Source organism: Blautia sp. AM23-13AC (assembly GCF_003435675.1).
Lineage (GTDB): Bacteria > Bacillota > Clostridia > Lachnospirales > Lachnospiraceae > Fusicatenibacter > Fusicatenibacter saccharivorans.
In genome coordinates this window covers 1-57,671 of the sequence record NZ_QTUL01000009.1, presented here as the reverse complement: position 1 = coordinate 57,671, position 57,671 = coordinate 1, and the positions used below count along the sequence as shown (strand labels likewise).

At 48.9% G+C, this 57,671-nt stretch carries 48 protein-coding genes and 1 other annotated feature (1 of these 49 running past the window's edge); of the genes, 34 read left to right on the top strand and 14 right to left on the bottom strand.

Annotated elements, in window-relative coordinates; translation table 11 throughout:
- A protein-coding gene (locus DW642_RS10950; protein WP_117510192.1) for a prephenate dehydrogenase crosses the window boundary here: on the bottom strand, window positions 1-611 show its 5' portion. Its footprint begins 502 nt before the window's first position; the window shows 611 of its 1,113 coding nt (coding positions 1-611); its start codon is at window positions 609-611; its stop codon lies off the left edge, out of view.
- A 398-nt stretch (window positions 612-1,009) separates the two neighbouring features.
- Here DW642_RS10950 and DW642_RS10945 point away from each other — a divergent pair, with 398 nt between their 5' ends.
- The 3 genes from DW642_RS10945 (at window position 1,010) to DW642_RS10935 (ending at window position 6,397) form a co-directional block, all read left to right on the top strand.
- Entirely contained in the window at window positions 1,010-3,100 is a 2,091-nt protein-coding gene (locus DW642_RS10945; protein WP_022461417.1) for an elongation factor G, read from the top strand.
- A gap of 233 nt (window positions 3,101-3,333) precedes the next feature.
- Window positions 3,334-5,739 carry a leucine--tRNA ligase gene (leuS, locus tag DW642_RS10940; protein ID WP_117510191.1) on the top strand — a complete coding sequence of 802 codons (2,406 nt, stop codon included), beginning with the start codon at window positions 3,334-3,336 and terminating at the stop codon, window positions 5,737-5,739.
- A gap of 94 nt (window positions 5,740-5,833) precedes the next feature.
- A complete protein-coding gene (locus tag DW642_RS10935; RefSeq protein ID WP_117510190.1) occupies window positions 5,834-6,397 on the top strand; it encodes a TIGR01440 family protein in 564 nt (187 codons plus the stop codon).
- Between the two features lie 89 nt (window positions 6,398-6,486).
- Here the strand turns inward: DW642_RS10935 and DW642_RS10930 are convergent, their stop codons facing one another.
- Together DW642_RS10930 and DW642_RS10925 are read right to left on the bottom strand one after the other, a co-directional pair.
- The gene (locus DW642_RS10930; RefSeq protein WP_117510189.1) at window positions 6,487-8,955 is read right to left on the bottom strand and encodes a cation-translocating P-type ATPase; all 2,469 of its coding nucleotides are present in this window, start codon (window positions 8,953-8,955) and stop codon (window positions 6,487-6,489) included.
- 215 nt (window positions 8,956-9,170) lie between these two features.
- A complete protein-coding gene (locus tag DW642_RS10925; RefSeq protein WP_055228242.1) occupies window positions 9,171-10,913 on the bottom strand; it encodes an Rqc2 family fibronectin-binding protein in 1,743 nt (580 codons plus the stop codon).
- 151 nt (window positions 10,914-11,064) lie between these two features.
- Here DW642_RS10925 and DW642_RS10920 point away from each other — a divergent pair, with 151 nt between their 5' ends.
- The 5 genes from DW642_RS10920 to pgsA are packed head-to-tail and all read left to right on the top strand — an operon-like array spanning window position 11,065 to window position 14,104.
- A complete protein-coding gene (locus DW642_RS10920; protein WP_055218332.1) occupies window positions 11,065-11,343 on the top strand; it encodes a DUF370 domain-containing protein in 279 nt (92 codons plus the stop codon).
- Complete coding sequence (gmk, locus tag DW642_RS10915; RefSeq protein WP_022461423.1) at window positions 11,336-11,950, top strand: guanylate kinase; 615 nt, start codon at window positions 11,336-11,338, stop codon at window positions 11,948-11,950. Before DW642_RS10920 ends, gmk begins: the two co-directional genes overlap by 8 nt.
- A 15-nt stretch (window positions 11,951-11,965) precedes the next feature.
- The gene (gene rpoZ, locus DW642_RS10910) at window positions 11,966-12,244 is read left to right on the top strand and encodes a DNA-directed RNA polymerase subunit omega (RefSeq protein WP_022461424.1); all 279 of its coding nucleotides are present in this window, start codon (window positions 11,966-11,968) and stop codon (window positions 12,242-12,244) included.
- 1 nt (window position 12,245) lies between these two features.
- Window positions 12,246-13,571 (top strand): 30S ribosomal protein S12 methylthiotransferase RimO, encoded by a 1,326-nt coding sequence (gene rimO / locus DW642_RS10905; protein ID WP_055217739.1) that lies wholly within the window; start codon window positions 12,246-12,248, stop codon window positions 13,569-13,571.
- Entirely contained in the window at window positions 13,568-14,104 is a 537-nt protein-coding gene (pgsA, locus tag DW642_RS10900) for a CDP-diacylglycerol--glycerol-3-phosphate 3-phosphatidyltransferase (protein ID WP_055228244.1), read from the top strand. Before rimO ends, pgsA begins: the two co-directional genes overlap by 4 nt.
- A 76-nt stretch (window positions 14,105-14,180) precedes the next feature.
- On the opposite strand, the gene DW642_RS10895 is transcribed toward pgsA, so the two are convergent.
- A complete protein-coding gene (locus tag DW642_RS10895; RefSeq protein WP_022461427.1) occupies window positions 14,181-14,480 on the bottom strand; it encodes a hypothetical protein in 300 nt (99 codons plus the stop codon).
- Window positions 14,477-14,839, bottom strand: coding sequence for a hypothetical protein (locus tag DW642_RS10890; protein ID WP_055217741.1), 363 nt, complete (start codon window positions 14,837-14,839; stop codon window positions 14,477-14,479). Before DW642_RS10890 ends, DW642_RS10895 begins: the two co-directional genes overlap by 4 nt.
- A gap of 137 nt (window positions 14,840-14,976) precedes the next feature.
- Here DW642_RS10890 and DW642_RS16010 point away from each other — a divergent pair, with 137 nt between their 5' ends.
- Complete coding sequence (locus DW642_RS16010; protein WP_172680771.1) at window positions 14,977-15,126, top strand: hypothetical protein; 150 nt, start codon at window positions 14,977-14,979, stop codon at window positions 15,124-15,126.
- Between the two features lie 88 nt (window positions 15,127-15,214).
- Here DW642_RS16010 and DW642_RS10880 read toward each other — a convergent pair whose 3' ends face one another.
- The 4 genes from DW642_RS10880 to purF all read right to left on the bottom strand — a co-directional run bounded on the left by DW642_RS10880 (window position 15,215) and on the right by purF (window position 19,236).
- Window positions 15,215-15,499, bottom strand: a complete 285-nt coding sequence (locus tag DW642_RS10880; RefSeq protein ID WP_055228247.1) for a hypothetical protein — start codon at window positions 15,497-15,499, stop codon at window positions 15,215-15,217.
- A gap of 92 nt (window positions 15,500-15,591) precedes the next feature.
- Window positions 15,592-15,834 (bottom strand): helix-turn-helix transcriptional regulator, encoded by a 243-nt coding sequence (locus DW642_RS10875; RefSeq protein ID WP_022462361.1) that lies wholly within the window; start codon window positions 15,832-15,834, stop codon window positions 15,592-15,594.
- Window positions 15,835-15,980: 146 nt separating this feature from the next.
- Entirely contained in the window at window positions 15,981-17,681 is a 1,701-nt protein-coding gene (locus DW642_RS10870; RefSeq protein ID WP_117510188.1) for a S8 family peptidase, read from the bottom strand.
- Between the two features lie 118 nt (window positions 17,682-17,799).
- Window positions 17,800-19,236 (bottom strand): amidophosphoribosyltransferase, encoded by a 1,437-nt coding sequence (purF, locus tag DW642_RS10865; RefSeq protein WP_117510187.1) that lies wholly within the window; start codon window positions 19,234-19,236, stop codon window positions 17,800-17,802.
- Window positions 19,237-19,700: 464 nt separating this feature from the next.
- Here purF and DW642_RS10860 point away from each other — a divergent pair, with 464 nt between their 5' ends.
- From DW642_RS10860 to DW642_RS10790, 16 genes are all read left to right on the top strand, one after another.
- A complete protein-coding gene (locus DW642_RS10860; protein ID WP_117510186.1) occupies window positions 19,701-21,311 on the top strand; it encodes a CTP synthase in 1,611 nt (536 codons plus the stop codon).
- Between the two features lie 229 nt (window positions 21,312-21,540).
- The gene (gltB, locus tag DW642_RS10855) at window positions 21,541-26,079 is read left to right on the top strand and encodes a glutamate synthase large subunit (RefSeq protein WP_117510185.1); all 4,539 of its coding nucleotides are present in this window, start codon (window positions 21,541-21,543) and stop codon (window positions 26,077-26,079) included.
- Window positions 26,080-26,093: 14 nt separating this feature from the next.
- Window positions 26,094-27,578, top strand: coding sequence for a glutamate synthase subunit beta (locus DW642_RS10850; protein ID WP_117510184.1), 1,485 nt, complete (start codon window positions 26,094-26,096; stop codon window positions 27,576-27,578).
- A gap of 139 nt (window positions 27,579-27,717) precedes the next feature.
- Entirely contained in the window at window positions 27,718-29,049 is a 1,332-nt protein-coding gene (gene glnA / locus DW642_RS10845) for a type I glutamate--ammonia ligase (protein ID WP_117510183.1), read from the top strand.
- Window positions 29,050-29,072: 23 nt separating this feature from the next.
- A complete protein-coding gene (locus tag DW642_RS10840) occupies window positions 29,073-29,621 on the top strand; it encodes an ANTAR domain-containing response regulator (protein ID WP_022462354.1) in 549 nt (182 codons plus the stop codon).
- Window positions 29,622-29,648: 27 nt separating this feature from the next.
- Window positions 29,649-30,863, top strand: a complete 1,215-nt coding sequence (locus DW642_RS10835) for an LL-diaminopimelate aminotransferase (protein WP_022462353.1) — start codon at window positions 29,649-29,651, stop codon at window positions 30,861-30,863.
- Between the two features lie 166 nt (window positions 30,864-31,029).
- Window positions 31,030-31,179, top strand: coding sequence for a hypothetical protein (locus DW642_RS15885; RefSeq protein WP_158555021.1), 150 nt, complete (start codon window positions 31,030-31,032; stop codon window positions 31,177-31,179).
- Window positions 31,180-31,373: 194 nt separating this feature from the next.
- A complete protein-coding gene (gene aspS / locus DW642_RS10830) occupies window positions 31,374-32,702 on the top strand; it encodes an aspartate--tRNA(Asn) ligase (protein ID WP_022462351.1) in 1,329 nt (442 codons plus the stop codon).
- 39 nt (window positions 32,703-32,741) lie between these two features.
- Window positions 32,742-33,035, top strand: a complete 294-nt coding sequence (gatC, locus tag DW642_RS10825) for an Asp-tRNA(Asn)/Glu-tRNA(Gln) amidotransferase subunit GatC (protein ID WP_022462350.1) — start codon at window positions 32,742-32,744, stop codon at window positions 33,033-33,035.
- Window positions 33,036-33,050: 15 nt separating this feature from the next.
- Complete coding sequence (gene gatA, locus DW642_RS10820; protein ID WP_117510182.1) at window positions 33,051-34,511, top strand: Asp-tRNA(Asn)/Glu-tRNA(Gln) amidotransferase subunit GatA; 1,461 nt, start codon at window positions 33,051-33,053, stop codon at window positions 34,509-34,511.
- A 15-nt stretch (window positions 34,512-34,526) separates the two neighbouring features.
- The gene (gene gatB / locus DW642_RS10815; RefSeq protein ID WP_055217758.1) at window positions 34,527-35,963 is read left to right on the top strand and encodes an Asp-tRNA(Asn)/Glu-tRNA(Gln) amidotransferase subunit GatB; all 1,437 of its coding nucleotides are present in this window, start codon (window positions 34,527-34,529) and stop codon (window positions 35,961-35,963) included.
- A 163-nt stretch (window positions 35,964-36,126) separates the two neighbouring features.
- Window positions 36,127-36,339, top strand: a complete 213-nt coding sequence (locus DW642_RS10810) for a DUF378 domain-containing protein (RefSeq protein ID WP_055228257.1) — start codon at window positions 36,127-36,129, stop codon at window positions 36,337-36,339.
- Window positions 36,340-36,453: 114 nt separating this feature from the next.
- A complete protein-coding gene (locus DW642_RS15880; RefSeq protein ID WP_156327598.1) occupies window positions 36,454-36,603 on the top strand; it encodes a hypothetical protein in 150 nt (49 codons plus the stop codon).
- Between the two features lie 623 nt (window positions 36,604-37,226).
- Window positions 37,227-38,027, top strand: a complete 801-nt coding sequence (locus DW642_RS10800; protein ID WP_306665737.1) for a transporter substrate-binding domain-containing protein — start codon at window positions 37,227-37,229, stop codon at window positions 38,025-38,027.
- Window positions 38,028-38,121: 94 nt separating this feature from the next.
- Window positions 38,122-38,811: an amino acid ABC transporter permease gene (locus DW642_RS10795; protein ID WP_055217777.1), complete on the top strand. Its 690-nt coding sequence runs from the start codon at window positions 38,122-38,124 to the stop codon at window positions 38,809-38,811.
- Window positions 38,801-39,544, top strand: a complete 744-nt coding sequence (locus tag DW642_RS10790; protein ID WP_117510181.1) for an amino acid ABC transporter ATP-binding protein — start codon at window positions 38,801-38,803, stop codon at window positions 39,542-39,544. Before DW642_RS10795 ends, DW642_RS10790 begins: the two co-directional genes overlap by 11 nt.
- Before the next feature lie 50 nt (window positions 39,545-39,594).
- Here the strand turns inward: DW642_RS10790 and DW642_RS10785 are convergent, their stop codons facing one another.
- A complete protein-coding gene (locus DW642_RS10785) occupies window positions 39,595-41,382 on the bottom strand; it encodes an aminopeptidase P family protein (RefSeq protein WP_117510230.1) in 1,788 nt (595 codons plus the stop codon).
- Window positions 41,383-41,671: 289 nt separating this feature from the next.
- Between DW642_RS10785 and DW642_RS10780 the strand changes: the two genes are divergently transcribed.
- Window positions 41,672-44,401 (top strand): beta-mannosidase, encoded by a 2,730-nt coding sequence (locus DW642_RS10780; RefSeq protein WP_117510180.1) that lies wholly within the window; start codon window positions 41,672-41,674, stop codon window positions 44,399-44,401.
- 54 nt (window positions 44,402-44,455) lie between these two features.
- Here DW642_RS10780 and DW642_RS10775 read toward each other — a convergent pair whose 3' ends face one another.
- Entirely contained in the window at window positions 44,456-45,337 is an 882-nt protein-coding gene (locus tag DW642_RS10775; protein ID WP_158555020.1) for an AraC family transcriptional regulator, read from the bottom strand.
- A 133-nt stretch (window positions 45,338-45,470) separates the two neighbouring features.
- Between DW642_RS10775 and DW642_RS10770 the strand changes: the two genes are divergently transcribed.
- Window positions 45,471-46,820, top strand: coding sequence for an MATE family efflux transporter (locus DW642_RS10770; RefSeq protein WP_117510178.1), 1,350 nt, complete (start codon window positions 45,471-45,473; stop codon window positions 46,818-46,820).
- A 91-nt stretch (window positions 46,821-46,911) separates the two neighbouring features.
- On the opposite strand, the gene miaB is transcribed toward DW642_RS10770, so the two are convergent.
- The 3 genes from miaB to DW642_RS16275 all read right to left on the bottom strand — a co-directional run bounded on the left by miaB (window position 46,912) and on the right by DW642_RS16275 (window position 49,601).
- Window positions 46,912-48,396, bottom strand: a complete 1,485-nt coding sequence (gene miaB / locus DW642_RS10765) for a tRNA (N6-isopentenyl adenosine(37)-C2)-methylthiotransferase MiaB (protein ID WP_055266015.1) — start codon at window positions 48,394-48,396, stop codon at window positions 46,912-46,914.
- A gap of 105 nt (window positions 48,397-48,501) precedes the next feature.
- Entirely contained in the window at window positions 48,502-49,194 is a 693-nt protein-coding gene (locus DW642_RS16555; RefSeq protein ID WP_330410134.1) for an SLC13 family permease, read from the bottom strand.
- Window positions 49,195-49,217: 23 nt separating this feature from the next.
- Window positions 49,218-49,601 carry an SLC13 family permease gene (locus DW642_RS16275; protein WP_242991171.1) on the bottom strand — a complete coding sequence of 128 codons (384 nt, stop codon included), beginning with the start codon at window positions 49,599-49,601 and terminating at the stop codon, window positions 49,218-49,220.
- Between the two features lie 48 nt (window positions 49,602-49,649).
- On the opposite strand from DW642_RS16275, the gene DW642_RS15875 reads away from it, so the two are divergent.
- From DW642_RS15875 to DW642_RS10730, 7 genes are all read left to right on the top strand, one after another.
- Complete coding sequence (locus DW642_RS15875) at window positions 49,650-49,808, top strand: hypothetical protein (RefSeq protein ID WP_156327599.1); 159 nt, start codon at window positions 49,650-49,652, stop codon at window positions 49,806-49,808.
- A 21-nt stretch (window positions 49,809-49,829) separates the two neighbouring features.
- Window positions 49,830-50,102: a binding site (T-box leader), on the top strand.
- Between the two features lie 114 nt (window positions 50,103-50,216).
- A complete protein-coding gene (locus tag DW642_RS10755; protein WP_117510177.1) occupies window positions 50,217-50,717 on the top strand; it encodes a TRAP transporter small permease in 501 nt (166 codons plus the stop codon).
- Window positions 50,714-54,088 (top strand): TRAP transporter large permease subunit, encoded by a 3,375-nt coding sequence (locus DW642_RS10750; protein WP_117510176.1) that lies wholly within the window; start codon window positions 50,714-50,716, stop codon window positions 54,086-54,088. Before DW642_RS10755 ends, DW642_RS10750 begins: the two co-directional genes overlap by 4 nt.
- A gap of 129 nt (window positions 54,089-54,217) precedes the next feature.
- Window positions 54,218-55,612 carry a hypothetical protein gene (locus DW642_RS10745; RefSeq protein WP_117510175.1) on the top strand — a complete coding sequence of 465 codons (1,395 nt, stop codon included), beginning with the start codon at window positions 54,218-54,220 and terminating at the stop codon, window positions 55,610-55,612.
- A gap of 306 nt (window positions 55,613-55,918) precedes the next feature.
- Window positions 55,919-56,602, top strand: coding sequence for a hypothetical protein (locus tag DW642_RS10740; RefSeq protein WP_117510174.1), 684 nt, complete (start codon window positions 55,919-55,921; stop codon window positions 56,600-56,602).
- Window positions 56,599-56,874 carry a hypothetical protein gene (locus tag DW642_RS10735; protein WP_117510173.1) on the top strand — a complete coding sequence of 92 codons (276 nt, stop codon included), beginning with the start codon at window positions 56,599-56,601 and terminating at the stop codon, window positions 56,872-56,874. The genes DW642_RS10740 and DW642_RS10735 overlap by 4 nt, the downstream gene beginning before the upstream one ends.
- A 207-nt stretch (window positions 56,875-57,081) precedes the next feature.
- The gene (locus tag DW642_RS10730; RefSeq protein ID WP_330410133.1) at window positions 57,082-57,222 is read left to right on the top strand and encodes a hypothetical protein; all 141 of its coding nucleotides are present in this window, start codon (window positions 57,082-57,084) and stop codon (window positions 57,220-57,222) included.
- Window positions 57,223-57,671 lie beyond the last annotated feature (449 nt).

The window sequence follows — 57,671 nt, the reverse complement described above, 5'->3', positions numbered from 1 at the left end:
AGTGCATTGACCAGGGTAGCGGCAACGATATGCGGCAGATGACTGACACCTGCGGTGATGTAGTCGTGCTCTTCGTATGTTAAAACCATCGGGATCGCCTTTAAGGACTGGACAAGATCAACGAAAGCGGAAACTGTCGCGATCTCAACATCTGGTCCGGGTGTAATCATATAGTAAGCATTTTCCAGCAGGTAATCGGTGGCGCTGGAATATCCCGTCTTTTCGGAGCCTGCCATCGGATGGCCGCCGATAAACTGGTGCGTCATGCCGAGGGTCTCAACCGCCTGATGGATTTCTCCTTTTACACTTCCGACGTCTGTGATGATACAGCCCGGTTTTGCGATGCCTTTCACGAACGGAAGATAGGAGATGTTGGTGCTGACAGGAGCACATAAGAAGATATAGTCACAGTCGGCAAAGCGGTCGTCCCGTTCTTCCAGCGCGATATCAATCACGCCTTCCTGAATTGCCTCTTCGATCGTCGCTTTGGTGCGGCAGTAGGCCATCAGTTTATACTCCGGATGAACCTTTTTGAGGGTTTTTGCAATGGAGCCGCCGATGAGGCCAAGGCCGATAAAGCCGATACAGATTTTTTCGAATGTATCACACATAATTCAAGTAGTCCTTTCTGACAATTTTCGTATGTAAATCGTATAAAAGACATTGTAAAGCATCTGAAATCAAATGTCAAAGATTTCTTGCTTTAAAGTGACAAAGCATTTTTGAAAGGCAGCAATTTTGCTTGTTTTGCAAAATCCGGCAGATTCCACAGAAAAGCCAGACAGAAAAGCGGAAGAAAGGCAGAATAACCAGCTAAAATACATATAAAATTTAAAAATTCAGAAATATATTGTGAAATATGAATAATATACTTGCAAAAAAGCAAAAACTTTAGTAGAATAGTGACTATGATAAGAGGAACGGAAGACGTGAATCTTGATAAAAAGCAGAAAGGCGAATAAGAGCGGCCTTACAATCTGCAAATTTACTTACATGGGAGGTATTACATATGGACGTTTTTAGAACTGACCGAATCAGAAATGTGGTGCTGCTGGGGCACAGCGGCTCCGGAAAGACAAGTCTGACCGAAGCTATGGCTTATCTTTCCGGTATGACAAACCGTCTCGGAAAAGTGACAGACGGAAATACCGTCAGCGATTTTGACAAAGAAGAAATCAAGCGCAAATGCTCTATTTCCACAACGCTTGTCCCGGTCGTATGGGGAAAAAATAAGATCAATGTTCTGGATACTCCTGGAATGTTTGATTTCGTAGGAGAAGCACAGGAAGCCGCTTCCGCAGCAGATGCCGCTGTAATCGTGGTATCCGGAAAGGCCGGCGTGCAGGTCGGAACCCAGAAAGCATGGGAACTCTGCGAGAAATACAATCTTCCGCGTATGATCTTCGTAACGGAAATGGATCAGGACGATGTCAGCTACCGAGAAGTCGTTGAGCAGCTCACCGAACTGTACGGAAAACGAATCGCACCGCTTCATATGCCTCTGCGTGAAAACGGTAAATTTGTAGGATATATCAATATTGTAAAGAACAAAGGCCGCAGATATATCGAAAAAGATAAAAAAGAAGAATGCCCGATTCCGGATTACTCCGTAGAATATCTGGAGAAGTACCGTGAAACCCTGATGGAATCCGTGGCAGAAACAAGTGAAGAGTTTATGGACCGCTACTTTGGCGGAGAAGAGTTCTCGGTAGCAGAGATTTCCGCAGCGCTTGCCATGAACGTAGGAGACGGCACCATCGTTCCGGTATGCATGGGCTCCCCGGTCAATCTGCAGGGCGTATCGAACCTTCTTGATGATATCTGCGGATACTTCCCGGATCCGTCCACCCGTCCGTGTGCCGGCATCAATCTCAATACGAACGAAATTTTCGAGGCAAATTACGACTTTGCGAAACCGAAGAGCGCGACCATTTTCAAGACGATCGTGGATCCGTTCCTTGGAAAATATTCAATGATTAAGGTTTGCTCCGGCGTTATTAAAAGCGATGATGTGCTCTATAATGTAGATCAGGAATCCGAAGAAAAACTGAGCAAGCTGTACGTGCTCGAAGGCTCCAAGCCGATCGAAGTACCGGAGCTTCATGCAGGAGATATCGGTGCCATCGCAAAACTCGGCGATGCAAGAACCGGCGATTCCCTTGCGACAAAGAACAATCAGGTCCGCTACGGAAAACCGGATGTTTCGACTCCGTACACCGCAAAACGATATAAACCGAAGAACAAAGCCGATGTAGATAAGATCTCCCAGGCCTTTGCCAAGATGATGCAGGAAGACCTGACTATGAAGGCAGTCAATGATTCTGCAAACCATCAGACATTGCTGTACGGCATGGGCGACCAGCACATCGATATTATCGTCAGCAAGCTGCTGGAGCGCTACAAAGTAGAAGTAGAGCTGTCCCGTCCGAAGGTAGCCTTCCGCGAGACGATCCGCAAAAATTCGGATGTAGAAGCAAAATACAAAAAACAGTCCGGCGGCCACGGCCAGTACGGTCATGTAAAAATGCGCTTCTCCGCTTCCGGAGATCTCGAGAAACCATACGTTTTCGAGCAGGAAGTTGTCGGCGGCGCCGTTCCGAAGAACTACTTCCCGGCTGTTGAAAAAGGTATCCAGGAAGCCGTACAGAAAGGCCCTCTGGCTGCTTATCCGGTAGTCGGCGTCAAAGCCGTTCTGTATGATGGTTCTTATCATCCGGTAGACTCCTCCGAGATGGCATTCAAGACCGCAGCGATCCAGGCGTTCAAGAAAGGCTTTATGGAAGCATCCCCGGTTCTCCTTGAGCCGATCGTTTCGATGAAGATCACTGTAGACGATAAATACACCGGCGATATCATGGGCGATCTCAACAAACGCCGCGGCCGTGTGCTCGGCATGAATCCGGATCACAAGGGCCATACGATTATCGAGGCTGATGTTCCGGAACTTGAGATCTACGGATACGGCACAACACTCCGCTCCATGACAGGCGGAAGTGGTGATTTCTCCTATGAGTTTGCGAGATATGAGCAGGCTCCGTCCGATATCCAGGCAAAAGAGATTGAGGCAAGAGCTTCGAAGGTTGAAAAAGCAGAAGAATAAAGCTTTATAAAATAGTGTGATAAAACAGAGAAAATCCGGTTTCGGGAGCAGAATTCGCCCGGAAACCGGATTTTTCTGCGGTTTTTGAAGAAAAACGGAGGATATAGGAAAAAATAAATTGTAAAAACAGGGAAAGAGTGATAGAATACAGCTATATGTTCAAATGTGCATGCTGTCCTAGGCGGCGGTGTGAGAAAAAAGAACTTTGAACTTGAACATGCAGGAGGTTACCTATGAGTAAAAGATATGAGCCACAGGACATTGAAAAAAAGTGGCAGAAGATCTGGCAGGATGAAAAAGCCTTTGCCGCTACAGATGATTATACAAAACCGAAATACTACGCACTCGTTGAATTTCCGTATCCGTCAGGACAGGGACTTCACGTAGGCCATCCGCGTCCGTACACTGCACTGGACATTGTAGCCAGAAAGCGCAGAATGCAGGGTTACAACGTTCTGTATCCGATGGGCTGGGATGCATTTGGTCTTCCAACGGAGAACTATGCGATCAAAAACCACATTCATCCGAAGATCGTTACCAAAAACAACGTACATCACTTCAAAGACCAGCTTCAGTCTCTTGGATATTCCTTCGACTGGGACAGAGAGATCAACACGACGGATCCGGAATACTATCACTGGACCCAGTGGATTTTCCTGAAACTTTTCAAAGCCGGACTGGCATATAAAAAAGAGATGCCGATCAACTGGTGTACTTCCTGTAAGGTAGGCCTTGCAAATGAGGAAGTTGTAAACGGCGTGTGCGAGCGCTGCGGAAGCCCGGTTGTCCGCAAAGTAAAAAGCGAGTGGATGCTGAAGATCACCGAGTATGCAGACAAGCTGATTGACGGTCTGGACGGCGTTGACTATATTGAGCGTGTCAAAACTTCCCAGAAAAACTGGATCGGACGTTCCCACGGAGCAGAGGTTGATTTCTCCCTGAAAGATAAACCGGAGAAGCTGACTATCTACACCACACGCCCGGATACCCTGTTCGGTGTTACGTACATGGTACTCTCCCCGGAGCATCCGTACATCGACCAGTACAAAGATGAGATCAAGAACTGGGATGAGGTCTGCGCATACCGTGAGATGGCAGCCAGAAAATCCGATTTCGAGCGTTCCGAGCTTGCAAAAGACAAGACCGGTGTCATGATCGACGGACTTTCCGCAGTCAACCCGGTTAATGGAAAAGAGATCCCGATCTGGATTTCCGATTATGTACTGATGAGCTACGGCACCGGCGCCATCATGGCAGTACCGGCACACGATGAGCGTGACTGGGAGTTCGCAAAGAAATTCAACATGCCGATCATCGAGGTTGTTGCAGGCGGCGACGTACAGAACGAAGTTTACACCGACGTTGCAGAGGGAACTCTTGTCAACTCCGGTTTCCTGAACGGACTTTCCGTTGCGGAAGCAAAAAAGAAAATTCTTGAGTGGCTCGAAGAGAACCACGTTGGAAAAGCAAAAACAAACTATAAGCTGCGTGACTGGGTATTCTCCCGTCAGCGTTACTGGGGTGAGCCGATTCCGATCATACACTGCGACAAATGCGGTTACGTTCCGGTTCCGGAAGAATCCCTTCCGCTGGAGCTGCCGGATGTAGAGAGCTACATGCCGACCGATAACGGCGAGTCTCCGCTGGCTGCCATGACAGACTGGGTCAACACCACCTGCCCGTGCTGCGGAGGACCTGCAAAACGTGAGACCGATACCATGCCGCAGTGGGCTGGTTCTTCCTGGTATTACATCCGCTATACCGATCCGAAGAACAAAGAGGCTCTGGCAAGCAAAGAAGCTATGAAATACTGGCTGCCGGTTGACTGGTACAACGGAGGAATGGAGCACACCACCCTTCACCTTCTGTATTCCCGTTTCTGGCATAAATTCCTGTACGATCAGGGCGTAGTTACCTGCCCGGAACCGTATCAGAAACGTACTTCCCACGGAATGATCCTCGGCGAGAACGGCGAGAAGATGAGTAAATCCCGTGGAAACGTTGTCAACCCGGATGATATCGTAGCTGAGTTTGGTGCAGATACCCTGCGTACGTACGAGATGTTCATCGGTGCCTTCGACTTAAGCGCATCCTGGTCTCAGGAAGGCGTAAAAGGATGCCGTCGTTTCCTCGAGCGTGTATGGAAACTGCAGGACAGCCTGGTAGACGGAGATTCCTACTCCAAAGAGCTGGAGTCCAAAATGCACCAGACCATCAAGAAAGTATCCAGCGACTATGAGTCCCTGAAATACAACACAGCGATCGCAGCCATGATGACCCTGGTCAACGAGTTCTACAAAGCCGGAAAAGTAACGAGAAAAGAGTTCGAAACCCTTCTGATCCTGCTGAATCCGGTTGCACCGCATATGACCGAGGAACTGTGGGCAGACCTTGGATACGAAGGCCGTCTGTATCAGACCGCATGGCCGGAGTTTGATGAGGAGAAGACCGTAGAGGCAGTAGCCGAGATCGCTGTTCAGATCAACGGCAAAATGCGCGGAACGATCAAAATCGCCAAAGATGCAGATAAAGAGACCGCAATCGCCGCTGCAAAAGAAGCAGTTGCAGACAAACTGACCGGAAACATCGTAAAAGAAATTTACGTACCGGGAAGAATTGTGAATATCGTTCAGAAATAATAATTATGTAAGCTGAAGAAAGGAGGCTGATTCTTGGAAAAAGAGTCAGTCTCCTTTTGCATAAATATTGCTGTTTAGCAAGGAGGGATACAAAATGGATCTTGAAACAATCAGACAGAAAGCGCGTGCCGTCGCAGAGGAGCTGATTACGACAGCGCAGATGAAACCGGGACAGATTCTGGTAGTGGGATGTTCTTCGAGTGAAATTCACAACAGTAAGCTCGGAACGGATTCCAGCCAGGAGATCGGGCAGGCGGTGTTTGAGGCGCTGTATGCGTGTACGAAGGAGCACGGGCTGTATCTGGCGGCGCAGTGCTGTGAGCATCTGAACCGCGCGGTTGTTCTGGAGCGTGCGGCGGCAGAAAAATACGGTTACGAGCCGGTCTGCGCGGTACCGTGGCTGCATGGCGGCGGATCGTTTGCGATGGCGGCATACTATGGATTGGAGGACGCTGTCACCGTAGAGCGTGTGCAGGCGCATGCAGGTATTGATATCGGTGATGTGCTGATCGGCATGCAGCTGAAGGCAGTAGCCGTTCCGGTCCGGGTATCGCAGAAAACGATCGGAGATGCGCACGTTGTCTGCGCGCGGACAAGACCGAAATACATCGGCGGCGAGCGGACGCATTACACGGAAGATCCGGAGATGAGAAAGTAAGAAACTGTGATTGGTAAATCAAAAAATGCCGTACAGGCGGAGAAAAATTTCCAACGCTGTACGGCATTTTTGATGTTTGGTTTTACGTTTTATTTCGCTTTTCTCGCTTCCCGTTTTCGCAGGAAGAAAATTTTCTGCTTCCGGTAAAAAGAGGAAATGGAATCCACGAGGATGCTCAAATATCGCAGAACCGGCTCTGTTGCGACAGAGAATACGACCAGCAGCATGATACATTTTCTGGACATATCAGAAATGGCGAACAGCTGGTTCAGATAGGTACTGCAGAAAATGAAGGCAATAATCGAGCCGATCAGGATCGTCCAGCGCATCCAGTTGAGCGGCTTGCTGATCCGGTAGAGAATCATAAAACCGACAATGGCGAGCAGTACGGTGGCAGCGGTCGAAATATCTTCCGAGCCGACCGCAAATTCCTGGCCGAAGACGACGAGTGTTGCGACCATCAAAAAGTCGGTCAGCGCCGCAGGCAGGGCCCGTGTCAGAATGTTCGTGATAAAGTGGCCCGCGATCCGGTTTTTGTTCGGCATTAGCGAGAGCAGGAAGCCTGGAATACCGATCGTAAACATACTGATCAGCGAGATCTGGGACGGCTCCAGCGGATACGTCACCATCGAGATCAGTGAGAAGATGGACAGCAGGAACGAGAAAATGTTCTTTACCAGGAACAGCGTTCCCGAGCGCTGCAGGTTGTTGACAACGCGGCGGCCTTCCAGTACGACAGAAGGCATCTTCGAAAAGTCGTTGTCCAGCAGAACGAGCTGTGCAGCCTGTGCGGCAGCGTCACTTCCGGATGCCATCGCAACGGAGCAGTCGGCATCCTTTAATGCGAGCACATCGTTGACACCATCGCCGGTCATCGCAACGGTCTTGCCGTTTTTCTTTAAAGCCTGGACAAACTGGCGTTTTTGGTCTGGTGTGACACGGCCGAACACGGTGTATTTCAGGATTGCTTCTTCGAGCTCTTCCGGTGTCTTTAGAGTGGAAGCATCAATATAATCCTCTGCGTGTGCAATCCCTGCCTGGCGGGCAACCTCAGATACCGTTACCGGAGTATCACCGGAGATGACCTTGACATGGACACCCTGATCTTCGAAGTAGCGGAACGTTTCCGGTGCTTCTTTTCGGATCGGATTGGAGAGAAGCACGTAGCCAAGCGGCGTGACACGGCCGGAGAGTGCTTTTCCATTCGGTACAGTTTCGGATGTGCCGAAGACGAGAAGACGGAATCCCTTTGAGGTATACGCTTCAATTTCACTCTGATAGCGTGCGAAATCATCGCGGAGAACGAACTCCGGGGCACCGAGCACGTAGGAGACATCCGAAAATGTCACACTGGAATACTTGAATTCCGAGGAGAACGAAGTCATCGAAACGGCAGTTTTGCCGTTGTTGTCTTTAAAATATTCTTTCAGTGCCGCCATAGTAATGTTGTCGTTTGACATGGCAGATGCGAAATCACCGACCGCAAGGGAAAGCTCTTCTTTCTGCGGTGCGGGAGCATTTTCGCCGGATTCTGTATCAGGGACTGAACTGGAGCCGACCAGAATCAGATCATGTACTTTCATATTTGTCTCGGTGATGGTTCCCGTCTTATCGACACAGAGCACGTTGACGCGAGCCAGCGTCTCGATACATTTCATATCATGCACGAGAACCTTCTGCGAAGCCAGCCGCATAACGCTGACGGCAAGGGCAACGCTTGCAAGCAGGTAAAGACCTTCTGGGATCATGCCGAGCACGGCGGCCACCATCGAGGTAATGCTCTCACGGAACGCTTCGTGGGAGACGAAAAACTGCTGGCCGAAGAGCAGAAGACCGATCGGAATGATCAGAATGCCGACAACCTTTACCAGCTTGTTGAGGGAGCGGATCATCTCGGACTGTTCGCCCTCTTTCATGGCCTTTGCCTCGAGGGTCAGACGGGAAATGTAGGAATCTTCACCGACCTGGGTCAGACGGCTCTTGCAGCTTCCAGAGACGATAAAACTTCCGGACATCAGCTCGTCGCCCGGGCGCTTGGTAATCTCATCGGATTCACCGGTAAGCAGCGATTCGTTGACCTGTACCTCACCTTCAAGCACGACAGCATCAGCGCAGATCTGTTTTCCTGCGGTAAATACAACAATATCATCGAGTACGAGATCCTCCGCGGCGAGTGTTACCTCAGCACCGTCACGGATCGCAGTAGCCTTCGGCGCGTTTAAAACAGACAGCTTTTCCAGCGTCTTTTTCGCCTTGATCTCCTGTACAATACCGATCAGCGTGTTCGCGATGATGACCGGCAGAAACGTAAGATCCCGGAACGAACCGGCAAGGATCAGAAAGATGGCAATAATCAGAAAAATCAGGTTGAAATACGTACAGACATTGCTCTTTACGATCTCGGCCGTTGTCTTGGACGGAGGTTCCACCGCGCAGTTGGTCCAGCCGTTCTCGCGGTACTCGGCAACCTGCTCGGCGGAAAGGCCTTTGGAAGGGTCTGCCTCATAGCGCGTCGTTGGAACACGGCGGTGAATGATTTCGGGAATTGTTTTGTTCATAACAGTTATATTCCTCTCCGGCTGTCCTGATAAAGAAGAGACAGCCTCACTGTGGTTTGGTTGAAAAAGATCACGTCTGGAATCTTTTTCCATACTAAGAAGTATACCATAGAGCATCGAAAAAGAAATGAAGGAAGTATTAAATTTTACGAAAAAAAGACTTTTCGCAAAGAGGAACAGATAGGAATGTGCGAAAAGTCTTTTGTATTCTGAATTCAGTCCTGTATTTCCTGAAGATTGCGGATGTTCGGCTCCGCCATCATGGAGTAATTGGTGTAATAAACAACGAAACCCGGTTTGCTTCCGTTTGGTTTGCGCAGGTTTTTCTTTAAGGTGTAGTCGATTTCCACCTTCGGTGCCTGTCTGCCTTTCGAGTAATAGGCGGCGAGAGCAGCGGCCTCTTCGTAGACGGAATCCGGCAGCTCTTTACCGTTCGTCTTTACGATGACATGGCTGCCCGGCTGGCCTTTCGCGTGGAACCACCAGTCGTTGCCGGAGGCGAATTTAAACGAAAGTTCCTCGTTCTGGAAGTTGTTCTTGCCGACATAAATGTCAAAGCCCTCGGAAGAGCGGTAGTGGAACGGATGGGAGGTGATTTTCTGCTTTTTCCCTGTCGGTCCCTTGCGGCGGATGTAGCCGTACTCGATCAGCTCTTCTTTTAACTGCACCAGATCCGCCTCATCGAGCGCAATATCAAGCGCCGTGCTGATGGATTCGAGATGGTCGATTTCCTCTTTCGTCTCGACAAGAAGTTCTTCGAGTGCCTCACGGGTCCGCTTCAGCTTTCCGTAGCGGTCGAAGTATTTTTTCGCATTTTCGCCGGCAGAGAGCGTTCCGTCGAGCGGAATCGTGATTTCCTCGCCGTTATAGTAATTGACGGCTTTCAGCGAAGTATCGCCCGGCTGGCAGCTGTAGCCGTACGTATTTAAAAGCTCACCGTAAATCCGGTATTTTTCCCGCTTGTCGGTGTCTTTTAACTGTTTCTGCTGCAGGTCGTATTTTTTGACATTCCGTTCGAGTGCGGTATTGACGACACGGCGCAGATCGGAAGATTTCTGACGGATGCGGGTGATACGGTTTTTCATGGCATAGTATGTTTCCAGTACACCGGAGATCGAATCGTATGTTTCCTCCCGCAAATCCTGATACTGCGTCAGTTTCAGTGCGGAAAATTCTTTCGGCTCATCGCCCTGGTATACGATGTTCGGCGTAAATGCGCCGTTTTTGATATCCTCAATCAGATAAGAGAAGGTGCGGAACAGATGAAGCTTTGCATTTTCTTCGAGTGCATTGACCGCAAATCCGCCGTCGATGCCGGCGCGGCAGCAGACTTCCTCCGCCATCAGCGGGCTGAAGCCGGTAAGGGAAGTGTAGATTGCCTTTGCGGCAGCCATTGGTTTCGTGCAGACGAAATCGAAAAATTCTTCTTCTGTGATCGTGAGCGGATCTTTCTTATCCTGCGTGTGCGGAATGAACCAGGTGCGGCCCGGAAGAACCTCACGGACAGAACTCATGTTGGCGGAAATATGTTTGATACTGTCAAGGATCGTATTGTCCTCCTGACAGAAGATCAGGTTGCTGTGTTTTCCCATGATCTCCACAATCAGCTTCTTGCGGCAGATATCGCCGAGTTCGTTCAAATGCTCGAGCTCAAAAATAAGAATACGCTCGAGTCCCGGCTGGGTAACGGAGAGAATGCGGGCGCTGCCGATGTGTTTGCGGAGCAGCATACAGAAATTCGGTGCGGTCATCGGGCCGGGCTTATTGTTGTCCGTCAGGTAGATCAGCGGAAGCGAAGCACTTGCCGAGAGGAGAAGACGGTAAACGGTACGGTTGTTTTTTATTGTAATCATCAGCTCGTCGTTTTCCGGCTGTGCGATCTTGTTGATCTTTCCGCCGACGATGGTCTGATTCAGTTCCTGTGCAATATTTGCAATGGTAATTCCATCAAAAGCCATAGAAAATATCTCCTTTGTTTGAAATTCTGGTATTTTCATTATAATACAGAAAAAAAGATTTGACTAGGCTTTCTGAATGAATTATAATAAATCTGTATGGGTAGATGTATTTTCTGAAAAAGACTTCAGAAGGTACAGGAAAGGACGGATTGTGGCAAAACTGATCAACATCGGATTCGGCAATGTCGTAAATTCGGATAAAATAATAGCAGTGGTGAGTCCCGAGGCGGCACCCGTCAAGCGTATGGTGCAGCGTGCAAAGGAAAGCAACCGCATCATCGATGCGACGCAGGGAAGACGCACGAAAGCAGTGCTCATCACCGGAGAAGAATTTATCATCCTTTCGGCTTTGCAGCCGGAAACGATCAGCCGCAGATTCAACGGCGGCTGGGAAACAGAAAAAGAGCGAGGGGAATCTGAAAATGAGTAGAGGAATACTTACTGTAGTATCCGGTTTTTCCGGAGCAGGAAAAGGAACACTGATGAAACGCCTGATGGAGGAGTACGACAACTATGCGCTGTCCATCTCCGTCACCACAAGAGACCCGCGTCCGGGCGAGGAAGACGGCGTATCGTACTTTTTCCGTACAGAAGAAGAGTTTGACCGCATGGTAGAAGAGGATGCCTTCCTCGAGTATGCGCGTTACGTAAAACATTCCTACGGAACGCCGAAGGCATACGTAGAGGAGCAGCTGGATGCCGGAAAAGATGTTCTGCTTGAGATTGAAATCCAGGGAGCACTTCAGGTCAAGGAAAAACGTCCGGACACCCTTCTTGTGTTCATCACACCGCCGACCGCCGAGGAGCTGGAACGACGCCTCCGGGGACGCGGAACGGAAACAGAAGAAGTCATCAAAGGCAGAATGGAGCGTGCAAAAGAGGAAGCACAGGGCATGGACCAGTACGATTATGTCCTGATCAACGACGACCTCGAAACCTGCGTAAAACAGATGCATGAGACCATTCAGAGCCAGCATTTCATGAGCAGCAACCAGAAAGACTTTATCGAACAGATGAAAAAAAGTCTGGAAAAATAGAAAGGAGCATTTATTATGATTCATCCATCTTATCAGGAACTGATTGCAACTATTAACGAGGGCCAGGATCTGGACGAGGCACCGGTTGTCAGCAGCCGTTACTCTCTGGTACTTGCAACAAGCAAACGTGCAAGACAGATCATCGGCGGAGCTGAACCGCTTGTAAAAGTGAAAAAAGGCATGAAACCGCTTTCCATCGCCGTAGAGGAGATGTACAAAGGAGAGGTTACAATCCTTCCGGAATCTGAAGTTGAAGCGGAAGAGGAAACAAAAGAGGAGCCAGTAATTGAATAATATGAAAATTCTGTTTATTTCCCTTGGATGCGATAAAAACCTGGTAGATTCCGAGCATATGCTGGGTCTTCTGGTAGAGCATGGCTTCGAGATCACCGATTCCGAGGAAGATGCAGAGGTTATCGTGATAAACACATGCTGCTTTATCCACGACGCCAAAGAAGAAAGCATTCAAAATATTCTTGAAATGGCGAAGTACCGTACAGCGGGAAGCTGTAAGGTTCTTCTGGTAACGGGCTGTATGGCAGAGCGCTACCGCGATGAAATCATTGAGGAGATTCCGGAGGTTGACGCCGTACTTGGAACGAACAGCTATGACAAAATCCTGGATGCCATTCAGGATGTCCTCGGCGGCGACCGCTTCCAGGAGTATGCCGATCTGAAAGGACTGCCGAAAATTGACGCACAGCGCGTTGTAACGACAGGCGGCCATTACGAATATCTGAAAATTGCAGAGGGCTGTGACAAGCACTGTACCTACTGCATCATTCCGAAGCTGCGCGGACCGTACCGCTCCGTTCCGATGGAGGAACTGATAGCAGAAGCGAAGACGATGGCAGAACAGGGTGTCAAAGAGCTCGTTCTCGTTGCGCAGGAGACAACCATTTATGGTATCGATCTGTACGGAAAGCCGTCTCTCCACCTTCTGTTAAAAGAGCTCTGCAAAATTCAGGAGCTCTACTGGATCCGGATTCTGTACTGCTATCCGGAGGACATCTATCCGGAACTCGTTCAGACGATGAAGGAAGAGCCGAAAGTCTGTCACTACCTGGATCTGCCGATTCAGCATGCCAACGATGAGATCCTGCGCCGCATGGGTCGCAGAACATCCAAACAGGAGCTGATCGACAAAATTGATTTCCTGAGAAGCGAGATGCCGGATATCACACTGCGCACCACGCTGATCACAGGATTCCCGGGAGAGACAAAAGAGCAGCACAAAGAACTCCTCGAGTTTATCAACGACATGGAGTTCGACCGTCTCGGCGTATTCACCTACTCTCCGGAGGAGGGAACACCGGCTGCTGCGATGGAGCATCAGATCGACGAGGAGGTAAAACTGGACCGTCAGGCAGAACTGATGGAGCTGCAGCAGGATATCTCTGCAGAACTCGGCGAGCGCAGGATCGGCCAGGAGCTTCTTGTTATGATCGAGGGCAAAGTGGCGGATGAGGATGCCTATGTGGGCAGAAGCCAGGCGGACGCACCGGGTGTAGACGGCTATGTATTTGTCAATACACCGGAAACACTCGTATCCGGCGACTTCGTAAGAGTGAAAATTACCGGTGCTCTGGAATATGATCTGATAGGAGAGATAAGCCAATGAATTTACCAAACAAATTAACGATTCTGCGGGTAATTATGATTCCGTTTTTCGTGTTCTTCCTGCTGTCTGGCGTGGGCGGAAGCGCGTCCAAATGGATTGCACTGGTAATCTTTGCCGCTGCCAGCATCACGGATACGCTGGACGGCTACATTGCAAGACGTGACAATCTGATTACCGATTTCGGAAAGTTTATGGATCCGCTGGCAGATAAGCTGCTGGTATGCTCTGCACTGATCTGCTTTGTAGAGCTGGACAAGCTTCCGGCGTGGATGGTTATTATTATCATCGCAAGAGAATTTATCATCAGCGGTTTCCGCCTGGTTGCTTCGGACAATGGAATTGTCATCGCAGCAAGCTGGTGGGGAAAATCGAAAACAATCAGCCAGATGATTATGATCATTCTTCTGATCGCCGACATTCCGGCACTTTCCGTGCTGAATACCGTGCTGATCTGGGTTGCACTGATTCTGACCGTTGTTTCTCTGATTGATTACCTGGTAAAAAATAAAAACGTGCTTTCCATGCAGAACTAGGCAGGAAAAAGCACAGAATAAAAACGCTGACCGGTTTGGGATTCCAGACCGGCAGCGTTTTTTTGTTTGTAGTTTTTCAGCGTTTTTTCCCGGAAGCAGCGGAGCGGAAGAGGCGTACCATCTGGTCAATTTTTGCCGCTTCCTGTTTGGATTTTCCGGCTTTGATGGCAGAGATGATCAGGTCCGCCTCGGAGGCGGAAAACTGTGCGCCGCCCTGATTTCCCTGCATCAGGGAGAGAAGAAACGGCATCATTTCCGCCTGGGATTTTCCACGGCTCTGAGAGGCCATCTGCTGCAGTGCCTGAAGCCGGGCAAAGTCAATTCCGGAAAGAGAGGGGTCCTGCGACCAGTCGTTTTGCTTATCATCCGAACTCATAGCAGATCCTCCTCATTTCCGGGATTTATATTCTGAAGCATCTGGACCATCTGCATGGTCTGAAACATCTGGGAGAGAAGATCCCGCTGCGGACCGGCGGCAAAACGGGAAATATCCTGCAGCATCTCAAGCGGAGAGACGTGCGGGGCATCAACAGACATCATGGAAAGGTCGGCCGGACGGGAAAAAAGCTGAATGGTCCGCTGGAGCTCGAGCCATTTGCTCAAAATCGCAAGGGAGGGCTGCAGGCCGAAGGAGGCGTAGGGAATGGCAGCCTTCAGCATCTGAAGCTGATCCTGTGCGATCATCTGGTCCAGCGGTGTCATCTGTTCCACATTTTGTTCCTGTTCCTGATTCAAATTAAGATCCTTCCTGGCAGCATTCCTGCATTTGTCTTTTTATTTCTCTTTATCTTATGTTCCAGGCCGGAAAAAATGACAGAAGGCGGGAAAAAACATATGATAAGAGGAAGAAAGAAAAAGGAGACCGCCGGAAAATGGATGGAAAAGAAACAGCAAAAAGAAAACAGGTACTCGAAGGGAATGCCTTTTATGAAATAGATCTGGAATGTATGAGAAAAAAAGAAAAAAGAGAAGAGATGGAAAAGCGGGAAAGAGAAGCACGGAAACCGAAACGGTTTCGCTGAAAGAGAATTCTGGTGAAAAAAGCCCCGGGGCGGTTGATCCGCACCCGGGGCTTTTTCTGCCCGAACATCTGGGAGGACTGAAAAAAGGTCAGCAGCCGCATCCACAGTTATTGCTGTTGCCGCATCCACAGCCGTTGTTGTTCCATCCGCCGCAGCAGAACAGAAGAATCAGAACGAGCCAGCAGTCGGAATTGCAGCCATTGTTGTTGTTTCCGCATCCACATCCGCCGCAGCAGGAGAGGAGAAGCAGAATCCAGATAATACTGCAGCCATTGTTTCCGAACAGGTTGTTGTTGGAAACACCGCATCCATTATCGCAGCCACAGCCGTTGTCACATCCGCATCCACAGTTTGTAGCAGCTAAATCACTCATGTTTGTTCCTCCAAAGGAATCATTTTGCTTACAATTCATGATATGAAAAACTGCCGGGCGGGGTTACTCTTAAAGAGAAAAATTCAAAAACCCTACAGACTGCGTCCCTGAAAATCAAAAAGCTCTTTCACCGGAATGTCAAGTGCCTCAGCGATATCGAACAGAAGATTCAACGAAATAGAGGTTTTTGTATTTGGCGCTTCGATGTTGCTCATATGGGTACGACTGATATGTACCGCCTCGGCAAGTTCGGCCTGCGTCATTCCTTTTGCTCTTCGGTAGTAGGCAATCGTAAGTCCAAGAAGGCGAAGATCGTTCAAGCGTTCGTAATTCATAGTCAGGAATCCCCCTTTTAGTTTTATAAATATAATGATAATACGTAATGATACAACGGAAAACAATCAAAAACAAGGCACTTGCACATTAAAAGTTTGCATCAACAAACGGATATACCATAGAAGCAAACCTGTGAGCGGGAAAATCAGTTTGTCATAAGGCTTGTGAAGCTTTGATATAACTGTAATCGGCCATATCCCCATTCTCTGCTCGGATACGTAATAGTATCAGTTCGGTCTGCACCGCGGATCAGGTAGTTTTTTACCTCCTGTGCCGTGAAATAGCGGGCGGGAGTGCGCTGGATGCCCCATTGCAGAAAAAGAGCAGCGGCGCCGGATGTAATGGCGGCGGACGCACTCGAACCGCTGAAGCTTACATAGGAGCCGGCCGGTCCCGGTCCGGTAACGGAGACGCCGGGAGCGGCAAAGTCGGGCTTGATTTCACCAAGCCGGGTAAAGCCGCGGCCGGATTCCGGGGAAAAACTGTTGTTTGCTGCCTGATACGTGGAGGGAGAAAGAACAGGAACCGTGGCAGAAGGTGTCGTCAGTGTCGTGTACGGATCCGGTTCCAGAAATGTCACATCGGAGGTGGAAAATCCGGTGATCGGGAGCCAGATGTGGAAATCCGGCGGCGATGGAAAAGCGCGGTAAACCTGAAGCGTCCAGATACCGGGGGTCGGATCCAGCATGCGGATCAGAATGAGCTGGCTGCCGGTCGTGGCCTGGACCACTTCGTAGTTGACGTAGATCACGGTGCGCTCCAGAACGAAGGTGATCCGCTGTTCCTGATTCAAAGAGACGGGAATCCGCGGAATCGTCTCGCCGCCGGGAGAGCGGAAACCGACAGAAAAAAGCTGTGGAGCCTGTCCCCAGAGTTCCAGGGTGAAACCGCGGTTTCCTTCAGAAACGAGAAACTCTACATTTTTCGGGGTGTAAGTTTCGGATACAGAGCCATAATAATGGTGTGCTGCATTTCCTTCGTTGCCGGTCGCGCAGACGGGGATCACACCAGGCGTGTTGCCGTAGCGCGCCAAGGTCAGAGAAACGGGGAGCGTGCCGGAGTGGCTGCCCTGATTCGTCCCGAGTGCCAGACAGAGGACGAGCGGTTTTCCTTCCGCAGCTGCGGTTTCATTCAGAAAGTGCATGGCGGAGAGCAGGTCATCTTCCTCGAAGACGGGAGCATTGGAGGACACAAGATAAAAATCTTTCAGATTCTGTTTGGCGGGTTTTAATTTAACAACGGCAAAATCTGCCTCCGGTGCGGCGCCGAGAAATCCGGCGGAGGCATCCGGAGTACCGCCGGCCACGCCTGCGACATACGTGCCGTGCCCGTCGGGATCGGTGACTGGAACAAGGGAGAGTGGATTGCCGCTTTCAAGTGCCGCGTCGAGATCGGACTTGGTATAGAGACTGCCGTAAGGAAACTGCGCCGGCGGCGTTCCCGTCCGGTCCGTCTGATCCCAGACGGCGAGAATCCGGCTCTGTCCGTTGGCGTGCAGAAATGCGGGGTGGCGGTAATCAATGCCGGTGTCCAGAAAACCGAAGATTACATTTTTGCCTGTATATCCGCCGCCGTAGAGATTCTGCGTCTGGACAATCCCGGAGACTTCCAGTGAGAGCGTGGAGAGCGGCGTAAAAAGTTTTGGAAGCCCGGTAAAGGGAACTGCGCCGAAGAGATTTTCCGGCAGCAGACTCCGCTCGAGAAAGAGAACGGAATACTGCGGGTTCAGCGTAAGAAGAGCACTTGACTCCGGAAACAGCATCTGGTACCGCTCGGACTGTGCCACGTAATTCTGGATCAGAATGTTGATGTAATCGTTGGAATAAATGATGTCTGTAAGATCCATAAAGAGATCCTTTGTTTTTGATGCTATTGTATGCAAACATTACGTCAAAGTATGCATGAAACAAAAAAGCCCCCCTTACCTGACGCAGTGTCTGCGCGGTAAAGGGGACGAAATAGAATCAGCTTTCGAGAAGAGCGCTGATATCCTGTTTCGGTACTTCCATTGGGTAATGGCTGTCGAAGCATGCACGGCAGATCGGCAGATCGCCGACCATGTTCTGGAGTTCATCGATCGGCATGTAGCCAAGAGAGTCGGCTCCGATCTGCTGACGGATCTCCTCCGTGGAGTGAGAGCTTGCGATCAGCTGTTTGTTCGAAGGAACATCGGTGCCGAAATAGCACGGATACAGGAACGGCGGAGAGCTGATACGGACATGGACTTCGGTCGCGCCGGCTTTGCGAAGCATCGTGATCAGGTTGGAAATCGTTGTTCCACGGACAATGGAGTCGTCGACGAGCACGATCCGTTTTCCTTTTACAACAGATTCGAGAACGCTCAGCTTGATTTTGACGCTGGATTCCCGTTCCTTCTGGGTCGGCTTGATGAAGGTACGGCCGACATAGCTGTTTTTGTGGAACGCAAGACCGAACGGGATGCCGGATTCTTCGGAATAGCCCTTTGCGGAGGCAAGTCCGGAGTCCGGGACACCACAGACAAGATCTGCGTCAACCGGGTAGGTCTTTGCGAGAGTTGCACCGCCGCGGATTCTGGCTTCGTAGACACTGATATTGTCTATTTTGCTGTCGAGGCGGGCAAAATAAATATATTCAAAAATACAATGCGCTTTTTTTACGTCAACCGGCATAAATTCGGATTTCAGATTTCCGGTTTTGTCAAACGTTACAATTTCTCCCGGAGCGACATCGCGGACGAATTCGGCGCCGATCGAAGTGAGGGCGCAGCTTTCCGAGGCGAGAACCCAGGCGTTGTCCCGCTTTCCGATGCAGAGCGGTTTTAAGCCATATGGGTCGCGCACACCAATGAGCTTTCGCGGGCTCATGATGACAAGCGCATAGGCGCCGCGGATATCCTTTACGGTATGCAGAATCGCTTCCTCCACAGTCCTGGAGTGAACACGTTCCCGCGCAATGCCGTAGGCAATAATTTCCGAGTCAATGGAGGTGTGGAAAATTGCACCAGTGTTTTCCATCTGCTCGCGCAACTCCATGGCGTTGACCAGATTTCCGTTGTGTGCAAGGGCAAGAGAGCCTTTCAGATAATTCAGGACGAGCGGCTGTGCATTTTCCACGGTGGTGGAACCAGTGGTGGAGTATCTGACATGACCGATGCCGATATTTCCGGTCAGTTCATCCAGTTTGGATTCTTTGAAAACTTCATTGACAAGACCAAGACCCTTGTGGGATTTCACATGACCCTTTGGACCGCTGGTGTCAGAGACGGCGATTCCGCAGGACTCCTGTCCTCTGTGCTGCAGGGCGGAAAGGCCATAGTAGATCGAAGGACTGACGTCGGCACCATCCAGATCGTAAATGCCGAAAACACCACATTCTTCCCGGAGACCGGTATCATAACAATTGTTTGACGATGGCTGCATAGGTATTCTCCTTTTTTCAGTTGTAGACCTGCATGTTTTAAAAACATTGATTATCATACTCATTTTTGCGGATGATGTCAAGAAAATCGTGATATGTATAAAATATGGTGCAGAAATTTAGGATTTCGTGGAAAATGTCGAAAATAATAAAAAATAGTAAAAAAAAGTTGCAGGAAATTCGAGATGTGTTATAATCGTTTTTGATTTTGAATGAAAGCCCCGGACAGCAGCTATGGATGAGCCATGCTTGCATGAGCGAATTCATAGATATTGGCCGGGCAAGACGACATGAGTAAGTAGGGCGATAGCCCGGATTACGAATGTTGTCAGCAGTTACGGGAGCGACGCAGGCGCGGAGTAACTGGCTTTCATCATAGAGATGTCGCCGGCAGGCGACATTTCCTTTTAGAGAAACTTGTGACGGAAAAGAAAATATCAGAAGAGAAAAGCAGGAGGAAATCAATATGGCAGTAAAATATGTCTTTGTGACAGGCGGAGTAGTCTCCGGCCTTGGAAAGGGAATCACGGCGGCGTCCCTTGGACGGCTTTTAAAAGCCAGAGGATATCAGGTGACGATGCAGAAGTTTGACCCGTACATCAACGTTGACCCGGGCACCATGAACCCGATTCAGCACGGCGAGGTTTTTGTTACCGACGACGGCACAGAAACGGACCTGGATCTTGGCCACTACGAGCGTTTTATTGATGAGAGCCTGGATAAAAATTCCAATGTGACGACCGGAAAGGTATACTGGTCCGTGCTGCAGAAAGAGCGCCACGGTGATTTCGGCGGAGGCACGGTGCAGGTGATCCCACATATCACAAACGAAATCAAGAGCCGTTTCTACCGCGGAAAAGAAGTGGATGAGGACCGTATTGCTATCATTGAGGTCGGCGGAACCGTCGGCGATATCGAGAGCCAGCCGTTCCTGGAGGCAATCCGCCAGTTCCAGCACGATGTCGGACATGAGAACGCCATCCTGATCCACGTTACCCTGATTCCGTATTTGAAAGCTTCCGGTGAGATGAAGACGAAGCCGACGCAGGCGAGCGTAAAAGAGCTGCAGGGAATCGGTATTCAGCCGGATGTCATTGTATGTCGGTCCGAGCATCCGCTGACTACGGAGATCAAAGACAAAATTGCTCTTTTCTGCAACGTTCCGTCAAGCCATGTTCTGCAGAACCTGGACGTGGAGTATCTGTACGAAGCTCCGCTTGCCATGGAGAAAGAGAATCTGGCGCAGGTTGTCTGCGAGAGCCTGCATCTTCCATGCCCGGAGCCGGATCTGTCCGACTGGACCCATATGGTAGAGGCACTTCGCCATCCGAACAAAGAGGTGACGATCGCGCTCGTCGGAAAGTATACGCAGCTGCATGACGCATACCTGAGTGTTGTCGAGGCATTAAAACACGGCGGTATCGCAAGTCATGCAAACGTGCATCTGAAATGGGTGGATTCGGAACTGGTAACAAAAGAGAACGTGGCAGAGTATCTGTGTGATGTTGACGGTGTGCTGGTACCGGGCGGATTTGGAAACCGCGGTATCGAAGGCATGATTACAGCGATCCAGTACACGAGAGAAAACAGAATTCCGTTCCTTGGCCTTTGCCTTGGCATGCAGCTGACTATTGTCGAGTATGCGAGAAACGTGCTCGGCTACCACGACGCACACAGCATTGAGATGAATCCGAATACCATGCACCCGGTGATTGCACTGATGCCGGACCAGAACGGCATCGAGGACATCGGCGGTACCTTACGGCTCGGCGCTTATCCATGTGTACTGGCAGACGGATCGAAGGCACAGGAGCTGTACGGCAAGAAAGAGATCTCTGAGCGGCATCGTCACCGCTATGAGGTCAACAACGATTTCCGGAAAGCACTGACCGAAAACGGCATGGTTCTCTCCGGTGTATCACCAGATGGAAGAATTGTCGAGATGGTCGAGCTTTCGGATCATCCGTTCTACATTGCAACCCAGGCGCATCCGGAATTCAAATCCCGTCCGAACCGTCCGCATCCGCTGTTCCGCGGCCTGATTGCAGCAGCAGCCGAGTATCATGCAGCGAAATAATGGATCGGAAGTGTAGAAAATTAGGTAAAATGCATTAATAACCTAAGAAAGTAAAGAAAAACTGTAAAAAATTATATAAAAATTAAATTTGCTCTTTACAGGATGAAAAAAATAGAGTATAGTAAGGGCAATCCAAAAAGAACGGCGGGGAATGAAACGTTCCCCTCCATTCTTTTCCGGAAAACAAAAGAGAACCGAAAATAAGAAAAGGTAAAGGAAGGGAAGCCGTATGACACAGAGCAAAGAGCGTGTCATGGGAGAAGAAGGGCTGTACCGTTCTTCCTTTGAACACGACAACTGCGGTATCGGAGCAGTCGTGAACATCAAAGGTGAAAAATCCCATGCGACCGTAGAAAACGCATTAAAAATCGTAGAAAATCTTGAACATAGAGCCGGCAAAGACGCCGAGGGTAAAACAGGAGACGGAGTAGGAATCTTGTTGCAGATATCGCACAAATTCTTTTCCAAAGCCTGTTCGACCCTCGGTTTTTCATTAGGCGGAGAACGAGAATACGGCGTAGGCATGTTCTTTTTCCCACAAAATGAGCTGAAACGAAACCAGGCAAAGAAAATGTTTGAGATTATCGTGGAAAAAGAGGGACTGGAACTCCTTGGATGGAGGACCGTGCCGACCGTTCCGGATGTGCTTGGACATAAAGCAAGAGAGTGTATGCCGTACATCATGCAGGCATTCATCAAAAAACCGGAGGATGTGGAAAAGGGAATCGCTTTCGACCGCCGTCTGTACGTCGTACGCCGTGTTTTCGAACAGAGCAACGACAACACCTACGTGCCATCTCTTTCCAGCCGTACCATCGTATACAAAGGTATGTTCCTCGTAGGACAGCTCCGCACCTTCTTCCGCGATCTGCAGGATGTCGATTATGAATCTGCAATCGCCATGGTGCATTCACGGTTCAGTACAAACACCAACCCGAGCTGGGAAAGAGCACATCCGAACCGTTTCATCGTACACAACGGTGAGATCAACACCATCCGCGGAAATGCTGACAAGATGCTGGCCCGTGAGGAGACGATGTCTTCCCCGATGCTGCAGGATGAACTTCATAAAGTGCTGCCGGTTGTCAACACACAGGGTTCTGACTCCGCGATGCTCGACAATACACTGGAATTTCTGACCATGAGCGGCATGGATCTTCCGCTGGCCGTTATGATTACGATTCCGGAGCCATGGGCAAACAACGACACGATTTCCCAGGAAAAACGTGATTTCTATCAGTATTATGCAACGATGATGGAGCCGTGGGACGGACCGGCATCGATCCTGTTCTCCGACGGCGATGTGATGGGAGCCGTTCTGGACCGCAACGGTCTTCGTCCTTCCCGTTACTACATCACCAACGACGGATTCCTGATTCTCTCCTCAGAGGTCGGTGTTCTGGAAGTTCCGGAAGAAAAGATTGTCTTAAAAGAACGTCTCCATCCGGGCAAAATGCTTCTGGTCAATACAGTACAGGGCAAGGTGCTGAACGACGAGGAAGTAAAAGAGTATTACGCTCTGAAGCAGCCGTACGGTGAATGGCTTGACAGCTATCTGGTACAGTTAAAGGATATCAAAATCCCGAATCTGCCGGTTGAAGAATATACGAAGGAAGAGCGGATGCGTCTGCAGAAAGCGTTCGGTTACACATACGAAGAGTACCGTTCCTCCATCGGAAAGATGGCATTAAACGGTGTCGAGGCAACCGCTTCGATGGGTATCGATACCCCGCTTGCAGTTCTCTCTCATGAGCATCAGCCGCTGTTCAATTATTTCAAACAGCTCTTTGCACAGGTAACCAACCCGCCGATCGACTGCATCCGTGAGGAAATCGTTACCTCCACAAGTGTTTACGTCGGACGTGACGGAAACCTGCTGGAAGAGGAACCGAAGAACTGCCAGGTGTTAAAGATCAACAATCCGATCCTGACCAATACGGATCTGCTGAAGATTAAAAACATGAAGGTGGAAGGGTTCAAGGTCATGACCGTTCCGATTACCTACTACAAGAGTGCACCGCTTGACCGTGCGATGGACCGTCTGTTCGTTGAAGTTGACCGTGCACACCGGGCAGGAGCCAACATCCTGATTCTCTCAGACCGCGGTGTCGATGAGAACCATGTGGCAATCCCGTCTCTGCTTGCGGTATCTGCGGTTCATCAGCACCTGGTAAAGACGAAAAAGAGAACTTCCCTTGCGATCATTCTGGAGTCCGGCGAGCCGCGTGAGGTACACCACTTTGCAACACTGCTCGGATATGGCGCCTGCGCAATCAACCCGTATCTGGCACTCGACACGATCCATGAGCTGATCGAAGAGGGCATGATTAAGAAAGATTACTATGCAGCCGTTGAAGATTACAACCATGCTGTCATTTCCGGCATCGTAAAAATCGCGGCGAAGATGGGTATCTCGACGATTCAGTCGTATCAGGGTTCCCAGATCTTCGAAGCTATCGGTATCTCTGAGGATGTAATCGACAAATACTTCACTGGTACGGTCAGCCGTGTCGGCGGTATTACACTAGAAGACATTGCAAAAGACGTTGATGAGCGTCATTCTCAGGCATTTGATCCGCTGGAACTGACGACGGATCTGACGCTGGACAGTCTCGGACGTCATAAATCGAGAAGTCAGGGTGAGGAGCACCGCTACAATCCCCGTACCATCCATACCCTGCAGGAGTCTACAAGACGTGGTGACTACAGGATATTCAAAGAGTACACTGCCATGGTTGACAGCGAGGAGAGCGGTTATCTGCGAAGTCTGATGGACTTCGATTACCCGGAACAGGGCGTTCCGCTCGAAGAGGTTGAGAGTGTAGATTCCATTGTAAAGCGGTTCAAAACCGGTGCGATGTCCTACGGTTCCATTTCCCAGGAGGCACATGAGACACTGGCGATTGCCATGAACCGTCTGCACGGAAAATCCAACACCGGTGAGGGCGGCGAGAGTGATGACCGTCTTGAGTCTCCGGAGAGATGTTCCGCAATCAAACAGGTAGCATCTGGCCGGTTCGGCGTTACCAGCAAATACCTTGTCAGTGCAAAAGAGATCCAGATCAAGATGGCCCAGGGTGCAAAACCGGGCGAGGGCGGCCACTTACCGGCCGGAAAGGTTTATCCGTGGATTGCAAAAACACGTCACTCCACACCGGGTGTATCCCTGATTTCCCCGCCGCCGCACCACGACATCTACTCCATCGAGGACCTTGCACAGCTGATTTATGACCTGAAAAACTCGAATGTGAATGCAAGAATCTCCGTTAAACTGGTATCCGAAGCAGGTGTTGGTACTGTCGCAGCAGGTGTTGCAAAAGCCGGAGCACAGGTTATCCTGATTTCCGGATATGATGGAGGAACGGGAGCAGCACCGAGAAGTTCCATCCACAATGCAGGACTTCCATGGGAGTTAGGCCTTGCCGAGACCCATCAGACGCTGATCAAAAACGGCCTCCGCAACCGTGTCATGATCGAGACTGATGGTAAGCTGATGAGCGGCCGTGACGTTGTGATTGCAGCACTCCTTGGCGCCGAGGAATTCGGTTTTGCGACCGCACCGCTTGTAACGATGGGATGCGTTATGATGCGTGTCTGCAACCTCGATACCTGCCCGATGGGTATTGCAACCCAGAACCCGGAGCTGCGCAAACGTTTCCGCGGCAAACCGGAGTACGTCATCAACTTCATGCACTTCATCGCAGAAGAGATGCGGGAATACATGGCAAAACTTGGCTTCCGCACCGTTGACGAGATGGTCGGCCGTTCCGACCTCTTAAAGAGAAATGATAAAGTGACGAACGAGCACGCAGACCGCGTAGACTTAAGCCAGATCCTGAACAATCCGTTTGCAAAAGCAGGCGAGAAGGTAACGTTCGATCCGAAAGATGTTTACGACTTCAAACTTGGCGCAACCCTGGATGAGAAGGTACTCTTAAAGAAATTCGGTCCGGCAATGGATAAGAAAGAGAAGAAGACCGTCAAAGTCGAGATCACCAACACCGATCGTACCGTGGGAACGATTCTTGGTGCCGAGATCACCAGAAAATTCGGCACCTCTCTGGAGCCGGATACGTACACCGTACAGTGCAAGGGTGCCGGCGGACAGAGCTTCGGAGCATTTATTCCAAAAGGACTGACCCTGGAACTTGAGGGCGATTCGAACGATTACTTCGGAAAAGGCCTCTCCGGCGGAAAACTGGTTGTCTACCCGCCGAAAGCAAGAAAGTATAAACCGGAAGAAAACATCATCGTCGGAAACGTTGCCCTCTACGGCGCAACGAGCGGTGAGGCGTACATCAACGGTATCGCAGGAGAGCGTTTCTGTGTCAGAAACTCCGGTGCTTACGCCGTTGTCGAGGGTGTCGGTGAGCATGGATGCGAGTATATGACCGGCGGCCGTGTCGTTGTCCTCGGCGCAACCGGAAAGAACTTTGCAGCCGGCATGAGCGGCGGTATCGCTTATGTCCTGGATGAAAAGAGCAACCTGTACCGCAATTTGAACAAGGAAATGATTTCGATTGAACTGGTAGAAAGCAAATACGATATTGCAGAGCTGAAAAACATGATTGAAAAACACGTCGCACACACCGGCTCTGAAAAAGGTAAAGAAATTCTCACACACTTTGACGAATATCTGCCGAAATTCAAGAAGATCATTCCGAATGACTATAAGCGCATGATGATGCTGAGTGCCCAGATGGAAGACAAGGGCCTTAGCAGCGAACAGGCACAGATTGAAGCATTTTACGAAAGCATGCGTAAGTAGGAGGAAGAAGAATTATGGGTAAGCCAACTGGATTTATGGAATATCAGCGCAAGACGGGAAACACCGTTGCCCCGCTTGAGCGTATCAAAAACTTTAAGGAATTTCATCTGCAGCTCCCGAAAAAGGAACAGCAGATGCAGGCTGCCCGCTGTATGGCATGCGGTGTACCGTTCTGCCAGGCGGGAACCATGATTGCGGGAATGGCCTCCGGCTGTCCGCTGCAGAACCTCGTTCCGGAGTGGAATGACCTTGTGTATCTTGGAAACTATGAGCAGGCATACCGCCGCCTCACCAAGACAAACTGTTTTCCGGAATTTACCTCCCGTGTCTGCCCGGCACTCTGCGAAGCAGCCTGTACATGCAACGTAAACGGAGACCCGGTCTGCACGAAGGAAAATGAACGCGCGATCATCGAAAACGCATGGGCAACCGGCCTGATTACGCCGCAGCCGCCGAAAGTGCGCACCGGAAAACGCGTTGCCATTGTAGGAAGCGGTCCTTCCGGCCTTGCAGCAGCGATGCAGCTCAACCGCCGCGGCCATTCTGTTACGGTCTTTGAACGCCGCGACCGCGTGGGCGGACTTTTACGCTACGGTATTCCGAACATGAAACTCGATAAGAGCGTCATCGACCGCCGTGTGGATCTGATGAAGGCCGAGGGCATCGAGTTTGTGACGAATGCTGATATCGGAAAAGATGTAAAAGCTGACAAACTCTTAAAAGAATTTGACCGTGTCCTGCTCTGCTGCGGTGCGGCAAATCCAAGAGATATCAAGGCAGAGGGAAGAGATGCAAAGGGCATCTACTTTGCTGTCGATTTCCTGACTTCCGTAACGAAGAGTCTTCTGGATTCCAATTTTGAGGATCATGCCTACATCGATGCCAAGGGCAAACACGTTGTTGTCATCGGAGGCGGCGACACCGGTAATGACTGTGTCGGAACTTCCATCCGTCTCGGTGCCAAATCTGTGACACAGCTTGAGATGATGCCGAAAGCACCGGATCAGCGTGCCGAGAACAATCCGTGGCCGGAGTGGCCGAAGATCTGCAAGACGGATTACGGCCAGGAAGAGGCAATCGCCGTATTCGGCCATGATCCGCGGATTTACCAGACAACCGTAACGGAATTTATCAAAAACAAAAAAGGTGAAGTCTGCCAGATCAAGACCGTAAAACTGACACCGAAAAAAGATGAGAAATCCGGCCGCATGATGATGGTTCCGGTTGAGGGAACCGAAGAGATTCTCCCGGCAGATCTCGTTCTTATTGCAGCAGGCTTTTTAGGATCCCAGAAATATGTGACCGATGCATTTAAAGTGGAAGTCAACCAGCGCACCAACGTGAAGACAGATGACGGAAAATACCAGACAACAAAAGAAAATGTCTTCACCGCAGGCGATATGCACCGCGGCCAGTCCCTGGTCGTATGGGCGATCCGCGAGGGACGCGAGGCAGCAAAGGCAGTCGATGAATCCCTGATGGGATACACGAATCTCTAAGTTTTTCTTGACAAAACACGCGAAAAACTGCTATAATATGCCCAAAACAAGGGTGTTTTTACGCAAGGTGTCTTTCTGCCCTGCCGCGTGAAAGCACCCTTTTCGTTTAGAATCGTCTTTGATAAAGGAGAGAATCGATATGGCAAAGTATACGAAGGAAGCGATCCTTCAGATGGCGGAGGAAGAAGATGTTGAATTTATCCGCCTGCAGTTTACCGATATGTTTGGAATGATGAAAAATATGGCCATCACCGCCGGACAGCTGGAAAAAGCCCTGAATAATCAGTGCGTTTTCGATGGCTCTTCGTTCGAAGGATTTGTCACCATCGAGGAAGCAGACATGTTTCTGCACCCGGATCTCGACACCTTTGCAATACTTCCGTGGCGTCCGCAGCAAGGAAAGGTTGCAAGATTGATCTGTGATGTGTATGATAGAGAGGGGAATCTTTATGCAAAGAGTTCCCGAACCATCCTTCAGAAGGTAATTTCCGAAGCGAAAGCGATGGGCTATGAGTTTGAAATCTCACCGGAGTGTGAATTTTTCCTGTTCCACACCGATGAGGACGGCGGAGCAACAAGTGTAACGCACGACAAAGGCGGTTATCTGGATCTTGGACCGCTGGACCTGGGAGAAAACGCGCGGCGCGATATGGTGCTGACCCTCGAAGAAATGGGAATCGACGTTGAGTCTTCCTTCCACGAGGTAGCGGCAGGCCAGCACGAACTGGATTTCTGTCCGGCTGCAGCACTTCGGACGGCAGATCAGCTGATGACTGCCAAATTTGCTATCCGTACGATTGCAAAACGTCATGGCCTTCACGCAACCTTTATGCCAAAACCAAAAACCGGAGTTCACGGATCGGGTCTTCATCTTTCCTTCTCCCTGTTTCAGGAGGGAAAAGATGTGTTTGCCGACAAATCCGATGAATACGGGCTCAGCAAAGAGGCATATTACTTTATGGGCGGACTGATGAAACACATCAGCGGAATCGCAGCGATTACCAATCCGCTTGTAAATTCCTACAAACGTCTGACACCGGGATACGGTGCACCGATCTACGTGGCATGGTCTGCAAAGAACAGAAGCCCGCTGATCCGCATTCCGCTGACGGGAGACGGTATCATGGCCATTGAGCTTCGATGCCCGGATTCGGCAGCCAATCCGTACCTGGCACTTGCTGTCTGCATGGCAGCAGGACTTGACGGTATCAAACAGAAAATCGTTCCGCCGTCCCCGGTGGACCGCAATATTTCCGATCTGACAGAAGAAGAACGAAACGCGATGCAGATCACCCTTCTCCCGGGAAGCCTTGGAGAAGCGGTCGCAGAGTTAAAGAAAGACGATTTTCTGTGTCAGGTACTCGGCCAGGAATTTGTGAATGGATATATCAATGCCAAAGAAGAAGAGTGGCATGAGTATCTCCGCCAGGTATCCGACTGGGAGACCGAGAAATATCTGTACCGTATTTAGACGACGAAGGGGCCTGAAAATGCATGAGCAGCATAGTGATAGTACTTCCCAAAATAGAAGATGGAAAGCGCATCCGGGATATTCTGGCAAAAAGAGGATATGAAATCGATGCTGTCTGTTCGACAGCGGCAGCGGCGCTCGGAGAGATGAACAACTTAAACGGCGGTATCGTCATCTGCGGCTACAAGCTCCCGGATATGTTTTTTACGGATCTGAATGAGTGTATGCCGTCCGGCTTCCAGATGCTTCTGATTGCATCGAGCCGCGCATTAAGTGCGGTGGAGGGAACCGGAATCATGGCGGTTACGATGCCGCTTTCCGTGTACGAGCTGGTCAATACACTGGAGATGATGCTGCAGAGTGCGGCACGGCGCAGAAAGAAAGAGCGGGCAAAGCCCAAGGTGCGCAGCGCCGAGGAACAGCACATCATCGATCGTGCAAAAAGCCTTCTGATCGAACGAAATCACATGACCGAGTCGGAGGCCCATCGCTACATGCAGAAATGCAGCATGGACAGCGGCACCAATCTGGTTGAAACGGCACAGATGGTGCTGACGCTTTTGACAGAGTAAGAAAAAGTGAAAAGGAGCGACATAATAATGTTCAAAATCAATGACAATTATCTGAAATTGCCGGGAAGCTATCTGTTTTCCACCATTGCAAAAAAAGTTGCAGCTTACACCGAGGCAAATCCGGACGCGAAAATCATCCGTCTTGGAATCGGCGACGTAACCCAGCCGATCGCACCGGCGATCATTGAAAAGCTGCACGGAGCAGTGGATGAGATGGGACACGCAGAGACCTTCCACGGATATGCACCAGATCTTGGATATGCTTTCCTTCGCGATACCATCGCAAAAAATGATTATCAGGACAGAGGATGCGATATCTCATCTGATGAAATTTTTGTATCGGACGGCGCAAAATGCGACTGCAGCAACATTCAGGAGATCTTCAGCCTGGACAACAAGATCGCTGTATGCGACCCGGTTTATCCGGTTTATGTAGACTCCAACGTAATGGCAGGCCGTGCCGGTGACTACGACGCAGCAACCGAGCGTTTCACGAATGTGATTTACATGCCGTGTACCGCAGAAAACAACTTCACCCCGGAGCTCCCGAAAGAAACCCCGGATCTGATTTATCTGTGCTTCCCGAACAACCCGACCGGCGCTATGGTTTCCAAAGCCGAGCTGCAGAAATGGGTTGATTATGCAAATAAAGTAGGAGCCATCATCCTGTATGATGCTGCATACGAGGCATATATCTCAGAAAAAGACATTCCGCATTCCATCTATGAGTGCGAGGGTGCAAGAACATGTGCCATCGAAATGCGCAGCTTCTCCAAGAACGCAGGCTTTACCGGTATGCGTCTTGGATTCACCGTTATCCCGAAAGACATCAAATCCGGCGATGTGACTCTGCACAGCCTGTGGGCACGCCGTCACGGAACGAAATACAACGGAGCTCCGTACATCATCCAGAGAGCCGGCGAGGCTGTTTACTCTCCGGAAGGAAAAGCACAGTTAAAAGAGCAGGTTGCTTACTACATGAAGAACGCAAAAGTCATCTACGACGGATTAAAGGGCGCAGGCTACACCGTATCCGGCGGCGTCAACGCTCCGTATATCTGGCTGAAAACACCGGGAAATATGACTTCCTGGGAGTTCTTTGATCACCTGCTTGCAGACGCAAACGTAGTCGGAACACCAGGATCAGGCTTCGGCCCGAGCGGAGAAGGCTACTTCCGTCTGACTGCATTCGGTACGTATGAGAATACAGTAGAGGCAGTGGAGAGAATCAAAAAACTGTAAATTGTGTGAGAAATACCAATAAAACGGAATTTCTGCGCAATTTTATAAACACGCGAAAAAATAATTTTGTATAGATAAAATTCATGAAAAATGCATTAGAATTTATATAAAATCCGTAAAAATTAGGTGTTTACAAATGCAAAACTGCTGTGCTATAATGCACAGTATGAAAAAGGCAGTGAAGGAAACTCCGTATGCGGAATCTGACAGGAAGCCGATGTCACCGACTGAGAGCATCAGCATGGAGGAAACATACAATGGGGAACATTCCGGAGCCGGTCTGCTGAACATGAGATCCGAACAGGAAATCAAGTAGGCAGATCCGTGATACGCGTTAAGTATAAATGAGTGGGCGTTTTCCCCCGGAAAACCGGAGAGAAAAACGCAATGCGGGTGGTACCGCGGGAACATAAAATATCCCGTCCCGGAACAGTAGTTAAAAAACTGTTCCGGGACTTTTTTATTTGAAAAAGCAATCCGGGACAGGCGAGAAAGAGAGGAGAACAAGACATGGAATTTATGACAGGCGTAAAGAAAAAAGAAGACATCTCCGTAAAAACTCTGCTGGAGACACCGGAAGGCACAGAAGTAAAACTCGAAGGAGCCGTACACATCATCCGTGACATGGGCGAGGTTGCCTTTGTCATCTTAAGAAAGAGCGAGGGACTCGTTCAGTGTGTGTACGAAGAAGGAAGCGTTGACTTCCCGCTGAAAGATCTGAAAGAGGAATCGGCAGTTGCCGTAACCGGAACGGTCAAAAAAGAGGACCGCGCACCGGGCGGCGTCGAAGTCAGGCTGCAGACCATCACCGTTCTTTCCGAGCCGACCGAGCCAATGCCGCTCGCAGTCAACAAATGGAAAATGAACACCTCCCTTGAAGCAATGCTGAACATGCGGCCGATCGCTCTTCGAAACGTCAGAGAGCGTGCAAAATTCCGCATCCAGGAAGGCGTGGTACGGGCGTTCCGTGATTTCCTTCATTCCCAGGGATTCACCGAAATCCATACACCGAAGATCGGCGCGAAAGGCGCTGAGGGCGGCGCAAACATCTTCAAGCTGGAATATTTCCACCGCCCGGCTGTCCTGGCACAGAGCCCGCAGTTCTACAAACAGATGCTCGTCGGCGTGTTTGACCGTGTCTTTGAAGTTGGACCGGTTTTCCGTGCAGAGAAACACAACACGAAACGTCATCTGAACGAGTATACCAGCCTTGACTTTGAGATGGGCTACATCGAGGATTACACCGACATCATGGCAATGGAAACCGGATTTTTACAGTACATGGTGGAGCTTCTTAAAAAGGATTACGCAAAAGAGCTGGAGATCCTGAAAGTTATGCTTCCAAAGACAGAAGAAATCCCAACTGTACCGTTCACGAAAGCGAAAGAGCTGGTAGCCGAGAAATACAACCGAAAGATCCGCAACCCGTTCGACCTTGAGCCAGAGGAGGAGCTTCTGATCGGCCAGTATTTCAAAGAGGAGTACGACGCAGACTTCGTGTTCGTCACCGAATATCCGTCGAAAAAGAGACCGTTCTATGCGATGGACGACCCGGAGGATAAGAGATACACAAAGAGCTTCGACCTGCTGTTCCACGGTCTGGAGATTACAACCGGAGGCCAGCGTATCCACGATTACAAGATGCTCTCTGAAAAGATCGCAGCCCGCGGCATGACAGAAGAGGGCATGGAGCAGTACTTGAGTGCTTTCAAACACGGTATGCCGCCGCACGGAGGTCTTGGCATCGGTCTGGAGCGTCTGACCATGAAGCTGATCGGTGAGGACAACGTCCGCGAGACAACGCTGTTCCCGCGTGATCTTACAAGACTGGAGCCGTAAGCGGATCCTGCTGGAAAATAAAAAAGGAGAATGAGTGAAATGGCAAATGTGATTTCAGATGAAACGATGGAATATGTCGGCATCCTGGCAAAGCTGGAATTAAAGGATGAGGAAAAAGAATCCGCACGGCAGGATATGCAGAAAATGCTGGATTATGTAGATAAATTAAACGAGCTCGACACCAGCAAGGTCGAGCCGATGACCCACATTTTCGAGATGGGAAATGTATTCCGCGAGGATGAAGTAACCAATGGCGACGACCGCGATGCAATGCTTGCCAATGCACCGGAAGTCAAAGAGGGCCAGTACAAGGTTCCGAAAACGGTAGAATAGCAGGAGGAGATTGATATGGAAATCAAAGATATGACAGCAGTACAGCTTTCTGCCGCAATCAAAGAAGGAAAGATCACTGTAGCGGACGCTGTAGAAGCGTCTCTTGCGGCAGTCAAAGCATCGGAAGAATCAATTCACGCATTCCTTCTTGTGGATGAAGAGGGTGCAAGAGCACGCGCGGCAGAAGTGCAGAAGAAAATTGACGCAGGAGAGCTCACCGGTCCGCTGGCCGGCGTTCCGATTGCGGTCAAGGACAACATCTGTACGAAAGGTCTTGCGACGACGTGTGCGTCAAAGATCCTGCAGAACTTTGTTCCGACGTACGATGCAGAGGTTATCACACGGCTCGAAGAGGCGGGAGCCGTTATCATCGGAAAGACAAACATGGATGAGTTTGCGATGGGAAGTACGACAGAGACTTCCGCGTACGGCGTGACGAAAAATCCATGGAACACCGAACACGTTCCAGGCGGTTCCTCCGGCGGTTCCTGCGCAGCCGTTGCAGCAGGAGAAGTACCGATGGCACTTGGCTCCGATACCGGCGGATCGATCCGTCAGCCGAGTTCCTTCTGCGGCGTAACCGGCATGAAACCGACGTACGGCACCGTTTCCCGTTACGGACTGATCGCTTATGGTTCCTCCCTCGACCAGATCGGACCGGTCGCAAAGGATGTAACAGACTGTGCAGCACTGCTGCAGACGGTCGCTTCGTATGATGCAAAAGATGCGACATCGATGAAACGCGACGATTACGATTTCATGAGCGCTTTAAAAGAAGATGTCTCCGATCTGAAAATCGGTATTCCGAACAGCTGCTTCGGCGAAGGCCTGGATCCGCAGGTGAAGGAATCCATTTTAAAAGCTGCCGATGTCCTGAAGGCACGCGGAGCAGAAGTAGAGTATTTCGATCTCGACCTCATTGATTATGCCATTCCGGCTTACTACGTTATTGCATCCGCTGAGGCAAGCTCCAACCTGGAACGCTTCGACGGCGTGAAATACGGCTTCCGTGCCAAAGAGTACGAAGGACTCCACGATATGTATAAGAAGAGCCGTTCTGAGGGCTTCGGTCCGGAGGTGAAACGACGGATTATGCTGGGAAGCTTCGTCTTAAGCTCCGGTTACTACGATGCGTATTATCTGAAAGCACTGCGCACGAAAGCCCTGATTAAAAAAGAGTTTGACCGCGCATTTGAAAAATACGATATGATTTTAAGCCCGGCAGCACCATCGACCGCACCGCGTCTCGGGGAATCGCTTTCCGATCCGCTGCAGATGTATCTGGGCGATATTTACACCGTATCCGTCAACCTCGCCGGCCTTCCGGGCATCACCGTTCCGTGCGGCATGGATGACAAGGGGCTTCCGATCGGCATGCAGCTTATCGGCGACTGTTTCTCAGAGAAAAAACTGTTCCGTGCAGCATACACCTATGAGCAGGTACGCGGTGCATTCGGGCAGCCAGAAAAATGGTAAGGAGGAAGCAAAACAATGTCAAAACAGTATGAAACCGTCATCGGACTTGAAGTACATGTGGAGCTTGCGACGAGAACAAAAATTTTCTGCGGCTGCTCTACCGCATTCGGCGGTGCGCCGAACACCCACACCTGCCCGGTCTGCACTGGTATGCCGGGATCCCTTCCGGTATTAAATAAGAAGGTTGTCGATTACGCCCTGCGCGTCGGACTGGCTGCAAACTGCAAAATCAACCAGCTCTGCAAATTCGACCGGAAGAACTATTTCTACCCGGACAACCCGCAGAACTATCAGATTTCCCAGCTGTATCTGCCGATCTGCCACGATGGATATGTCGAGATTGACACCGCAGCGGGAAAGAAGAAAATCGGCATTCATGAGATCCACATGGAGGAGGATGCCGGAAAGCTGATCCACGATGAGTGGGAGGATTGCTCGCTCGTCGACTACAACCGAAGCGGCGTTCCGCTGATCGAGATTGTATCCGAGCCGGATATGCGCTCTGCGGAAGAGGTTATCGCTTATCTGGAAAAACTGCGTATGATGATTCAGTATCTCGGCGCATCCGACTGCAAACTGCAGGAGGGCTCGATGCGTGCCGATGTCAACCTTTCGGTCCGTGAGGTTGGAAGTGAGAAATTCGGAACACGTACCGAGATGAAGAACCTGAACTCCTTTAAGGCAATCGGAAGAGCGATCGAGGGAGAGCGTGCAAGACAGATCGAGCTGATCGAGGAAGGAAAAGCCGTTGTCCAGGAGACCCGCCGCTGGGACGACAACAAAGAGTATTCCTACGCGATGCGTTCGAAAGAGGATGCGAAGGATTACCGCTACTTCCCGGACCCGGATCTGCCGCCGGTGCACATTTCCGACGAGTGGATCGACCGCATTGTGAAATCCATGCCGGAATTCCAGCCGGAAAAACAGGCACGCTACGTGGAGCAGTACGGACTGCCGCAGTACGATGCGGGCATTCTGACCGGTTCCAAGAAGCTGTCCGATCTCTTTGAGGAGACGACGGCGCTCTGCGGCAAACCGAAAAAAGTGGCAAACTGGCTGATGGGCGAGACCTTACGTCTCTTAAAGGAGAACGGCCAGGAGCCGGAGGATCTGCAGTTTTCACCGAAGCATCTGGCATCCCTGATCGAACTGGCAGAAGCCGGATCGGTCAACAACCAGGTGGCAAAAGAGGTATTTGAGCAGATCTTTGCAGAGGATGTCGATCCGGAAGCATACGTCGAGGAGCACGGACTGAAAACCGTAAACGACACCGGCCTTCTGGAAGAAACTGCGAGAAAAGTTCTGGAAAACAACCCTGGCCCGGTAGAGCAGTACAAATCCGGAAAGACAAAAGTCCTCGGATTTCTGGTCGGCCAGGTCATGAAAGAAATGAAAGGCAAAGCCAACCCGGCAGCAGCAGGAGAGCTGCTGCAGAAGCTGCTGTCTGAATAAAGAAAACAAAATTGCACGAATGGAGGCCTGGAAATGGTCTCCATTTTTCTGCCCGAAAAATCAAAGAAAATGCATAATCTGCCTCCTTTTGGGAAATTCTTTATAAAGAAACCGGAAGAGATAAAAAGACGATACAAAATCCGGAAAAAGGAGGTTTCTTTACATGAAAGGACTGGATTACACCGCACTCACCGTTGCAATCATCGGAGCCGTCAACTGGGGCTTGATCGGATTCTTCCGCCTCGACCTCGTCGCCCTGATCTTCGGAAACATGACGTGGCTGAGCCGCATCATCTACGCGGTTGTCGGCATCTGCGGCCTCTACCTGATCTCCGTCTACGGAAGAATTTCCGACCACGTACTGGGACAGGCGTAAGAACAGGAACCCTCTCATATACGCAGAGAAAGGCGGTATGAGAGGGTTTTCTTTTGCTGTTTTAGGAAGGACAAAACAAATATTGCGGCCCTCTGTATGGTTTTGAGCAGGGATATGGATCAGAAAAAGAAAAAATACCGGATGCTTCTGGTGCAGCTTTCCTGTGCCGTTCTTCTGGCGAGTGATGCCGCAGCGTGGGCATTCCGCGGAAGTCCGGGGAGTCTGGAAAGAGGTATTGTGTATGTGAGTAACTATCTGGTTTGAATGTGATAGATCTTGCTGAATGGATTGCCCTTGCAGCAATTTTTATGAAGAATGGATGAAAAGCAATTATAACAAACCTCTTAAATAATGCAGTCCCTTTACAAATGAAGCTAGAAAACTGGTATTGGAGGCCTGGGATAAAACTCATAATGCCAGGGAAATTGCAAAATATTTTTCAGTAAATGAAAGCACCGTATACCGCCTTATAGAAGAGCGTGCACGCACTGGCAGTTATGAGACCAGAACGCAGCTGAGAGGCCGGAAAACAATTCTTACAGAAAAACAGCACCACGATATTCTGGAACTTGTACAAGAACAACCAGATATCACAATGAAGGAATTTGCGAGAAACATCAAAATGGAAGCAGAGTTTCCGAACTCGCAGAGGAATATGCTTTATCGGAAAAGAGCATTCAGCGGATCCTGCGCTGCACAGCAGCAGACGGAAAAAATACGGACTAAATACAAAAACGGAAAGACAGCCATGGAAGAACCCCCGGGCTGTCTTTTGTATTTCTGTTGCTTTTTTTCCGTTTTTCCTTGCATTTCAGAAAGATGCTGTTATAATAAGAGAAAGTGAATAAATATACATCACATGAGGAGAGAAGGAGATTATTATGAAAATGAATTTTGCAAAAAAAGCAACAGCACTTGCAATGTCCGTTTTGTTTGCTGTTTCGATGGCAGGATGCGGAAGTTCTGCATCTACCGCAAAGAAAGTAGAAGTAACATCCGTAGAGGATCTGGCAGATCTGAAGATTGGTGTACAGACCGGAACAACAGGTGATTCTCAGGCGAGCGATGCCGTTAATGCAGATTCCCAGATGCAGCGTTACAACAAAGGCGCCGATGCTATTCAGGCACTGAAAAACGGAAAGATTGACTGTGTTGTCATCGATTCCCTGCCGGCAGAAAAATTCGTTGCAGCAAACGATGATCTGAAAATTGTAGAAGGCATTTTTGATACCGAAGAGTACGCGATGTGCTTCAAAAAAGGAAATGAGTTAAGAGACGAGTTCAACACTGCATTGGCAGAGCTGAAAGAGGACGGAACTCTTGATGAGATCATGAGCAACTACATTGGTGATGAAGTCGGACAGCATCCGTATGAATCCCCGGCAGACGCAGACCACTCCAAGGGAACGCTTACCATGGCAACCAACGCAGAGTTCGAGCCGTGGGAGTACAAAGAGGGAAATGATATCGTTGGTATCGATGCCGACATTTCCAAAGCAATCTGCGACAAGCTTGGTTATGAGCTGAAAATCGAGGATATGTCATTTGAAACCATCCTTGCATCTGTCAACAGTGGAAAAGCAGATTTCGGCGCAGCCGGAATGACCGTTACTCCGGAGCGTGAGGAGAGTGTTGATTTCACCGATACTTACGCAAATGCAACGCAGGTTGTTATTGTAAGAAAGTAATCTAATAAGAGGAAAAAGAGCGGCTGTCCGCCAGGCAAAATGGTGCAGCCGCTCTTTTTGCAGGAAATGAAACCACAAAGGAGAGATGTATTCTATGGAAAATTTACAGCATCAGTTTAACCGCTACTTTGTAGACAACGGTGCTACAGAGTGGTGGCTGACCGGTCTGAAGACGACGCTGCTTGTCACGGTAATTGCACTGTGCATCGGTGTTGTGCTCGGACTTCTCATCGCGCTGATCCGTTCGACACACGAGCAGACCGGTAAATTAAAACTTCTGAACATTGTGGCACGCGTCTATCTGACGATTATCCGCGGAACGCCGTCCATGATTCAGATTCTGTTTTTCTATTCCGTTATTTTTGCAACCGTAAACCTGAACAATATCGTGATCGGCGGAATTGCATTCGGTATTAACTCCGGTGCGTACGTTGCCGAGATCTTCCGTTCCGGAATCATGTCTGTGGATAAAGGACAGACTGAAGCGGGACGAAGCCTTGGTTTAAATTCGGCACAGACCATGCGTCTGATTATCATTCCGCAGGCGTTTAAAAATGTTCTTCCGGCGCTGATCAACGAGATGATCGTGCTGTTGAAAGAGACCGCCATCATCGGCTATATTGGAACCATCGATATTACAAAAGCAGCAACCCTGGTACAGAGCCGTACGTACGATGCGCTGGTTCCGCTTCTCTCCGCAGCGATCTTTTATCTGATTCTTGTTATGATTCTGACCTATTTCATGGGCAAACTGGAAAGGAGACTGCGTAAGAGTGACCACTAACGAAAAAGTATTAATTAAAGTTGAAAATCTGCAGAAGAGCTTCGAGGATAATAAAGTTTTAGACGGAATCAGCACAGAGATCCGTCAGGGAGAAGTTGTCGCCGTTATCGGTCCTTCCGGTTCCGGAAAATCGACGTTTCTGCGCTCCTTAAATCGTCTGGAAATTCCAACCGGCGGAAAAATTTACTTCGAGGGCGTTGACATCACGGCGCCGGAAACTGACATTGACCATGTGCGTCAGAAGATCGGAATGGTATTCCAGCAGTTCAATCTGTTTCCGCACAAAACCGTTAAGGAAAATATCTTGCTCGCTCCGGTGACATTAAAACTAATGACATCGGAAGAAGCAGAGAAAAAAGCGATGGAGCTTCTGACCCGTGTCGGACTGCCGGACAAAGCAGATGCCTATCCGGGAAGCCTTTCCGGCGGACAGAAACAGCGAATTGCCATTGCACGCGCCCTTGCGATGAACCCGGATGTCATGCTGTTTGACGAGCCGACCTCCGCACTCGACCCGGAAATGGTAGGGGAGGTTCTTGAAATTATGAAGGAACTTGCTGAATCAGGCATGACGATGGTTGTCGTAACGCATGAAATGGGTTTTGCAAGAGAAGTGGCAACCCGCGTGGTCTTTATCAACGAGGGAAATATTCAGGAGGAGAATACGCCGCAGGAGTTCTTCGCAAATCCGCAGCATCCCCGGCTCAAAGAATTTTTATCGAAAGTATTATAATAAAAAACGCTGTTCTGTATCATCAAAACACAGAACAGCGTTTTTGCATCTTATTTGGAAATCGGGCGGGTGGCTTCTTTCAGCCACTCTTTTTCGTCTCCTTCCAGATAAGGAGAAATCTTTTCATATACTTCTTTGTGGTAGTTGTTCAGCAGTTCCACATCTTTTTCGGTCATATACTGTGTGTCAATACCGTCAAGATCGATCGGAACCATGGTAACGAACTCAAAGCACATGAACTGGCCGTACATGTTCTTTTCTGCTTTGCGGCAGAGCATCAGGTTCTCAGTACGGATGCCGTGGCTTCCTTCGATATAGATACCCGGTTCATCGGAAGTAAGCATGCCCTCCTCAAGAACGGCGTTTTCCATCCGCTCCGGAACCATTTTCCAGCGGAAACCGTTTGGACGCTCATGTACATTTAAGAGATAACCGACACCGTGGCCGGTTCCGTGATTGAAGTCAAGACCTCTCTCCCAGAATGCCTGTCTTGCAAGGTAATCAAGGTTGATACCGATGCAGCCGTGGAGGAATTTTGCATTTCCAAGACGAAGGGTTCCCATCGCAGTGATGGTGAAATGTTCTTTTTCTTCCTCGGTCAGCGGTCCAACTACGATTGTTCTGGTAATATCGGTCGTTCCCTCATAATACTGTCCGCCGGAATCCACGAGGTACATGCCTTTTGGCTGTAGAACGGAGAAATCTTCTTTCGTTGCCTGATAATGGCACATAGCGGCATTCGGGCCGTAAGCGGAGATGGTTCCGAAACTCGGCTCAATGTAGCCTTCCTGCTCTTTTCGGAAGGATTCCAGTTTCTCTGCAACGGAAACTTCGTCCATCGGGATTTTGCCGATGTTTTTCTTTAACCAGTAAACGAAACGGGTTACAGCAACGCCGTCTTTGACGTGGGCTTTGCGGATATTTTCCATCTCAACTGGTGTTTTCAATGCCTTTAAGGAGGAAGCCGGGTTCATCACATTGACAATCGTGTTTTCGCCCATGACGCTCTGGCAGATTGTGTAGTTGACTTTGGCTTTCTCCAGAAGAATCGTTTTTCCTGTGATGCCTACAGCGAAATCATAGACAGCATCGTATGGATGAATCGAAATACCAAGACCGGCAAGATACTGTTTTACTTCATCATTTAAAGTTGCTTCCTGAATAAACAGATGGCCTTCGGTTTCGGTCAGAATGAGGTAGGAGAGGACAACCGGATTGCACGGAATATCGTTTCCGCGGATGTTCAGCATCCAGGCAATATCGTCGAGTGCGGTCAGGATATGTACCTCGGCACCGTTCTCTTTCATCTTTTCGCGGACTTTTGCAAGACGGTCAGCAGCGGACTCGCCGGTATATTTGGAATCAAGAATCCATACCGGTTCTGCAGAAAGTGCTGGGCGGTCGGACCAGATTTCACCGATCAGGTCACTTCGATAGGAGAGAAAACGCTCCGGAAGTGTCTTTTCCAGTGTCTCACCGAGCATCTCATTGACAACGCGGCCGTCGAAGCCGATGGTCATGCCTTCTTTTGTATTTGCCTGCAGGTATTCCTCTACGGTCGGAACACCTTCCTGGCCCATTTTCATTAAAGTAACGCCGGTTCCGGCAAGCTCTTTGGCTGCCTGTACGAAGTAGCGGCCGTCGGTCCAGAGGCACGCTTCATCCTGCGTAATCACAGCAGTTCCGGCAGAACCGGTAAAACCGGTAATATACGTTCTTGCTTTAAAGTAAGTTCCTACATATTCGGATTCATGATAATCGGCGGTCGGAACCAGATAAGCGTCCACGCCGTATGCTCTCATTTTTTCGCGGAGAGCAGCTAATCTTTCTGGTATCATAGTTTTTTCCTCATCTTTCTTTTCGAAAAATAATGTCGGCATTTTTAAATGGGATGCCAACATTTTTATTCTATCACATTTTCCAAATCTGTCAAAGTGATGATTGAGAATTTGTCTCACTGTTTTCCTGTTTTTGCGAAAATTTTTGTGCATTTGGAGATTTTTCCTATTTTTCAAGAGCTTTTTTGTACCATTTTCTGCACAAAAGAAGTAAGATAGGAAGAAAGAAAAAGCGTGGTGAAACTACGCGAAGAAGCAGAAACTATGTAAGAAAGGGGGACATACTGTAATGCATACAATATGTCTGAAAGACAACTGGACCTTAACGGTCCTTGGAAAAAATGTTTACGATATTCCGGAGACTCCAATTGAGACAAAGGTTCCGTCTACCGTTTACGGCACACTTCTGGAAAAAGGTCTGATCCCGGATCCGTTTTATCGTGACAATGAACTCGATGCACTGAAACTGATGGAGAACGATTTCGCATACGAGACAGAAATCGTGATCGGAGAGGAAGACAGAAAAGCGGATCGCCTGTTTTTACATTTCGACGGAATTGATACGATCGCGGATGTTTATCTGAACGGAGAGAAAATCGGCTCCGCAGACAACATGAACCGTGTCTGGGAGTACGATATTACCGATCTTGTTGCAGGTGATGCAGCCGATACCGTATATCAGGTAAAAGTGATTCTGCATTCTCCGACCAAATTCATTGCGGAAGAAGATACAAAATGCCCGGTTGGCGGATCCTCCGATGCAATGCCGGGATTCCCGCATATCCGTAAAGCAGCGTGCATGTACGGCTGGGACTGGGGCCCGCGTCTTCCAGATGCAGGACTGTTCCGTGAAGCTTCCGTTCTCGCAGTAAAAACAGCCCGTCTGGCGCAGGTATTTGTAGGCCAGGAGCATCACGTAACCGGAAAAACGGTTCACGGAAACGTTGTTGATTCTGTTCGCCTGACGGCAGATGCTGAGATCGAGTGGATGCCGGGAGTTACCAACGGAAATGTAAAAATTGTCATGACGGTTACTTCTCCGGATGGAAAAACCGTTCTGACAGCAGAAAGCGGCAGCATCGATCCGCTGACCCATTCAGCACCATCAAAAAATCTGACCGGTCTTACATGTGAGCTTCGCAGCAACCGTGTACAGGCTTCTCTTACCGTAGAAAATCCGGAGCTGTGGTGGCCGAACGGTTACGGCGCACAGGCACTGTATCAGGTAAAGGTAGCGCTTGTTGCAGAGGATACCCTGGATACCTGGGAGAAGAAAATGGGTCTTCGCACCATCACGGTCAATACCGATCCGATGGAAGATGAAGTTTATGATGAACACATGACCGGACAGGCACCAGATTACGACGACGGCGACAACATGGTTATGACAAACGGTGAGAAGAAAGTAATTATCACCGATAAAGCAGCAAAGACGGTAAAAGGCCGCAACTTTGCATATGAAATCAACGGACTGCAGATTTTCGCGATGGGCGCGGATTACATTCCGGAGGATAATATTTTAACCCGCCAGACGAGAGAACGTACCGATCTGCTGTTAAAATCTGCACAGGAAGCAAACTTCAATTCCCTGCGTATATGGGGCGGCGGATACTTCCTCGATGACTTCTTCTATGATGTCTGCGATGAGAGAGGACTTCTGATCTGGCATGACTTCATGTTTGCCTGCGCTTCCTATGAGCTGTCAGATCATTTTGAGGAGAATATCTCCACAGAAATCCGTCAGAATGTACGCAGACTTCGTTCTCATGCAAGCATTGCTCTGTGGTGCGGAAACAATGAGATGGAGACACAGTATGAAATGCTGGCATGGCCGAAATCCAAGAAACAGTATTACGATTATATCCATCTGTATGAGTACATCATTCCGAAAATCGTCAAAGAAGAGGATCCGGAGAAATTCTACTGGCCATCCTCCCCGTCTTCAGGTGGAAATTACGAAAACAGCAATGCGGAAAATGTCGGCGATACCCATTACTGGGGCGTATGGCACGGAAGCGAGCCGTTTACCGCTTATCGTTCCCACCATTACCGTTTCCTGTCCGAGTTCGGATTCCAGTCCTTCCCGTCCCTGCAGACTGTAAAACGGTTTACGGAAGACGGCGACCGCAACATCTTCTCACGCGTCATGGAAATGCACCAGAGAAATACGGCTGCCAACGGAAAGATCCTGAACTATATCTCACAGACCTATCTGTATCCGAAGAATTTCGATGAGCTTCTTTACTGCTCACAGCTTCTTCAGGCAGATGCCATCCGTTACGGCGTAGAGCATTTCCGCCGCTTCCGTGGTACCTGCATGGGTGCTGTTGTATGGCAGCTGAACGATATCTGGCCGGTAGCATCCTGGGCAAGCGTCGATTACTACGGAAACTGGAAAGCCCTGCAGTACGCAGAGAAGAAGATGTTCGCACCGGTTCTGCTTTCCTGTGAGGAGCATGGAGAGATCGATCAGAAACCGTTTGTCAACACCCTGCCGCATCCAATCGATGTCAGTGCAGACCTTCACGTTGCGAATGAGACGGGTGAGCCGATTGTTGGAACCGTAAAATGGTCTCTGCGCCGTCCGGATTCTTCCGTAGTCAAAGAGGGAACCTTCGAGGTCAACGCACCGGCCTACGGCGGACAGTGGATGCCGCATCTTGATTTCAACGGTCAGGATCCGCTGGAAGTTCATCTGACGTATGAGCTGGTTGTCGATGGAAACGTCGTATCTTCCGGATCGACGCTGTTCTGTGCACCGAAGCATTACCATTTCGCAGATCCGAAACTTTCTGTATCGGTAGACGGCGATACCGTAACTGTAACGGCAGAGAACTTCGCAAAATCTGTCAGCGTAGAGACCGAAAACGGTGTGCTTCGCCTGGACGATAACTTCGTTGATATGGAAGCAGGAACAAAGACCTTCCGTATTCTGCCGACCGCAGACTTTACCGCCAAGGGAACCGGCGTATCGGGCGCATACCGCGTACGAAGCGTATACGAGACAGCAGAACGATAAGGCATGGAAAAAGGGCACGCAAAATGAATGCGTGCCCTTTTCTGCAAAATAACGTTATTTATTTTTTTCTGCCTGGATTTTTCTGGCCTGTTTCGGTGTGATTCCTTTTATTTTTTTATAACACCGGATGAAATAGCTGCAGTCCGGATAGCCGACTTCTCTGGCAATAAAAGAAACATCGTGACTGGAAAAAAGCAGCATATTTTCTGCCGCATTGATTCTGGTTGCCGTAATATATTCTTTGCAGGTCATATTGTAGCGGCGGTAAAAATTCATGGAAAATGTGGAGTGCGACATGTTGCACATGGCGGCAAGTTTCTCTACGGTCAGTTCTTCAAAATAATGGGAATCAATGTATTCGGAAATCAGGTCAAAACTGATTTCGTAGGAAGGATGCACGCCGGGAGACGGAAAAGAAGTCCCGCTTTTCTGCCAATTCCGTACAAAACGGCTGATGATTTTCCGAAGATCCGCTGTAAGAATCATGGAATAGCCAAGCTCTTTATCCCGGTATTCCTTAAGAATATCCGAAAAAAGAGGAAAAAGGTCCATTTTCTGTACCTGCTCCGGAGAAAAAATACAGGGGCAGCGGAACGTGTGGATGCCGTGCAGAATCGAACGCAGATCCAGCTCATCCGTCTTGCAGGTGGGCAGAAGATTGGGGTCAAATTTAATCACATCATACTGCACCGGAACAGACCCCTTTGCAAGCGCGATGGAATGAACGCATTTGGGCGGAAAAAGGATCACAGATCCTTCCGTTCCGATGGATGTCACATTATCAAGGGAAACCTCAATTTCTCCTTTCAGAACGTAGAGAAGTTCTACATAATAGTGCCAGTGAGCAGGAATCGGAAGGGAGTCCCGCGTGCTGTCAAAAAGAAAAGCCTCATAAGGAGAGGCGATGGGGTCGATATATTCATATAAGTTATTCATAGATGTCTCACTTTTCGTTCGTAGTGGATGTTCCATACTGACTGTGGATGGAAACAAACTTCTTTTAGTATATAGTGATTTTATATGATTTGCAAGAAGGAATGAAGAAAGGAAAGGTTACAAGATTATCATCATGCAAAAAACAACAAATGATATGACGCAGGGCAACAGCATGAAGCTGATTTTTCAGTTTTTCCTGCCGATTCTGATCGGAAATCTTTTTCAGCAGCTTTACAGCTTTGTGGATTCCATGGTCGTTGGAAAGGGGATCGGAGATGTGGCTCTGGCAGCGGTTGGAAATACCAGTTCGGTACATTTTCTGATTCTCGGCTTTGCCATGGGGCTTACCGGAGGACTTGGGATCTGTATTTCCCACTCCTTTGGAGCGAATGATATCGAAAAACTGCGGAAAGAAATTGCGATGTCGGTTTATATCTGCCTTGCCATTGGAATTGTAATTACGGTGGGCAGTCTGTTTTGGATGCGCCGTCTGTTTGTCTTTCTCCAGACACCGGAGGATATGATGACAGACACTCTGGTTTATTTTGGAACCATTCTGGCGGGCAGTACCGTTACCATTTTTAATAACTTTGCCATGACGCTGCTCCGGTCCGTCGGAAACAGTAAAGTGCCGCTGGCTTCTATGATTGTTTCGTCGGTGGTCAATATTGTGCTGGATCTTCTATTTGTATTTCCGTTTGGCATGGGCGTGTTTGGAGCGGCGCTTGCAACGGTCCTGGCGCAGGTAGTTTCTGCCCTTTACTGTTTGGTATATATCCGGCGCGCCGCAGAACTGCTTCCGCGGAAAACAGACTGGGGGGCAGATGGTGTACTTCTTGGCGCACTTGTTGGAAAAGGCCTGCCGGTAGCTGTGATGAATTCTGTAACTGCGGTGGGCGGTATGGTCCTTCAGGTTTTTGTCAATCAGATGGGAACGGCTTATGTCGCAGCTTATGCTGCATGTATGAAGGTGTGCGGTCTGTTCGAGCAGCCGGGTATAACACTTGGACTTGCACTTCTGACTTTTACAGGACAAAATTATGGAGCCGGAAAATACGACCGGATCAAACAGGGAGTCAGGGCAGGTGTCGTGCTTTCTGTCCTTGTCAATCTTCCTTTTGCAGCACTGGAAATTTTCTGCCCGAAGCTTCTGGCATCCCTGATGTTGAATGATGCGACAGTCATTTCCTATACCTGTATCTTTCTGCCGGTTACTGGAGTTGCCCTGTTCGCCCTTGGCTGGCTGTTTGTCTTCCGAAACGCCTGCCAGGGAATGGGAAAAACAGTTCTGCCGATGGTGTCCGGGATTGTGGAGGTTGCCATGCGCGTCATGGTTGTGCTGCTTTTAGCACCGCGCCTTGCGTTCCGCGGAGTGGCATTTGCAGAAATTTCCGCATGGGTCGGAGCTGGAGTTATGCTTATGATTACCTACTTTTTTTATCAGAGGCGGCTTTCCGGGAAAACTCCAGATGTGAGAGGATAAAAGGAGAAGTTATATATAAAAACCCTGCCTGCACAGCTTTGTAACATAGTCTTTTCAAAGACTGAAAAACTGTGCGGGCAGGGTCTTTTGGTTAAACAAGCGTTCCCATATAGTAGAAGCCGCGGCATTCGTCCAGGGAAACGTTCTGCAGCGTTCCGATCATCGAAGCATCTCCCGGGAAATGAACCAGCGTATTGTTGCTCATACGGCCGGTGACAAGAGAAGCGTCCTGCTCATTGATACTTTCCACCAGAACTTCCTGTACGGTATGAAGATGTCTTGCGGTTACCTCGCGGGAAATTTCCTGGACCTCGGCAAGAAGACGGTCAAAACGGTCTTTTACAACATCCGCCGGGATCTGGTCTTCCATGGCAGCTGCCGGTGTTCCGGTTCTTCTGGAATACTGGAAGGTAAACGCGCTGTCGTAACGAACGCGGCGGACCACATCCAGTGTTTCCAGAAAATCTTCTTCGGTCTCACCAGGGAAACCAACGATAATATCTGTTGTCAGAGAAATATCCGGCACTTTTGCGCGGATTCGGTCTACCAGGTCAAGATACTGCTCTTTGGTATAACGGCGGTTCATCAGTTTTAAGATACGGCTGCTTCCGGACTGGAGCGGAAGATGAAGATGGAGGCAGACCTTCTCGCAGTCGCGCATTGCATCGATCAGTTCTTCCGAGAGATCCTTCGGATGTGAGGTCATGAAACGGATGCGTTTCAGCCCTTCAATCTGATTTGCCTTGCGCAGAAGCTGTGCAAACGTCATCGGCTCCTCGAGATTCTTTCCGTAGGAATTGACATTCTGACCAAGCAGCATAATTTCAACAACGCCGTCTGCAACGAGGCGTTTGATCTCTGCGATGATTTCCTCCGGCTTCCGGCTGCGTTCGCGGCCGCGCACATACGGTACGATACAGTAGCTGCAGAAGTTATTGCAGCCGAACATAATATTAACACCCGACTTGAACGGATATTTGCGGTCAACCGGGAGATTTTCCACGATTTTATCGGTATCTTTCCAGATATCGATCACCATGCGGTCCTCTGTCATACAGCGGACAAGATACTCGGCAAAGCGGTAGATATTATGCGTTCCGAAAATCAGGTTGACGAAATGGTAGCTTTTTTTGAGTTTTTCGACAACAAGCGGCTCCTGCATCATGCATCCGCAGAGGGAAATAATCATGCCCGGATTTTTCTTTTTGTACTTGCCAAGCTGTCCAAGACGACCGTAGACACGCAGATTTGCGTTTTCACGGACGGTACAGGTGTTGTAAACAACAAAATCGGCATCTTCGGTCTCCACAATGTGGTAGCCGACGGTTTCCAGAATTCCCTCCAGTTTTTCGGAATCGCGGGCGTTCATCTGGCAGCCGAAGGTTGTGATGCAGGCAGTCAGATACTCTTTTCCGTTTTGTTTTGCACGCTCCGGTACGAGCTGCTGTTTTAAAAGTGCCATAAAGTAATACTGACGCTGCGGTTCTGTCTCCGGCGCCGGAACAGTAATGTCAACATTTGCAAGATCAATACCGGAAACCTCGGCATCCGGAACGTTTCTGAGATCTATCTTCATAAATGAAACCCTTTCTTTTTCAATATAAAATGCTAAGTACAGTAATAATGAGACGGTATAAAATGCCGTGAAAAAAGACCCGTACAGCCGGATCTTCTTTTTATTTTAGCGTATCTGATACAAAATAGCAAGAAAAACAAGATTGAAAACAGTAAAAATCAGGATATATTTTTTGCGGCAGGAAGCGTCTGCGGCCGTAATCTGGCGATAGGAGATCAGGCTTGCCATAGATGCAATTAAAGTCCCGAGGCCGCCGAGGTTGGTTCCTACAATCAGTTCCGGGATTTCTTTTGTATATCCGGAAAGCAGCATGGCGGCAGGAACATTGCTGATGATCTGGCTTGTGAGGACGGAAAGAAGCCGTTCGTGTCCGGTAATCATCTGTTCCAGATAAATACGAAGCGCTGCCATTTGTTTCATGTTTCCAATAAAAAGAAAGAAAAACACAAAAGTGAACAAAAGAGAGTAGTCTGCTCTGCGGTAAAGGCTGCGGTTCACCAGGCAGATCCCGGCAATCGTGATCAGAAGCAGAATACTATGCGGGAGAAGTTTGGCAACCGTAAGAATACAGCAGAAAAAAAGAGCTGCAAAAACTGCGATTTGCCGCGGATGAGTAATCGCTTTTTTCTCCAGGGAAACGGAAATTTTCTTTCCGGAGAAAAACAGAAAAATGCAGATCAGAAAAAGAACTGCAGCACCCAGAGTATAAGGCAGCATCATAAGCAGAAAATGCAAAAGGGAAAGTCCGGAAAGCGAATACAGATAAAGGTTCTGCGGATTGCCGATAGGAGTAAACATACTGCCAAGGTTTGCAGCCATGGTCATAAAGGTGACAAGAAGTATTTTTTCTGCTCCATATGGCACATTCGCAGAAGCAGAATGCCAAACGGAACAAAGGTAATCAGAGCGACATCATTGGTAATCAGCATGCTGCAGAAAAAGCACAGGGAAATCAGAAGCAGAGCAACCATCCGTTCTGAGTTTACATGCCGGAGAAGACTGGTGCCAAGCCAGTCAAATACGCCACATTCCCGCAGACCCGCGACAATCAGCATCAGACAGAACAGCAGGATCAGAGTATGAAAATCCAGATAGCCAAGATACTGTGGACCGGGAGGACAGAAAAAGCAGGAAAGCACTGCAAGAAAAAAAGAGACGGTAAGCACTGCATCTTTTTGAAAAAAGGAAATCAGTTTTTTTATCATAAAAATCATCCTTTCATGAATAAGCAGGACTGATGTTGGAAGATCGAGATGAAAAATCAGGCTGCATATTTCGGATACCGCAGATTATTATATAAAAGATATGGAAAAGATGCAAGAAAAAGGTCAGAAACCGAAAAAAATGCGGTTTTTCAAAAAATCGACAAATTTTTCCAGCCAATTCTTGACAATCAACAAAAATCGCGTTAAAATTGCTTCTGTCGTGTAAAAGCAAATTCTGAGAAAAGAAAAAGTAAATGCAGACAAATCGTTTTCAGAGAGCTGCCGGAAAGGTGCGAGACAGCAACGAATCTGGATTGAAAATCATCTTGGAGAAGGAAAGCCCAACGAATCGGCCGTGTATCGTACTATGTGCCGGAATTCCAGTAGGTTTTCACGGGAGTTTCCCGTTACAGAAACCGCGTATGCTTGTGCGTTGTATTCGTGCTTGTTTCAAAGAAGAGACAAGGGTGGTTGCGGGAAAAGAACAGTTCCGTCCCTCGTTGAGGGGCGGATTTTTTTGTTTGTCAGCTGCAAATTCACCCCGGTAATACAGCCTGGCAAAGAATAGATCCTGCTGGAACATTGTACCTGACAGCGGGAAAAGGGAGGAAACATATGAAAGTGTACAAAAAAATCATGAATGGACTGGCATTTGTTGAGAAACTGGTTCTCGTGCTGTCCACGATCCTGATTGTTGTGCTTACGGTGGGAAACGTTCTTTCCCGTAAGGTACTGCATCAGTCCTGGTCATTTACCGAAGAGCTTGTCGTTGCGGTATTTGTCCTGATTACACTTCTCGCAGCAGCGCTTGCTGCCCGTGACGGAGAACTGGTCAATCTTTCTTTGCTGCCGGACCGTCTTTCTGCGAAGGCGAGAAGAATCCTGCTGGTTGTCAACACAGCATTTAGTGTTGCCTTTACCGTAGTTCTGTTTAAATACGGCATGGACAAGGTACTGACCCAGCTTGCCAACGGAAAGAGAACGTTCGTTTTAAACTGGCCGGAATGGATTTTCTGGTCTTTCGTACCGATCGGCGCAGCCTGCATGACGCTGCACATGATCGAATATCTGATGGATACATTCGTAAAAGCAAAAGAGGAGGGACAGAAAAAATGATCAGTGCAATTCTTTTTCTTTCATTCTTTGTTTTTCTGATCCTTGGTATCCCGATTGGCATCTGCCTTGGTCTGTCTTCGATCTGCGCGATCCTGTACTCCGGTACATCCCTGACCATCGTAGCAACCAATATGTATTCCGGTATCAGTAAATTTTTGCTCCTTGCCATTCCGTTCTTTGTACTGTCCGGAAACATTATGGCAAAAGCGGGCATTTCCAAACGACTGATTCGTTTCGTCGACACCTGCGTCGGCCATAAAAAGGGCGGTATCGCGATCGTATGCGTTATCGTAGCCTGCTTCTTTGGCGCGATTTCCGGTTCCGGTCCGGCAACCGTAGCAGCACTTGGTATGGTTCTGATCCCTGCCATGATTGAGCGAGGCGGATTTTCTGCTCCGTTTTCCACGGCCCTGATGGCGACGTCAAGTTCGATTGCGATCGTCATACCGCCGAGTATTGCATTCGTTGTTTATGCATCCATCACAGGCGTATCCATCGCCGATATGTTCACAGCAGGTATCGTTCCTGGTATTCTGATGGGTGTGGCCCTTGTCATCGTTGTTCTTCTGGAGGCAAAGAAACACAACATTCAGCCGACCCAGAAAAAAGCAACAGCCAAAGAAAGATGGGATGCTTTTAAAGATGCTTTCTGGGGATTCTTAATGCCGGTCATCATCCTTGGCGGTATCTATGGAAGTATTTTCACCCCGACCGAGGCAGCTGCCGTTTCCGTTGTATACGGTCTGTTTGTCGGAATCTTTATTTATAAAGAGATCAAACTGAAAGACCTGTGGGATCTGATGGTAGATTCTGCCAAAACAACCGGTGGAATTATGCTGATCGTCGCAAGTGCTTCTCTGTTCTCCTTTGTCTGCACAAAGTTTGGTATTGCGCAGGCAGCGTCGGATCTTCTTGGAAGCGTTGCTCATAACCAGTTTGTATTCCTTCTGATTGTCAATATCATTTTCCTGATTGCAGGATGCTTTATCGATGCAAACTCTGCCATGTATATTTTCATCCCGATTATGCTTCCGGTCTGCAAAGCCCTTGGCTATGACCTGATAGCATTCGGTATCGTGGCAACGGTCAACCTGGCCATCGGACAGGTAACTCCGCCGGTCGGTGTCAACCTGTTTGTCGCCATTTCCGTAAAACTGAAAAAAGGAATGGAAGTTACCATTCAGCAGATTTCCAAAGCCGTTATGCCAATGATCGCAGCATCGGTAGCAGTTCTGCTTCTGATTACGTATGTTCCGCAGATTTCCACGTTCCTTCCAAAAGCACTGGCAAAAGACGGAGCTTATACCGGAACGGTAGCTGCAGCAACGAATTCCGATACTTCCAGTGGCGATGGTGCGGATGGCAGCACAGCAGGAAATTCCTCCGGCAATGAGGATTACAATGATATCGCTGATTACAGTGACCTTGGATGGGAAGAGCAGACCTGGAACTTTACCTGCTCCACCACCGAGAACAGTACCTGGGCAGAAGGCGGACGCAAGTTCGGCGAGCTCATGGAAAAAGCAACCGGCGGCAAGATCAAAGTCAATGTATACGCTGCAGACCAGCTGACCAACGGAAACCAGTCCGAGGGAATCCAGGCACTGATGAACGGAGATCCGGTACAGATTTCGATGCACAGCAACCTGATTTACTCTGCATTTGACCCGAGATTTAACGTCGTATCTCTTCCGTTCCTGTTTGATTCCGTAGAAGATGCGGATGCCAAACTGGACGGCGAGGCAGGCGAAAAATTAAAAGCAATCCTCGATGAGTACGGCCTGCACTGCATGGGAATCGCCGAGAACGGTTTCCGTCAGCTGACCAACAGCAAGCAGGAAGTAAAAACCGTCGATGATATGAAGAACCTGAAAATCCGTGTAGCAGGAAGTAACCTGCTGATGGAGTGCTACAAACGCTGGGGCGCCGATGCGACCAACATGAACTGGTCTGAGACCTACACCGCCCTGCAGCAGAAAACCGTAGAAGGCCAGGAGAATCCGCTTCCGGCTATCGATGCAGCCAGCGTACAGGAAGTACAGCCGTACTGCTCCATGTGGAATGCAATTTATGACTGCCTGTTCTTCTGCATTAACGGAGACATCTATAACAATCTGACCCCGGAGCAGCAGAAAGTTGTCGATGAGGCCGGACAGAAAGCCGTCGATTACGAACGTGCGATCAACCGTGCCGGTGACGATGAGATCATGAACCGCTGGCAGAACGAGAACGGTGTCAAGATCACAAAATACGAAGATATGGACATCGATTCCTTTAAACAGGCGGTAGACGGTGTAGATGCCTGGTATCAGAACGAACTGGAAAGCCAGGGCTATGACGATGCCAAAGATCTGATTGAAGCCTTTACAAAGAAAGATACATCTTCTGCAAGCACCTACGATGTAGAAGACAGAAGCGATCTCGACTGGCCGGAGCAGACCTGGAACTTCACCTGCTCCACGACAGAAACCAGTACCTGGGCAGAAGGCGGCCGGAAGTTCGGTGAGCTGATCGAAAAAGCAACCGGCGGCAAGATCAAAGTCAACGTATATGCCGCAGACCAGCTGACCAACGGAAACCAGTCCGAAGGTATCCAGGCACTGATCGATGGAGATCCGGTACAGATTTCAATGCACAGCAACCTGATTTACTCTGCATTTGATCCGAGATTTAACGTCGTATCCCTTCCGTTCCTGTTTGATTCCGTAGAAGATGCGGATGCAAAACTGGACGGCGAGGCAGGCGAAAAATTGAAAGAGATCCTTGATGAGTACGGCCTGCACTGCATGGGAATCGCCGAGAACGGTTTCCGTCAGCTGACCAACAGCAAGCAGGAAGTAAAAACCGTCGATGATATGAAGAACCTGAAAATCCGTGTCGCAGGAAGCAACCTGCTGATGGAGTGCTACAAACGCTGGGGCGCCGATGCCACCAACATGAACTGGTCCGAGACCTACACGGCCCTGCAGCAGAAAACCGTAGAAGGCCAGGAAAATCCACTTCCTGCTATCGATGCAGCCAGCGTACAGGAAGTACAGCCGTACTGCTCGATGTGGAATGCAATTTATGATTGTCTGTTCTTCTGTATTAACGGAGACATTTATGACAGTATGACACCGGAGCAGCAGGAAGTGATCGATGAGTGCGGTCGTCTGGCAACACAGTACGAGCGTGAGATTAACCGCGCCGGTGATGATGAAATCCTGAACCGCTGGCAGAATGAGAATGGTGTAACCATTACCAATTATGAGAATATGGACATCGATTCGTTCAAACAGGCAGTAGACGGCGTGGACGAGTGGTATCAGAAAGAACTGGAAGGCCAGGGATATGATGATGCCAAAGAGTTGATTGAGACGTTTACAAAATAATGATAAAAATCCATCCATGACCTGGAGGTCTCCAGTGAGACTGCTTCCGGGCTTGGATGGATTTTTTATTTGAGTTTTCCAGAAAAACAGGTATACTGGAGGGTATCAGAAAACGGGAGAGTTGGAGCAATGAAACAGAAAAAAGAACGGGAAAAAGAAATCAGCCAATGGCCATGGATTTCCATGCTGCCGTTTGGAATTCTGGCAGGATACTGGGGCAATAAGGAAGTGCGGATCACGGCAATTTCGGAATATGGCTTTCAGACCCGCCTCGCGGCACCGGCCACAGTTGAACAGAAAAACGCACCGTGGGAACTGGCATTTTACGATCAGAAAACGGCATCCTACCAGCGGATTCTTCTTCGTGATGCGACTTTTCTGCAGGAAAAAGAGGAAGATTTTGATGTTGTTTATACCTTCGCCACGGAACAAGAAGATTATCGAAATGCGGTACAGCACCTTGCCCTGCAATACAGCCAGTATATTCGCTGGAAAATGGAGGACGATGATGCCGCTCTTGCAGAACAGATGACAGGATATCCTGCGGAGCAGGACGCGTTTCATCTGGAAAGTCTGGAAGAGCAGAAAAAAGTATGGTTTTCCGGAATTACGAAGGAAACCTTTGTGGCATTGCAAAATAGTGCTGCCGGATCCGGGCAGCCGATTGAGCTGGCGCTCGAACTGGACCGGCCGGAATGGTATAAGGCGTATCTTTCGATGGAAAGTGGGGTGTTTTTTGATGCTTATTTTCGGAGAAACCAGATTGCAGATCCGCCGGTTTTTCACCCGGATCGGCTCTATATAGGAAATGCTTTCTGCCCGCATCTGGCACCAACGGAAGAGGAACTGTTCGCACTGATGGATAAAGCCTGCCGGGAGTCGTTTTCAATTACGCTTACGTTTCCATTTTTGCTGGAAGAAAATCTGTCGGAAACACAGCAGCGGCTGCAGCGTCTCGCTGAATGGTGCGAACGAAAGAATAAAGCCGTTGAGCTTGTTGTAAATGACTGGGGAACCGCTCATCTGGCCGCTCATTTTCCTGTGTTTTCCATCTGTCTAGGCATTCTGCTTAATAAGCGAAAAAAAGATCCCAGGATGGCCTACAAGCTGGGAGACCGCACACTATTTGAGAAAAACAGCGTCCACGCGGCATTTTACCGTAAATATTTGAAAGCAGAATTCCAGATCGAGCGGTATGAATGGGAGAGCTGCGGCAATACCGGTACCGGGAAGTTCCCGGAAGGAAAAAACAGTATGCATCTTCCCTTTTATCAGACCAATACCTCGCAGTACTGTCCACTGTACGCAGCGTGCACCAAAGGAAGCCGCAGCGCGCAGATGCCGGTGCGGGAATGCCCGAGGTTTTGCGAAAAACAGGCGTTTTTATATCCGGAGCATCTGCGGATGATGGGGAGATATAATTCATTGTTTGGAATGAATTTGACCGTTTTGCAGGATCCAGAGACGATAGGGAAAATGTATGGGCTGCGTGGGATAGACCGGATTGTAGTGAATTTGTTATAGTGACATCTTAAGAAGCATGTTCGCAGTTCATATTTCCAACTTGATAGAACTGCCCATTCATGATAAGTTGAAAAACAACAGGAAGGGTGCAGACTTCTCTGAAATATTTTTGAGGAGGTGTATGCACATGGGAAAATTGAGTGTGCTGCAGTTGATGCCAAAATGACGGTTGATCAGCTTCAGAAAATGATGGAGAACGCAACGGTATAATACGAATGTATCAAATTTTATGAGGCTTCATTTGCGAGAGTGGGGTCTCTTTTATGCTGATTTGAATCTATTTTCCAAAGAAGAAGGTTAATACCTATGAGAATACTATTTTGCAATATTGCATGGATGAATTATTATAAAGGAATTGTATGGGGAAAAGACGAACCGCAAAATGGAGGTTCCTATGTAAAAGAAACTCTTGACGCACATGAAAAATACAATTTTGAAGCAATACCGCTTACAGAAGAATCCGGATATCCGAAAGGGGAATATTGTCTTGGCTTTGTGGAGACAAAGTCAACCAATAAAGAAACTCGAAATCAGTTAAGAATTGAGAAGATTTATGACTGTGAGGGCATGAATGAGGAAACTTCGGTGGATGATGTGCTTGTCGTATATTGTGCATTGTATCCGGATGCAATAGAAAAAGAAACGTATGTAGTTGGCTGGTATAAACATGCAACCGTATATCGCAATTGCAAAGTGATGCGTTTCTTATCGGATACAGAGGAAGAATATTATGACCAGGCATATAATGCTATTGCTAAAAAAGAAGATTGCGTGCTGCTGCCAAGAGGAGCAAGGCGAAAAGCAAATACATGGAAAGTACCAAGAAAATCAAAAGGTGTGGCGTATGGATTTGGACAGTCTAATGTATGGTATGCACAGGGGAGAGAGCAGCATAATTTATTAGACCAGTTTCTTAATAGAATTGTGAGTCAGATAGAAAATTATGATGGGGAAAACTGGATTGATAAATATGCAGAGGGAATGGAGTGATCAAGAACATTACGGACACGTCCATAGAAATTCCAGAAGAGACGGAGGTGATTGATGTGTGCAAATCAATGAGCAAAGCAATAGAAGATTTGCTGAAAGAAAGCAGAGAACAGGGTATCGAACAAGGAAGAGAACAAGGTATTGAGATTGGTAAAAACCAGACGCTTGTGAGGCTTGTACAGAAAGGCGATTTAAAGATAGAGCGTGTCGCGGCTAAAGCAAAAATGACGGTTGAGCAGTTTGAAAAAATGATGGGGAACGCGTCGGTATAATGCAAATGTATCAGATATTATGAGACTTCATTCATGAGAGTGGGGTCTCTTTTATATTGAACTCTTTATAAATATGCCAGACAAAAAAATCATTTAGTCAAAAAGATATTCAATACAATGGAGAAAAGAATACAAAGATAACTTCTGATTTGTCAGACGTGAAAAAAGAAAAACTGATATTGAGTCAATATCAGCAGGAGGAACTCTATGAATCAGGAAATATACGAAAATCTTATAACAGGTCTTGAAACTGCATATATCGACAGCAGGATTTCTTCCAATCTTGCTTTTAAGCCACAATTTGTCTCAAACAGTTATCAGGAAGGAAAAAAGTGTTATCCGCAATAGAGGATGAACTGCTGGCCTGCGATAAGTTTCAGATCAGTGTGGCATTTATTACCATGCAATCCCATTCAAGAAGAATGATGGAACAATGACTGAGGTGGATAAGGGAGCAATTTTAGTTGCATTTCATTTGGAATGAGTTTCATAACCTATTTTATCTGGGAATTCTCTTTCGGGAGGTTCCCGTTATTTTTTTGCTCGTTTTGCCGGACACTATGTCGGTTCTTGTCCTGGAATCGTTAGGCGGATGAACTCTCAGGTTGGGAATTTCTGAAAATATGGTGAAAGCTTACATTCATAGGATATCGATTCAGGAGCCGATTGAAAAGTTTACATGTCAGTGTTGCGGGAGAGCAGGTCACACAGAAAGTAGAAAAAGTTCTAAGTTAGCAACCACCAGTTCAACTGGTGGTTTATTATTAGCCCTCCAAAGGGCTATTGTTACTGCTCGC

Bases quoted from the DNA above. Each gene is read 5' to 3' on its own strand.
- DW642_RS10925 (WP_055228242.1), bottom strand. From the start codon at position 10,913: ATGGCTTTTGATGGAATTACCATTGCAAATATTGCACAGGAACTGAAT.
- DW642_RS16010 (WP_172680771.1), top strand. From the start codon at position 14,977: ATGGATGGAAAAGAAACAGCAAAAAGAAAACAGGTACTCGAAGGGAAT.
- DW642_RS15885 (WP_158555021.1), top strand. From the start codon at position 31,030: ATGAAAAAGGCAGTGAAGGAAACTCCGTATGCGGAATCTGACAGGAAG.
- glnA (WP_117510183.1), top strand. From the start codon at position 27,718: ATGGCAAAGTATACGAAGGAAGCGATCCTTCAGATGGCGGAGGAAGAA.
- DW642_RS10800 (WP_306665737.1), top strand. From the start codon at position 37,227: ATGAATTTTGCAAAAAAAGCAACAGCACTTGCAATGTCCGTTTTGTTT.
- gltB (WP_117510185.1), top strand. From the start codon at position 21,541: ATGACACAGAGCAAAGAGCGTGTCATGGGAGAAGAAGGGCTGTACCGT.
- DW642_RS10775 (WP_158555020.1), bottom strand. From the start codon at position 45,337: ATGAATAACTTATATGAATATATCGACCCCATCGCCTCTCCTTATGAG.
- miaB (WP_055266015.1), bottom strand. From the start codon at position 48,396: ATGAAGATAGATCTCAGAAACGTTCCGGATGCCGAGGTTTCCGGTATT.
- gatC (WP_022462350.1), top strand. From the start codon at position 32,742: ATGGCAAATGTGATTTCAGATGAAACGATGGAATATGTCGGCATCCTG.
- DW642_RS10750 (WP_117510176.1), top strand. From the start codon at position 50,714: ATGATCAGTGCAATTCTTTTTCTTTCATTCTTTGTTTTTCTGATCCTT.
- gatA (WP_117510182.1), top strand. From the start codon at position 33,051: ATGGAAATCAAAGATATGACAGCAGTACAGCTTTCTGCCGCAATCAAA.
- DW642_RS10780 (WP_117510180.1), top strand. From the start codon at position 41,672: ATGCATACAATATGTCTGAAAGACAACTGGACCTTAACGGTCCTTGGA.
- rpoZ (WP_022461424.1), top strand. From the start codon at position 11,966: ATGATTCATCCATCTTATCAGGAACTGATTGCAACTATTAACGAGGGC.
- DW642_RS10935 (WP_117510190.1), top strand. From the start codon at position 5,834: ATGGATCTTGAAACAATCAGACAGAAAGCGCGTGCCGTCGCAGAGGAG.
- purF (WP_117510187.1), bottom strand. From the start codon at position 19,236: ATGCAGCCATCGTCAAACAATTGTTATGATACCGGTCTCCGGGAAGAA.
- DW642_RS10740 (WP_117510174.1), top strand. From the start codon at position 55,919: ATGAGAATACTATTTTGCAATATTGCATGGATGAATTATTATAAAGGA.
- DW642_RS10730 (WP_330410133.1), top strand. From the start codon at position 57,082: ATGAATCAGGAAATATACGAAAATCTTATAACAGGTCTTGAAACTGCA.
- DW642_RS10745 (WP_117510175.1), top strand. From the start codon at position 54,218: ATGAAACAGAAAAAAGAACGGGAAAAAGAAATCAGCCAATGGCCATGG.
- DW642_RS10895 (WP_022461427.1), bottom strand. From the start codon at position 14,480: ATGAGTTCGGATGATAAGCAAAACGACTGGTCGCAGGACCCCTCTCTT.
- aspS (WP_022462351.1), top strand. From the start codon at position 31,374: ATGGAATTTATGACAGGCGTAAAGAAAAAAGAAGACATCTCCGTAAAA.
- rimO (WP_055217739.1), top strand. From the start codon at position 12,246: ATGAAAATTCTGTTTATTTCCCTTGGATGCGATAAAAACCTGGTAGAT.
- DW642_RS15875 (WP_156327599.1), top strand. From the start codon at position 49,650: ATGAAAAATCAGGCTGCATATTTCGGATACCGCAGATTATTATATAAA.
- pgsA (WP_055228244.1), top strand. From the start codon at position 13,568: ATGAATTTACCAAACAAATTAACGATTCTGCGGGTAATTATGATTCCG.
- leuS (WP_117510191.1), top strand. From the start codon at position 3,334: ATGAGTAAAAGATATGAGCCACAGGACATTGAAAAAAAGTGGCAGAAG.
- DW642_RS10755 (WP_117510177.1), top strand. From the start codon at position 50,217: ATGAAAGTGTACAAAAAAATCATGAATGGACTGGCATTTGTTGAGAAA.
- DW642_RS10835 (WP_022462353.1), top strand. From the start codon at position 29,649: ATGTTCAAAATCAATGACAATTATCTGAAATTGCCGGGAAGCTATCTG.
- DW642_RS10860 (WP_117510186.1), top strand. From the start codon at position 19,701: ATGGCAGTAAAATATGTCTTTGTGACAGGCGGAGTAGTCTCCGGCCTT.
- gmk (WP_022461423.1), top strand. From the start codon at position 11,336: ATGAGTAGAGGAATACTTACTGTAGTATCCGGTTTTTCCGGAGCAGGA.
- DW642_RS10945 (WP_022461417.1), top strand. From the start codon at position 1,010: ATGGACGTTTTTAGAACTGACCGAATCAGAAATGTGGTGCTGCTGGGG.
- DW642_RS16555 (WP_330410134.1), bottom strand. From the start codon at position 49,194: ATGTTTACTCCTATCGGCAATCCGCAGAACCTTTATCTGTATTCGCTT.
- DW642_RS10875 (WP_022462361.1), bottom strand. From the start codon at position 15,834: ATGAATTACGAACGCTTGAACGATCTTCGCCTTCTTGGACTTACGATT.
- DW642_RS10870 (WP_117510188.1), bottom strand. From the start codon at position 17,681: ATGGATCTTACAGACATCATTTATTCCAACGATTACATCAACATTCTG.
- DW642_RS10770 (WP_117510178.1), top strand. From the start codon at position 45,471: ATGCAAAAAACAACAAATGATATGACGCAGGGCAACAGCATGAAGCTG.
- gatB (WP_055217758.1), top strand. From the start codon at position 34,527: ATGTCAAAACAGTATGAAACCGTCATCGGACTTGAAGTACATGTGGAG.
- DW642_RS10810 (WP_055228257.1), top strand. From the start codon at position 36,127: ATGAAAGGACTGGATTACACCGCACTCACCGTTGCAATCATCGGAGCC.
- DW642_RS10785 (WP_117510230.1), bottom strand. From the start codon at position 41,382: ATGATACCAGAAAGATTAGCTGCTCTCCGCGAAAAAATGAGAGCATAC.
- DW642_RS15880 (WP_156327598.1), top strand. From the start codon at position 36,454: ATGGATCAGAAAAAGAAAAAATACCGGATGCTTCTGGTGCAGCTTTCC.
- DW642_RS10880 (WP_055228247.1), bottom strand. From the start codon at position 15,499: ATGAGTGATTTAGCTGCTACAAACTGTGGATGCGGATGTGACAACGGC.
- DW642_RS10795 (WP_055217777.1), top strand. From the start codon at position 38,122: ATGGAAAATTTACAGCATCAGTTTAACCGCTACTTTGTAGACAACGGT.
- DW642_RS10850 (WP_117510184.1), top strand. From the start codon at position 26,094: ATGGGTAAGCCAACTGGATTTATGGAATATCAGCGCAAGACGGGAAAC.
- DW642_RS10930 (WP_117510189.1), bottom strand. From the start codon at position 8,955: ATGAACAAAACAATTCCCGAAATCATTCACCGCCGTGTTCCAACGACG.
- DW642_RS10840 (WP_022462354.1), top strand. From the start codon at position 29,073: ATGAGCAGCATAGTGATAGTACTTCCCAAAATAGAAGATGGAAAGCGC.
- DW642_RS16275 (WP_242991171.1), bottom strand. From the start codon at position 49,601: ATGATAAAAAAACTGATTTCCTTTTTTCAAAAAGATGCAGTGCTTACC.